This is a genomic window from Chelativorans intermedius, from assembly GCF_025398255.1.
In the GTDB taxonomy this organism is placed as follows: Bacteria; Pseudomonadota; Alphaproteobacteria; order Rhizobiales; family Rhizobiaceae; genus Chelativorans; species Chelativorans intermedius.
In genome coordinates this window covers 278,631-332,794 of the sequence record NZ_JAODNW010000001.1, presented here as the reverse complement: position 1 = coordinate 332,794, position 54,164 = coordinate 278,631, and the positions used below count along the sequence as shown (strand labels likewise).

At 69.0% G+C, this 54,164-nt stretch carries 57 protein-coding genes, 2 tRNA genes and 2 riboswitches (2 of these 61 cut by a window edge); of the genes, 22 read left to right on the top strand and 37 right to left on the bottom strand.

The annotated features are described in order from the left end of the window. The 4 genes from NYR58_RS01700 to NYR58_RS01685 all read right to left on the bottom strand — a co-directional run. Positions 1–422 carry the 5' end (the start) of a TolC family outer membrane protein gene (locus tag NYR58_RS01700; RefSeq protein WP_315903313.1) on the bottom strand. 955 nt of this gene lie to the left of the window's left edge, so only the first 422 of its 1,377 coding nucleotides appear in the window; the start codon lies at positions 420–422; its stop codon lies off the left edge, out of view. A 178-nt stretch (positions 423–600) separates the two neighbouring features. Continuing rightward, the gene (locus NYR58_RS01695) at positions 601–1,275 is read right to left on the bottom strand and encodes a protein-L-isoaspartate O-methyltransferase family protein (protein WP_261518665.1); all 675 of its coding nucleotides are present in this window, start codon (positions 1,273–1,275) and stop codon (positions 601–603) included. 82 nt (positions 1,276–1,357) lie between these two features. Continuing rightward, positions 1,358–1,431: transfer RNA gene (locus tag NYR58_RS01690), tRNA-Cys, on the bottom strand. A 187-nt stretch (positions 1,432–1,618) separates the two neighbouring features. Next, a tRNA-Asn gene (locus NYR58_RS01685) sits at positions 1,619–1,693 on the bottom strand. Between the two features lie 196 nt (positions 1,694–1,889). Between NYR58_RS01685 and NYR58_RS01680 the strand changes: the two genes are divergently transcribed. Then, entirely contained in the window at positions 1,890–2,183 is a 294-nt protein-coding gene (locus NYR58_RS01680; protein ID WP_378074580.1) for a hypothetical protein, read from the top strand. A 9-nt stretch (positions 2,184–2,192) separates the two neighbouring features. Here the strand turns inward: NYR58_RS01680 and cobF are convergent, their stop codons facing one another. Genes cobF through cbiE form a run of 8 tightly spaced genes read right to left on the bottom strand, consistent with a single transcriptional unit; the run spans position 2,193 to position 9,248 of the window. Then, complete coding sequence (gene cobF, locus NYR58_RS01675; RefSeq protein ID WP_261518664.1) at positions 2,193–2,954, bottom strand: precorrin-6A synthase (deacetylating); 762 nt, start codon at positions 2,952–2,954, stop codon at positions 2,193–2,195. A 4-nt stretch (positions 2,955–2,958) separates the two neighbouring features. Next, positions 2,959–3,972: a nicotinate-nucleotide--dimethylbenzimidazole phosphoribosyltransferase gene (gene cobT, locus NYR58_RS01670; RefSeq protein WP_261518663.1), complete on the bottom strand. Its 1,014-nt coding sequence runs from the start codon at positions 3,970–3,972 to the stop codon at positions 2,959–2,961. 10 nt (positions 3,973–3,982) lie between these two features. Beyond that, positions 3,983–4,753 (bottom strand): adenosylcobinamide-GDP ribazoletransferase, encoded by a 771-nt coding sequence (gene cobS, locus NYR58_RS01665; RefSeq protein ID WP_261518662.1) that lies wholly within the window; start codon positions 4,751–4,753, stop codon positions 3,983–3,985. Then, positions 4,750–6,069, bottom strand: coding sequence for a cobyrinate a,c-diamide synthase (locus NYR58_RS01660; protein WP_261518661.1), 1,320 nt, complete (start codon positions 6,067–6,069; stop codon positions 4,750–4,752). Before NYR58_RS01660 ends, cobS begins: the two co-directional genes overlap by 4 nt. Continuing rightward, a complete protein-coding gene (gene cobA, locus NYR58_RS01655) occupies positions 6,066–6,872 on the bottom strand; it encodes a uroporphyrinogen-III C-methyltransferase (RefSeq protein ID WP_261518660.1) in 807 nt (268 codons plus the stop codon). Before cobA ends, NYR58_RS01660 begins: the two co-directional genes overlap by 4 nt. Beyond that, positions 6,869–7,633 (bottom strand): precorrin-4 C(11)-methyltransferase, encoded by a 765-nt coding sequence (cobM, locus tag NYR58_RS01650; protein WP_261518659.1) that lies wholly within the window; start codon positions 7,631–7,633, stop codon positions 6,869–6,871. The genes cobA and cobM overlap by 4 nt, the downstream gene beginning before the upstream one ends. After that, complete coding sequence (locus NYR58_RS01645) at positions 7,630–8,010, bottom strand: cobalamin biosynthesis protein (protein WP_261518658.1); 381 nt, start codon at positions 8,008–8,010, stop codon at positions 7,630–7,632. The genes cobM and NYR58_RS01645 overlap by 4 nt, the downstream gene beginning before the upstream one ends. Continuing rightward, entirely contained in the window at positions 8,007–9,248 is a 1,242-nt protein-coding gene (gene cbiE / locus NYR58_RS01640) for a precorrin-6y C5,15-methyltransferase (decarboxylating) subunit CbiE (protein ID WP_261518657.1), read from the bottom strand. Before cbiE ends, NYR58_RS01645 begins: the two co-directional genes overlap by 4 nt. Position 9,249: 1 nt before the next feature. On the opposite strand from cbiE, the gene NYR58_RS01635 reads away from it, so the two are divergent. Continuing rightward, positions 9,250–10,020 (top strand): cobalt-precorrin-6A reductase, encoded by a 771-nt coding sequence (locus NYR58_RS01635; protein WP_261518656.1) that lies wholly within the window; start codon positions 9,250–9,252, stop codon positions 10,018–10,020. Here NYR58_RS01635 and NYR58_RS01630 read toward each other — a convergent pair. The 7 genes from NYR58_RS01630 to NYR58_RS01600 are packed head-to-tail and all read right to left on the bottom strand — an operon-like array spanning position 9,984 to position 18,124. After that, positions 9,984–10,748: a precorrin-3B C(17)-methyltransferase gene (locus NYR58_RS01630; protein ID WP_261518655.1), complete on the bottom strand. Its 765-nt coding sequence runs from the start codon at positions 10,746–10,748 to the stop codon at positions 9,984–9,986. The genes NYR58_RS01635 and NYR58_RS01630 overlap by 37 nt on opposite strands. Further along, positions 10,745–11,470: a precorrin-2 C(20)-methyltransferase gene (locus NYR58_RS01625; protein WP_261518654.1), complete on the bottom strand. Its 726-nt coding sequence runs from the start codon at positions 11,468–11,470 to the stop codon at positions 10,745–10,747. Before NYR58_RS01625 ends, NYR58_RS01630 begins: the two co-directional genes overlap by 4 nt. After that, positions 11,467–12,096, bottom strand: coding sequence for a precorrin-8X methylmutase (locus NYR58_RS01620; protein WP_261518653.1), 630 nt, complete (start codon positions 12,094–12,096; stop codon positions 11,467–11,469). The genes NYR58_RS01625 and NYR58_RS01620 overlap by 4 nt, the downstream gene beginning before the upstream one ends. Beyond that, on the bottom strand, positions 12,093–13,301 hold the full coding sequence (gene cobG / locus NYR58_RS01615) for a precorrin-3B synthase (RefSeq protein WP_261518652.1): 1,209 nt from the start codon (positions 13,299–13,301) through the stop codon (positions 12,093–12,095). The genes NYR58_RS01620 and cobG overlap by 4 nt, the downstream gene beginning before the upstream one ends. Continuing rightward, complete coding sequence (cobN, locus tag NYR58_RS01610) at positions 13,298–16,648, bottom strand: cobaltochelatase subunit CobN (RefSeq protein WP_261518651.1); 3,351 nt, start codon at positions 16,646–16,648, stop codon at positions 13,298–13,300. Before cobN ends, cobG begins: the two co-directional genes overlap by 4 nt. Before the next feature lie 4 nt (positions 16,649–16,652). Further along, on the bottom strand, positions 16,653–17,690 hold the full coding sequence (cobW, locus tag NYR58_RS01605) for a cobalamin biosynthesis protein CobW (RefSeq protein ID WP_261518649.1): 1,038 nt from the start codon (positions 17,688–17,690) through the stop codon (positions 16,653–16,655). Then, on the bottom strand, positions 17,687–18,124 hold the full coding sequence (locus NYR58_RS01600) for a DUF1636 family protein (protein ID WP_378074778.1): 438 nt from the start codon (positions 18,122–18,124) through the stop codon (positions 17,687–17,689). Before NYR58_RS01600 ends, cobW begins: the two co-directional genes overlap by 4 nt. Positions 18,125–18,162: 38 nt before the next feature. After that, positions 18,163–18,369, bottom strand: a riboswitch (cobalamin riboswitch). A gap of 61 nt (positions 18,370–18,430) precedes the next feature. Next, a riboswitch (cobalamin riboswitch) is annotated at positions 18,431–18,621 on the top strand. A gap of 35 nt (positions 18,622–18,656) precedes the next feature. Between NYR58_RS01600 and NYR58_RS01595 the strand changes: the two genes are divergently transcribed. The 5 genes from NYR58_RS01595 (at position 18,657) to NYR58_RS01575 (ending at position 22,235) form a co-directional block, all read left to right on the top strand. Beyond that, a complete protein-coding gene (locus tag NYR58_RS01595; protein ID WP_378074781.1) occupies positions 18,657–18,836 on the top strand; it encodes a CbtB domain-containing protein in 180 nt (59 codons plus the stop codon). Between the two features lie 80 nt (positions 18,837–18,916). Then, the gene (locus NYR58_RS01590) at positions 18,917–19,648 is read left to right on the top strand and encodes a CbtA family protein (protein ID WP_261518645.1); all 732 of its coding nucleotides are present in this window, start codon (positions 18,917–18,919) and stop codon (positions 19,646–19,648) included. Then, on the top strand, positions 19,641–20,156 hold the full coding sequence (cobU, locus tag NYR58_RS01585; RefSeq protein ID WP_261518643.1) for a bifunctional adenosylcobinamide kinase/adenosylcobinamide-phosphate guanylyltransferase: 516 nt from the start codon (positions 19,641–19,643) through the stop codon (positions 20,154–20,156). Before NYR58_RS01590 ends, cobU begins: the two co-directional genes overlap by 8 nt. A gap of 1 nt (position 20,157) precedes the next feature. Continuing rightward, on the top strand, positions 20,158–20,772 hold the full coding sequence (gene cobO, locus NYR58_RS01580; protein ID WP_261518642.1) for a cob(I)yrinic acid a,c-diamide adenosyltransferase: 615 nt from the start codon (positions 20,158–20,160) through the stop codon (positions 20,770–20,772). Between the two features lie 2 nt (positions 20,773–20,774). Then, positions 20,775–22,235 (top strand): cobyric acid synthase, encoded by a 1,461-nt coding sequence (locus tag NYR58_RS01575; RefSeq protein ID WP_261518641.1) that lies wholly within the window; start codon positions 20,775–20,777, stop codon positions 22,233–22,235. On the opposite strand, the gene cbiB is transcribed toward NYR58_RS01575, so the two are convergent. Further along, a complete protein-coding gene (gene cbiB, locus NYR58_RS01570) occupies positions 22,219–23,190 on the bottom strand; it encodes an adenosylcobinamide-phosphate synthase CbiB (RefSeq protein WP_261518640.1) in 972 nt (323 codons plus the stop codon). The genes NYR58_RS01575 and cbiB overlap by 17 nt on opposite strands. On the opposite strand from cbiB, the gene cobD reads away from it, so the two are divergent. Next, entirely contained in the window at positions 23,189–24,238 is a 1,050-nt protein-coding gene (cobD, locus tag NYR58_RS01565; RefSeq protein WP_261518639.1) for a threonine-phosphate decarboxylase CobD, read from the top strand. The genes cbiB and cobD overlap by 2 nt on opposite strands. After that, entirely contained in the window at positions 24,235–24,768 is a 534-nt protein-coding gene (locus tag NYR58_RS01560; RefSeq protein ID WP_261518638.1) for a tyrosine phosphatase family protein, read from the top strand. Before cobD ends, NYR58_RS01560 begins: the two co-directional genes overlap by 4 nt. On the opposite strand, the gene NYR58_RS01555 is transcribed toward NYR58_RS01560, so the two are convergent. The 3 genes from NYR58_RS01555 to NYR58_RS01540 form a co-directional block, all read right to left on the bottom strand. After that, positions 24,749–26,092 (bottom strand): DUF2793 domain-containing protein, encoded by a 1,344-nt coding sequence (locus tag NYR58_RS01555; RefSeq protein ID WP_261518637.1) that lies wholly within the window; start codon positions 26,090–26,092, stop codon positions 24,749–24,751. The genes NYR58_RS01560 and NYR58_RS01555 overlap by 20 nt on opposite strands. A 191-nt stretch (positions 26,093–26,283) precedes the next feature. Continuing rightward, positions 26,284–26,598: a Dabb family protein gene (locus tag NYR58_RS01550; protein ID WP_261518636.1), complete on the bottom strand. Its 315-nt coding sequence runs from the start codon at positions 26,596–26,598 to the stop codon at positions 26,284–26,286. 430 nt (positions 26,599–27,028) lie between these two features. Beyond that, complete coding sequence (locus tag NYR58_RS01540; protein ID WP_261518635.1) at positions 27,029–27,502, bottom strand: Lrp/AsnC family transcriptional regulator; 474 nt, start codon at positions 27,500–27,502, stop codon at positions 27,029–27,031. A 148-nt stretch (positions 27,503–27,650) separates the two neighbouring features. On the opposite strand from NYR58_RS01540, the gene ald reads away from it, so the two are divergent. Next, a complete protein-coding gene (gene ald, locus NYR58_RS01535; protein ID WP_261518634.1) occupies positions 27,651–28,766 on the top strand; it encodes an alanine dehydrogenase in 1,116 nt (371 codons plus the stop codon). 86 nt (positions 28,767–28,852) lie between these two features. On the opposite strand, the gene NYR58_RS01530 is transcribed toward ald, so the two are convergent. From NYR58_RS01530 to hemP, 11 genes are all read right to left on the bottom strand, one after another. Beyond that, complete coding sequence (locus tag NYR58_RS01530; RefSeq protein WP_261518632.1) at positions 28,853–29,425, bottom strand: GNAT family N-acetyltransferase; 573 nt, start codon at positions 29,423–29,425, stop codon at positions 28,853–28,855. Further along, a complete protein-coding gene (gene sseA / locus NYR58_RS01525) occupies positions 29,422–30,273 on the bottom strand; it encodes a 3-mercaptopyruvate sulfurtransferase (RefSeq protein WP_261518631.1) in 852 nt (283 codons plus the stop codon). The genes NYR58_RS01530 and sseA overlap by 4 nt, the downstream gene beginning before the upstream one ends. Before the next feature lie 91 nt (positions 30,274–30,364). Then, positions 30,365–31,114: an alanyl-tRNA editing protein gene (locus tag NYR58_RS01520; protein ID WP_261518630.1), complete on the bottom strand. Its 750-nt coding sequence runs from the start codon at positions 31,112–31,114 to the stop codon at positions 30,365–30,367. Positions 31,115–31,188: 74 nt separating this feature from the next. Then, positions 31,189–32,229, bottom strand: coding sequence for a cysteine synthase A (locus NYR58_RS01515; protein ID WP_261518629.1), 1,041 nt, complete (start codon positions 32,227–32,229; stop codon positions 31,189–31,191). Positions 32,230–32,358: 129 nt separating this feature from the next. Next, a complete protein-coding gene (locus tag NYR58_RS01510) occupies positions 32,359–33,582 on the bottom strand; it encodes an MFS transporter (RefSeq protein WP_261518628.1) in 1,224 nt (407 codons plus the stop codon). Positions 33,583–33,720: 138 nt separating this feature from the next. Next, the gene (locus NYR58_RS01505; RefSeq protein ID WP_261518627.1) at positions 33,721–35,046 is read right to left on the bottom strand and encodes a DEAD/DEAH box helicase; all 1,326 of its coding nucleotides are present in this window, start codon (positions 35,044–35,046) and stop codon (positions 33,721–33,723) included. Between the two features lie 318 nt (positions 35,047–35,364). After that, positions 35,365–36,156, bottom strand: a complete 792-nt coding sequence (locus tag NYR58_RS01500; RefSeq protein WP_261518626.1) for a heme ABC transporter ATP-binding protein — start codon at positions 36,154–36,156, stop codon at positions 35,365–35,367. Positions 36,157–36,165: 9 nt separating this feature from the next. Further along, positions 36,166–37,254 (bottom strand): FecCD family ABC transporter permease, encoded by a 1,089-nt coding sequence (locus tag NYR58_RS01495; protein WP_261518625.1) that lies wholly within the window; start codon positions 37,252–37,254, stop codon positions 36,166–36,168. 3 nt (positions 37,255–37,257) lie between these two features. Beyond that, positions 37,258–38,139: a heme/hemin ABC transporter substrate-binding protein gene (locus tag NYR58_RS01490; RefSeq protein WP_261518624.1), complete on the bottom strand. Its 882-nt coding sequence runs from the start codon at positions 38,137–38,139 to the stop codon at positions 37,258–37,260. Positions 38,140–38,158: 19 nt separating this feature from the next. After that, positions 38,159–39,208, bottom strand: coding sequence for a hemin-degrading factor (locus NYR58_RS01485; RefSeq protein ID WP_261518623.1), 1,050 nt, complete (start codon positions 39,206–39,208; stop codon positions 38,159–38,161). 16 nt (positions 39,209–39,224) lie between these two features. Further along, entirely contained in the window at positions 39,225–39,428 is a 204-nt protein-coding gene (gene hemP / locus NYR58_RS01480) for a hemin uptake protein HemP (RefSeq protein ID WP_261518622.1), read from the bottom strand. A gap of 214 nt (positions 39,429–39,642) precedes the next feature. Here hemP and NYR58_RS01475 point away from each other — a divergent pair, with 214 nt between their 5' ends. From NYR58_RS01475 to NYR58_RS01440, 8 genes are read left to right on the top strand one after another with little or no spacing between them, the layout of a single operon-like run. Further along, on the top strand, positions 39,643–41,769 hold the full coding sequence (locus NYR58_RS01475) for a TonB-dependent hemoglobin/transferrin/lactoferrin family receptor (protein WP_261518621.1): 2,127 nt from the start codon (positions 39,643–39,645) through the stop codon (positions 41,767–41,769). Between the two features lie 2 nt (positions 41,770–41,771). Continuing rightward, positions 41,772–42,206, top strand: coding sequence for a hypothetical protein (locus NYR58_RS01470; RefSeq protein ID WP_261518620.1), 435 nt, complete (start codon positions 41,772–41,774; stop codon positions 42,204–42,206). 47 nt (positions 42,207–42,253) lie between these two features. Then, positions 42,254–42,955, top strand: coding sequence for a MotA/TolQ/ExbB proton channel family protein (locus NYR58_RS01465; protein WP_261518619.1), 702 nt, complete (start codon positions 42,254–42,256; stop codon positions 42,953–42,955). After that, positions 42,945–43,328, top strand: a complete 384-nt coding sequence (locus NYR58_RS01460; protein WP_261518618.1) for a biopolymer transporter ExbD — start codon at positions 42,945–42,947, stop codon at positions 43,326–43,328. The genes NYR58_RS01465 and NYR58_RS01460 overlap by 11 nt, the downstream gene beginning before the upstream one ends. Positions 43,329–43,332: 4 nt before the next feature. Beyond that, positions 43,333–43,737: an ExbD/TolR family protein gene (locus NYR58_RS01455; RefSeq protein WP_261518617.1), complete on the top strand. Its 405-nt coding sequence runs from the start codon at positions 43,333–43,335 to the stop codon at positions 43,735–43,737. 23 nt (positions 43,738–43,760) lie between these two features. Then, positions 43,761–44,771: an energy transducer TonB gene (locus NYR58_RS01450; protein WP_261518616.1), complete on the top strand. Its 1,011-nt coding sequence runs from the start codon at positions 43,761–43,763 to the stop codon at positions 44,769–44,771. A 26-nt stretch (positions 44,772–44,797) separates the two neighbouring features. Continuing rightward, a complete protein-coding gene (locus tag NYR58_RS01445; RefSeq protein WP_261518615.1) occupies positions 44,798–45,034 on the top strand; it encodes a hypothetical protein in 237 nt (78 codons plus the stop codon). Next, entirely contained in the window at positions 45,019–45,333 is a 315-nt protein-coding gene (locus NYR58_RS01440) for an antibiotic biosynthesis monooxygenase family protein (protein WP_261518614.1), read from the top strand. The genes NYR58_RS01445 and NYR58_RS01440 overlap by 16 nt, the downstream gene beginning before the upstream one ends. A gap of 9 nt (positions 45,334–45,342) precedes the next feature. Here NYR58_RS01440 and putA read toward each other — a convergent pair whose 3' ends face one another. Then, positions 45,343–48,954: a bifunctional proline dehydrogenase/L-glutamate gamma-semialdehyde dehydrogenase PutA gene (gene putA, locus NYR58_RS01435; protein WP_261518613.1), complete on the bottom strand. Its 3,612-nt coding sequence runs from the start codon at positions 48,952–48,954 to the stop codon at positions 45,343–45,345. Between the two features lie 143 nt (positions 48,955–49,097). Between putA and NYR58_RS01430 the strand changes: the two genes are divergently transcribed. Next, a complete protein-coding gene (locus NYR58_RS01430; protein WP_261518832.1) occupies positions 49,098–49,550 on the top strand; it encodes an Lrp/AsnC ligand binding domain-containing protein in 453 nt (150 codons plus the stop codon). A 94-nt stretch (positions 49,551–49,644) separates the two neighbouring features. After that, a complete protein-coding gene (locus NYR58_RS01425; RefSeq protein WP_261518612.1) occupies positions 49,645–50,574 on the top strand; it encodes a sugar kinase in 930 nt (309 codons plus the stop codon). Between the two features lie 9 nt (positions 50,575–50,583). On the opposite strand, the gene NYR58_RS01420 is transcribed toward NYR58_RS01425, so the two are convergent. Together NYR58_RS01420 and NYR58_RS01415 are read right to left on the bottom strand one after the other, a co-directional pair. Continuing rightward, complete coding sequence (locus NYR58_RS01420) at positions 50,584–52,041, bottom strand: NAD-dependent succinate-semialdehyde dehydrogenase (RefSeq protein WP_261518611.1); 1,458 nt, start codon at positions 52,039–52,041, stop codon at positions 50,584–50,586. 82 nt (positions 52,042–52,123) lie between these two features. Further along, positions 52,124–53,071 carry an AEC family transporter gene (locus tag NYR58_RS01415; protein ID WP_261518610.1) on the bottom strand — a complete coding sequence of 316 codons (948 nt, stop codon included), beginning with the start codon at positions 53,069–53,071 and terminating at the stop codon, positions 52,124–52,126. 141 nt (positions 53,072–53,212) lie between these two features. Between NYR58_RS01415 and NYR58_RS01410 the strand changes: the two genes are divergently transcribed. Next, positions 53,213–53,767: a histidine phosphatase family protein gene (locus NYR58_RS01410; protein WP_261518609.1), complete on the top strand. Its 555-nt coding sequence runs from the start codon at positions 53,213–53,215 to the stop codon at positions 53,765–53,767. Positions 53,768–53,885: 118 nt separating this feature from the next. Then, on the top strand, positions 53,886–54,164 hold the 5' portion of the coding sequence (locus NYR58_RS01405; protein ID WP_261518608.1) for an acyl carrier protein. 3 nt of this gene lie beyond the right edge of the window; only the first 279 of its 282 coding nucleotides appear in the window; the start codon lies at positions 53,886–53,888; its stop codon lies beyond the right edge, outside the window.

Here is a 54,164-nt window from a genome sequence, read left to right as displayed (position 1 = left end):
CGGATGACATTCATATAGGCGCTGGCCGTATCGAAGAGGATGTTAAGCTCTTCGTTGCGCATCGATTCAACGGTGGCCTGAACCTGGGCCTCGGCAGCGCGCACGTTGTTTCGCGTCTGAAAGCCGTCGAAGATCGGCTGTTCGAGTGAAATGCCGAACTGGCCGGTGTTGAGCTCCGTCCCGCCGGACCTCTGCCAGGTTATCGACCCGGTGGCGGATACGCGCGGACGCAGGCCTGACTTGGCGATCGCCACATCCTCGTCACGCACCCGCACCCCGGCGCGAGACGAATTGAGGCTGGAATTGTTCTGATAGGCCTTGGCGAGCGCGCCCGAGATCGTCTCGGCGCCAGCTCCCAAGGGAAACATGACGAGAGCCGAAGCGGCAACGACCGAAAGCAAACGGCGACGAAAGAACGGCACGACCAACCTCACATTGCTTCGTGCGGGCACCCCCTTTGCACCCGTACGGCCTTGCATTCCGGCCCTGAAGGGCCGAGAGCATCCCTACCACGCGGGAAAGCCGCGCGATTCCACTACGGGCGGAACGTTATCCCATATGATGGATCAAGTCCGTTGCAACAGCGCAACAATCCGCCCCTCAAAAAACGAAACCTTTCTGCCGCTCGAAGCCCGGCAGCGGCATGACCGCAGCGTTGAACTCCTCGCGCGAGGAGACCACCCCACCCTCGCGGACAAAGAGATGGGCGCGCGCGGCATTCCCCCGTCCGACGATCGCGACAAGCCGGCCGCCTTCGCCGAGCTGGTCGAGAATCGCCTCTGGAACATAGTCTACAGCACCGCCGAGGAGAATGACATCGTAGGGCGCTTCGCTCGCGTGGCCCTTCTCCAGCGGCCCCGTAACGACGCTGACATTGACGCAGTCGAGATCGGCCAGCGTGGAAGACGCCATCTCCGCCAGGGTGGGGTCGCATTCGAGCGCCACGACGAAACTGGCAAGCCGCGAAAGCACGGCGGAGGAGTAGCCCGTCGCGCAGCCGATATCGAGCACGAGGTCGGACGGCTTCACGCCGGCAAGCTGCACGAGCCGGCAGAACTGCGCTGGCTCCATGAGATAGCGGGCCGGCCCCTGCTCGCTGGCCGACAGGATCTCCAGATCCTCGTCGATATAGGCCAGGCTGCGCCGCCGGCCGGGCACGAAAGCCTCCCGCGGGATCTCGCGAACGGCGTCGAGAAGCGGCCGGTTTGTTACGTCGCGGGTGCGAATCTGGCCATCGACCATCCTGGCGCGCTGTACGGAAAAATCGGCGTCCATCACCCTCGTCCCGTCTGCGGCGCGCCCTGCCGCGCCCCTTGACACCTGGCGCAGCCATGGCCGCGCCGCCGAAAACCGGAAGTGGAGGCCTCGCCCGGAATCGAACCGGGGTACAAGGATTTGCAGTCCTCTGCGTAACCACTCCGCCACGAGGCCATGCTGCGAAGACGCAGCGAGGAGGTTCAATAGGAGGCGGGGAAATTGGCGTCAAGCGGGCAGTTGCCGTTCTGCCCGCTTTCCTGCCGCAGCCACCCGTCCCGCGGGCGAAAACCCTGCCCGCAGCCTCGCCATTCGCGGGGCAGCGCATGAAAAGTCTCTGAACATATTGAAAAAAATGAAAGAATGGCTCCCCGGGCCGGATTCGAACCAGCGACCAACCGGTTAACAGCCGGTTGCTCTACCGCTGAGCTACCGGGGAATGCCTCACGCTCTGGCGTGCGCTGCCTATAGCAAACAGCTTTTGAGTTTGCAAAGCGCTTGTGACGACTTTTTTTCACGAATTTTCGGCTACGGGTCTCGCAATCGCCATAGCCGGGCTGCATATGGGGAGCGGATGCAGGCCAAACAAGGCTCAAGGGCGTCGATACGGCGCGGAGCGGACAGCGCAGGAACGAATGCAAGAGACAGACACCTCGACGCGACACGGAGATTCGCGCCGCGGGCACAAGGGCCCGCGCCCGCACGTCTCCCTGGCCGGGCGGCGCATGCCGCTGCCGCGTTCGCGCATCGCGCGGATGGTAAGCGGCGGCCTGCTGGTCGTGCTCGGCCTGTTCGGCTTCCTGCCGGTGCTGGGTTTCTGGATGATTCCGGCGGGTCTCCTGATTCTCTCCTATGACATGGCCACGGTGCGCCGCCTGCGCCGGCGCCTGGAGGTGTGGTGGCACAGGCGGCGGGAAAAGCGGCGCTGAGCAGGGTGCTCACCGGCGCCGGCGCAGGAGATAGGTGTCCATGATCCAGCCCTTCCGCTGCCGGGCTGCAAGCCGCGCCTCGACGATGCGCCCGGCCACTTGGTGGAGCGGGCCGGCCAGCGTGATCTCGTCCGGCGCGCCGAGATAGGCGCCCCAGAAGATGTCGTAATCCGCTTGAGGCAGCGTCTCGAAGGCGGTTTCACCGTCGAGAAGGACGACGGCGCTGTCGGCGTTATCGGGAAACCCCTCCTGCCTGAGCCTGCGCCCGGTGGTGAGCTGCACGGCGCCGCCTACCGTGTTGAGTGCCATGGCGTGGCTGGCGGCCAGCGCCTGGATGCTGGCGATGCCCGGGATGACCTCGCGCCGGAAGGCGAAGTCCGCCATATCCTCCAGCCGGTCGAGAATGCGCAGCGTGCTGTCGTAGAGCGACGGATCGCCCCACACCAGGAGGGCGACCGTGCCCCCCTCGCCCGTATGCCGGGCGATCAGGTCGCGATAGGTTCTGGCAATCGCCGCATGCCAGTCGGCCACGCGCCGGGCATAGGAGGGCTCGGCCTCGTCGCGCTCCGGCAGGTCGAAGGCGACAAGGCGAGTTCCGGCATTGGCGAGATAGCGCCGGCAGATCTCGCGCCGCAGATCGGCCAGCGCCTCCTTCCCTTCGCCCTTGCGCGGGATGAGCACGATGTCGGCGCGGTTGAGCGCGTTGATGGCCTGCACCGTCATGTGCTCGGGGTTTCCGGTCCCGATGCCGATGACGAGGAGCGTGCGCATGCGCCTATCCTCCTGCAACGCCCGCCTGCGCAAAGGTCGCCATGCCGTTGTGGCAGGCGAGTGCCGCGCGCAGGAGGAGAACCGCGACAGCCGCGCCCGAGCCCTCGCCCAGCCGCATGCCGAGATCGACAAGCGGGGCAAGGCCCAGCTCTTCGAGAAGCCGGCGATGCGCCGCCTCCGCCGAGACATGGCCGGCCAGCGCATGGGCCAGCCCGTGGCCCGCAAGCCGGGCAAGCGGCGCCACCGCCGCCGTGCACACAAAGCCGTCGATGAGAAGCGGAATGCGCAGGCGCCGCGCCGCGAGCGCGGCGCCGAACATGGCGGCCAGCTCGCGCCCACCCACCAGGCGCAGTGCCGCGAGAGGATCGGCAAGCGCCCCGCCGTGGAAGGCGAGCGCGGCATTCACAACATCCGCCTTGCGCGTCAGCCCTGCATCGTCGACGCCCGTGCCGCGCCCCACCCAGCCTTCCCCCGCCCCGCCGAAAAGGGCCGCCGCGAGGGCCGCCGCGGCGGTGGTGTTGGCGATGCCCATCTCGCCCAGGCAGACAAGATCGGCATCGGCGCGCACCGCCTCGAAGCCCGCCCGCACCGAGTGGATGAACGCGGTCTCGGACATGGCCGGCCCGCAGGTGAAATCGCCAGTCGGCCGTTCGACATCGAGCGGGATGACGGAAAGCCTGGCGCCGGCCACGCCCGCAAGCTGATTGATGGCGGCGCCGCCGGCAGCGAAATTGGCCACCATCTGCTGCGTCACCTCGGCCGGGAAGGCCGACACGCCCCGCGCCGCCACACCGTGGGAACCGGCGAAGACGAGGATTTCCACCCGTTCGAGGACCGGCTGAGCCCGCCCCTGCCAGCGCGCCAGAAAGATGGCGATCTCCTCCAGCCGGCCGAGGCTTCCCGGCGGCTTGGTGAGCGTCGCCTGGCGCGCCGCGGCGGCACGCGCGGCCTCGTCATCACCCTGCGGCAGGTCGCGGCAGGCGGCACGGATGGCATCCATCGAGGAAAGGTCCGTCATCTCTTCTCCTTCACGTGAACGTCGCGGAGGCGGCGATGAGCACCGCAGCCTCGCCCCCCTGCTGAAGCGTGCCGAGCACGTCCCCCGTCTGGCCGCCGATCTGGCGCCGGCAAAGCCGCGCAAGCGCGAGAAACCAGACGCCCAGAAGAACAGCCGCCGAAAGCGCAAGGCCCGGCCCGCAGGCGGCGAGCGCCAGGCCGCCGACAGCGAGCGCGCCAAGCGCGGTGGCCCTGCCGATCCGGCCGGTCCCGGCCGAAAGCCCGTCCGTGCGGGCCGGCGGCACCAAGACCATGAAGAGCGGAAGGAGCGCGCGCGAGGCGGCGTGGGCCGCCACGAGCGCCAGCAGCGCGGCCCACGCCCCCGCACCCGCAAGGGCGGTCAGTGCGGCCCAGCGGACGAGCACGGCGACGAGCAGGGCGAGCACCCCAAAGGTGCCCACCCGCGAATCGCGCATGATGGCCAGTTTCTCCTCGCGGTTCCGGCCGCCGCCGAAACCGTCCGCCACATCGGCAAGCCCGTCCTCGTGCAGGCCGCCCGTCACCAGCATGGCGACGCCAAGCGCCATGGCCGCCGCCACCACTGCCGGGATGCCGAGCCACGAAGCGCCGGCAAGCACGAGCCCCGACACAAGCCCCACCACGGCGCCGGCCAGGGGGGCCGCCCACTGCGCGGCGGCAAAGGAGACGGCAGGTGCCGGCACCGGCAGGCGGGTGTAGAAACCGATGGCCGCCAGCACCTCACCACCGAGGCGGCGCGCCCGAAGGGCTTCACTGTCCGTCATGGCGCAGCCCGGGCCATGGCGTGGAAATAGGTGCCGGTCACGTGGCCCCTCCGGCCGCCGGCCGGCCCCAGCGCGTTGCCCAGCGCATCGCAAAGCGCGACCAGCGGCTCGTCGCAGCCCGGATCGGTGAGGCGCGAATAGTGGAACTCATGGCCGCGCACCACAGCCCCGGCCCGCCCCAGCGGGCAATCGGCAAGAAGCCGTGCCTCGCGATAGCCGAGATTGATCCTGCGGCTGGCAAAGCTTGTGACGTGAGAGAGCAGGCCGGCCATGGCATGAGTCGCGCCCTGAGCGTCTGTGAGCGCCTTGCCCAACACCATGTATCCGCCGCACTCGCCATGGACAGGCCGCGTCTCGGCAAAGCGGGCAAGACCGCGCCGGAAATTGCCGGCCGCCGCCAGCGCGTCCGCATGAAGCTCCGGGTAGCCGCCGGGCAGCCAGCAGGCATCGCAGTCATCTGCCGGGCCTTCGTCGTTCAGCGGCGAGAAGCCGACAAGCTCCGCGCCGGCCTCGCGCCAGTGCCGCACCACATGCGGATAGAGAAAGGTGAAGGCGGCGTCCTGGGCAATGGCGATGCGCTGGCCGGGCGGCGGCAGGTGGTGGGCGCCCGATCCCCCGGCCGCCGCCAACGGGGCAGCGCACGCAAGCACCGCGTCGAGGTCGAGTGCGCGTTCCATCGTATCGGCCAGCCGCTCGATGAAGCCTTCGAGCGCGGCATGCTCGCTGGCCTGCACAAGGCCCAGATGTCGCTCGGGCAGTGCCATGTCCGGGTTGCGGTGGATCGTACCGAACACGGAAATGCCCCGCGCCTCGATCGCCTCGCGCGCCTGGGCCTCGTGGCGCGGGCTTGCCGCCTGGTTGAGCACGACGCCGGCCACGCGCACATCTTCGTCGAAGCTGGCAAAGCCGTGGGCGATGGCCGCCGCGGTCTGCGACTGGCCCGAGATGTCGAGCACCAGGAGCACCGGCAGGCGGAAGCGGCGGGCAAGATCGGCCGCCGCCCCGCTGCGCCCTTCAGGCTCGCGCACACCGTCGAACAGGCCCATGGCGCTTTCGACGATCAGAAGGTCGGCCCCCTCGGCCTGCCGGGCCGCCAGGGTGTCGAGCAGCGCCGGCGCCATGGCCCAGCTGTCGAGATTGACACCGGGCCGCCCGGTGGCCGCGGCGTGGAAGCCGGGGTCGATGTAGTCAGGCCCGGATTTCGCCCCTGCCACCCGCAGGCCGCGCCGGGCAAAGGCGCGCATCAGGCCGATGGTCACGCTCGTCTTGCCGGAGCCGGAGCGCGCCGCGCCGACGATGAGACCATGCGCGCTCATGCATCCATCCTTTCGCACGCCTGCCGGGGCGCGAGCGCCCGGCGCTGGCCGACGATGTCGCCCACCACGATGAGCGCCGGGGCGCGGAACCCTTCGGCCCGCGCCCGCTCCGCGATGGTCTCCAGCCTGGCGACCAGCACCCGCTCCCCGGCGGTGGTGGCGGCCATGAGGATGGCGGCGGGCGTGCGCCCGCTCAGGCCGCCGGCCATCAGCGCCTTGGCAATGGCTTCGAGATTGCGCATGCCCATATAGATGACGATGGGCTGGCCGGTACCGGCCAGCGCCGCCCAGTCGAGGTCCTCCGGCGTGCCGGCGGCGTGGCCGGTGGCCAGCACGATTGCCTTGTTGACGCCGCGCATGGTGGCCGGGATCCCGGCGGCCGCCAACGCGCCGAAGGCGGATGTGACACCCGGCAGGAAACGGAAGGGAATGCCGGCAGCCGCCAGCGCCAGCGCCTCCTCGCCGCCGCGCCCGAAGGTGTTGGGGTCGCCGCCCTTGAGGCGCAGCACCCGCCGGCCGGCCCGCGCCTCCGCCACCATCAGGCGGTTGATCGTGTCCTGCGGTGTGGAAGGCTCTCCGCCGCGCTTCCCCACATAGAGGTGGCGTGCGCCGCAGGCTGCCTGAAGCACGGCGGGATCGACCAGCGCGTCGTAGATGACGACATCGGCCGCCTGCAGGGCGGCGGCCACCTCCAGCGTCAGGCAGCCGAGACCGCCGGGCCCGGCACCTGCCAGCCACACATGGCCCGGCTCGAAGGGCGGCGGCGCATAGGGCAGCCGCGCCACGGCATCCGCGACGCTCATGATGCCTCGCGCCCCCGGAAGCGCCGCTGATAGGTGGCGTCGTAGAGGGCGCTGTCGCGAAAGTCCTCCGCCGCAAGGCCGCGTCCTACGAAGATGATGGCCGTGCGTTCGATGGGCTCCTCCTTGAGCTTCTCCTCAATGGTGGCGAGCGTGCCCCGCACGATGCGCTGATCCGGCCAGGTGGCGCGTGCCACGATGACCACCGGGCAATCCGCCCCGTAGAGGGGCCCAAGCGCCGCCACGATGCGCCCCAACGCGTGGATGGCGAGGTGAATGGCCAGCGTGGCGCCGGTGCGGCCGAAATTTTCCAGCGTCTCGCCCTCGGGCATGGCCGAGGCGCGGCCCGGCACACGCGTCAGCACCAGGCTCTGCGCCACCTCGGGAATGGTGAGCTCCCGCCCAAGGGCGGCGGCTGCGGCCGAGAAGGCCGGCACACCCGGGGTGAGCGTGTAGGGAATGCCGAGCCGCGCAAGCCGCCGCATCTGCTCGGCCACCGCGCTCCACACCGACAGGTCGCCCGAATGCAGGCGCGCCACATCCTGCCCGTTTCGATGCGCGCTCACATATTCGGCCTCGATCTCGTCGAGCGACAGGGGTGCAGTGTCAACCAGGCGGGCGTCGGGCGGGCAATGGGAAAGCAGCTCCTCCGGCACGATGGAGCCGGCATAGAGGCAGACAGGGCAACGCGCGAGCAGGTCGCGCCCCCGCACGGTGATGAGGTCGGCCGCGCCCGGGCCGGCGCCGATGAAGTGAACCGTCATGTTTCGTCCCCAGCTTGCGCGATGGCACATGTGACGTTGCCCCTGGCAATGCGCGGGGCGATGAGCCGGCTGCCCTCGCCCGCCGCCGCCAGGGCCGCCGCCTCGGCGAGCGAAGGCGTGCCGGTGGCTGCGAGCGAGGCTGCGGAATGCGTCATGCAGCGTGGCGAGGCACGCCGCAGAGCCGCCCGATCCACAGGGATGAGCGGCAGGCCCAGAAGCCCGGCGGCGGCCAGGATGCCGGGCTCCCCGGCCTTGGAGGCGGCGGTGGCAAGCGCCTGCACCGCAGGCGGGCGGAGCGCCGCAGCGCAGGCGTCCAAAGCCGCCAGTACCTCACCGGCGGCCACGCCTTTCCTGCATCCAAGCCCTGCCACCCTCATGGCTTCACCCATGACCATTGGGTGACCGGCATGGCCGGCCGCCAGCCCGTCATGCCGCCGAGCGGCGTGGCGCGCGAGACGGCGATGCGTGTGAGATGGCCGCCGTGGCGGGCCTGGAGGGCGAGCAGCGCCGCCTCCATCTCCAGCGTCACGGCATTGGCGACGAGCCGCCCGCCGGGCCGCAGGGCCGCCAGGGCCGCCTCCGCAACGCCGGCCTGGCTTCCCCCGCCGCCAATGAAGATGGCATCGGGGGGAGCGAGCCCCTCGAGTGCAGCCGGCGCCGCCCCCTCCACCACTTCGAGGCCCGGAACACCGAGCGACAGGGCGTTGCGGCGGATGCGGGCGGCGCGCGCACCCTCCCGCTCGATGGCGATGGCGCGCATGGAAGGATCGGCCAGCATCCACTCGATGGCCACGGAGCCCGCGCCGGCGCCGATGTCCCACAGGAGTTCGCCGCGCCGCGGCGCCAGCGTGCTGAGCGTCAGCGCACGGATCTCGCGCTTGGTGATCTGGCCGTCATGCTCGAACAGCGCCTCGTCCAGCCCCGCGCCGAGCGGCGGCGCGGCCGCGCGCCCGCCGCCCGCCACCTCGACGGCCACCACGTTGAGGGGATCGAAGACGGCGTCGCCCAGCGTCCCGGCGGTGGCGCTGCAAACCCGTTCGCGCGGCCCGCCCAGCGCCTCCAGAACGTGGAGGCGCGATGCGCCAAAACCCCTTTCGGCAAGCAGGGCGGCGATGGCGCCGGGCCCCGCGCCATCGGAGGTGAGCGCCAGAATGCGCCGCCCGGGATGCAGGAAGGGCACCAGGCCCTCCACCGGCCGCCCATGCAGCGAAACGGTCTCCACCGCCTGCAACGCCCAGCCCAGCCGTGCCGCGGCGAGGCTGAACGCCGAAGGCGCGGGCACCACCTGCATCTCTTCCCTCGCCACGTGGCGGGCCAGCGTGACGCCGACGCCATAGTGGAACGGATCGCCGGAAGCGAGCACGCAGACAGGCCGCCCGCGCAGCGCCACCACCTGCGCCACCGCTGCGTCGAAGGGGGTGGGCCAGGGCCGCGCCTCGCCACGGATGAGCGCTGCGGCGAGCGCCAAGTGCCGACGGCCGCCGAAGACGACCTGCGCCCCGGCCACGAGCGCGCTGGCGCGCGGGCTCAGGCCCTCCGCGCCGTCTTCGCCGATGCCCACGACGGCGAGCCATTTTCCCGTTGCGCGCCCGCCCGCCTCCTCTCTAGATGGCATGATGGACCCTCGGAACGTTCTCATTCTCGGCGGCACGGGCGAGGCCCGCCTTCTCGCCGAGGCGCTGGCGAAGGAGGCGGCGCTGCGCGTCACGCTCTCGCTTGCCGGGCGCACCGCAAGCCCGCGCCCGATGGCTGCCCATGTGCGCATCGGCGGCTTCGGCGGGGCGGACGGCCTGGCCCGCCACCTGCGCCAGGAGGGCATCGGCCTGCTGGTGGATGCCACGCATCCCTTCGCCGCGCGCATCTCTGAGAATGCCGAGCGCGCGGCGGCTCTTGCCGGCGTGCCGCTGGTGGTACTGGAACGCACGCCCTGGCAGCCCGTGGCCGGAGACCGCTGGCGCGAGGCGGCGAGCGTGGCCGAGGCGGCATCGCTTCTGGGCGCGCGGCCGAGGCGCGTCTTCCTCGCCATCGGCCGGCAGGAGCTTGCTCCCTTCGCCGCCTGCCCGCAGCACTTCTATCTGGTGCGCAGCGTCGATCCGGTGGCGGCGGAAGCCGCGCCCGCCAATGCACGCTTCATCCTGGAGCGCGGCCCCTTCGACATCGCGGCGGAGCGGGCGCTTCTCGAAGAACACCGTATCGACATGGTGGTCGCCAAGAACAGCGGCGGCGAGGCCACCTATGGCAAGATCGCCGCGGCCCGTGCGCTTCGCCTGCCCGTCATCATGGTGCGCCGGCCACGCGCCACTCCGCCCGGGGCGGCGGCAAGCGTCGGGCAGGCGGCGGCACGCATCCGTCATCTCGCAGCCCTCCCCGAGGAACGCGGCGTGTAGACGAGCGGAGGCCGGCCCGGCCGCTCCACCAGCCGCGTTTCGGGTGAGCCGACGATGACACAGGTCGCCATGTCAGCCTGCCCGGCGTGGGCCTCAGCGAGCGTGGTGACGATCATGCACTCGTCCGGCCGGCCCACGGCGCGCCCGAAGATCACCGGCGTGGAGGCCGGCAGCACCTCGCGCAGGATCTCGAAGGCGCGGCCAAGCTGCCAGGGCCGGGCGCGGCTGATCGGGTTGTAGAAGGCGAGCACGAACCCCGCGCCGGCGGCGGCGCGAAGCCGCGTCTCCACCGCCTCCCACGGCTTCAGATTGTCGGACAGGGAAAGCGCGCAGAAATCGTGGCCGAGCGGCGCGCCAGCGCGCGCCGCCACCGCCAGCATGGCGGTGATGCCGGGCGTGATGTCGAGCTCGATCTCACGCCAGGCGGCGGGGCCCGCCTCGATGGCCTCGCAGACGGCGGCGGCCATGGCGAAGACGCCGGGGTCGCCGCCCGAGACCATGGCGACGCTGCGCCCGGCGGCGGCCGTCTCAAGGGCCGCGCGCGCACGGGCAAGCTCCTCGCGATTGTCGGAGGCATGGCGGCGCTGGCCGGGGGCAGGCTTCAGCCGGTCGAGATAGGGGCCGTAGCCGAACAGATCGCTCGCCGCGGCCAGCGCCGCCGCCGCCTCCGGCGTCGTCTGGGCGGGACTGCCGGGGCCGAGCCCCACGACGGCAAGCCTGCCCGTCATGGCCGCGCCTCCCAGCCCGCCACCAGGACGATGGAAAAGTAGGCCGCCCTGTCGTCCGGCTTCTCGGCAAGCGGCATGGCCACCATGGCTTCCATGGTGCCGCGCTCCACGAACACGGCATCCGCCAGCCGGCCGGCCTCGGCAAGGGCGCGGCGGATCCTGGCCAGATTGCGCCCCACCTTCATGACGACGCAGGCCTGCGAATCGGCAAAGCGGCGCACGAGTTCCGCCTCCGGCAAGGTGCCGGGCAGCACCGTAAGCACGTCGTCGCCCTGGGCAATCGGCAGGCCCACCGCCGACCAGCAGCCGGACATGGCGGTGACACCCGCCACCACGTCCGCCGGATAGTGCGGGGCGAGCCTGGCGTGCAGATGCATGTACGAGCCGTAAAAGAGAGGGTCTCCCTCGCTCAACACCGCAACGGTGCGCCCGGCGCGCAAATGCGCCTCGACGGCGCGCGCCGCGTCTTCATAGAAGGCGGCGATGGCCGTCCGATAGGCCGGGTCATGCCGGGGAATTTCCGTGGTGACGGGATAGAGTAGCGGCAGTTCCATGACGTCGGCGCGCAGATGCGCCGCGACGATGGCGCGCGCATTGCTCTCGTTGCCCCGCTTGGCGAAATGGGCCACCACGTCCGCGCTCTGGAGCGCCCTCACCGCCTTGAGCGTCAGCAGCTCGGGGTCTCCGGGCCCGGTGCCCACGCCGATCAGCCGGCCGCTCATAGCCCGGCCCTCGCCAGGGCGTTGACGGCGGCGGCGGCAAGCGCGCTGCCACCCATGCGCCCGCGCACGGTAGCGAAGGGAATGCCGTGACGGCCTTCGGCCAACGCCTCCTTGGATTCAGCGGCACCGACGAAGCCGACGGGCATACCCACAATCGCGGCAGGCCGCGGCGCCCCGGCCTCGATCATGTCGAGAAGGTGGAACAGCGCCGTCGGCGCATTGCCGATGGCCACCAGCGCGCCTTCGAGCCGCCCGCGCCACAGCTCGAGCGCGGCGGCGGAGCGGGTGTTGCCCATGCTCGCCGCAAGTTCGGGCGTGCGCGGGTCGCGCAGGGTGCAGACGACCTCGTTGGCGGCGGGAAGGCGGGCGCGGGTGATGCCGTGGGCCACCATTTCGGCGTCGCAGAGGATGGGCGCACCACGGCCGAGCGCGGCTCGCGCCGCCGCCACGAAACCGGGCGAGAAGACGAAGGCATCGGCCGCTTCCACCAGCCCGCAGGCATGGATCATGCGCACCGCCACCTCGGCTTCGGCTGCGCCGAAGCGCGACAGATCGGCCTCGGCGCGGATGATGGCGAAGGACTTTTCATAGATGGCAGTGCCATCGCGGATGTAGTCGGTGGTCATGGGGCTTGCCTGGCTTGTTCTTCAAGGAGGGCGCGAAGCTGCACCTCCAGTTCGGAGGGGATGGGCATGCCGGCGGCATGCAGGGTGGCGCCGCCGGCCGTGCCCGTAAGCGTCACGCAGGGGCCGGGCGGGCGGGCGCAATGCTTGCCGCAGCCCGAAAGATGCAGCGTGAAGGAGCCGTCGAGGAGTGCCGGCCGGCGGGCGACCAGCGCATCGGCAAGGCGCCGCGTTGCCAGATGCGCCGAAGCGCAGGCGGGCCTGCCCGCGCACACGGCGATGGAAAGGCGCCTGTCCCGCGCGTCGGTGACGAGGCCCGCCTTGCGCGCTGCGGCAAGAAGGCGGGCCTCCTCGCCCTCATCCACATCCAGGACGATGAGCCCGCGCCCGCGCGCAAGCCGCAGCGCCCTTCCCTCACCCAGCGCCGCGGCGAAGGCCTGAAGCGCGGCGCCCTCGATCTGCCCGTAGGCCAGCGCAAAGCCCCAAGCCCAGCCCGCATTGGCCAGCGGAAGGCGGCCGACCGGCGGGCGCGAGGTCGAAAGGGACGAGGCAGCCGTTGGCGCACGCCCGGCAATCGCCGCCAGCGCGGCATCGCAGAGATCGCGCGCCCGCGCGGCCTTTCCCTGCCCGGCCACCGCCTCCAGAATGGCGAGGGTGATCGAGGCCGCCTCCGCCGCGCCGAAGCAGCCCAGACGCCGCAGGTCGGCGGCCGGCCCGCCGACATCGACAAGCCAGCCGTCCCGCGCGACGGCCTCCAGCTTCACGTCCGCCGGCACGCCGGAAAGGCCGAGCACGCCGCCGCCATCGACCGTGACGGAGACCTTCGGCCCCAGCCGGCCGGCAAGGCCGAGCGCCGCGCAGCCTCCGGCGATCCTCTCCGCCAGGGGACGCGGATCGGCGATCTCCCGCGCATCCAGCCCGGCAAGCGGGCCGACCTCCACCGGCACCCCGGTGCGCAGCGCGATGCCGAGCGCCGCCACCTCATGCGCCAGGGCTTCCGCCCCGTCCCGGCAAAGCCCACGCACCTGCAGGCTGCCGCGCGCGGTGATTTCCACAATGCCGTTGCCGAAGCGCCGCGCCGCGCGCGCCAGGCCGGCAAGGGCACCGGCCGAAAGCCGCCCCTCCACGGGGTTGATGCGCGCCAGCAGGCCGTCGCCGGTCTGCATGGGCCGGGCAAGCGAGGGACAGGCACCGCGCCGCAGGCTCATGATTCCGCCTCCCCGGCCTGCGCCTCGGCAATGAGATCTGCAAGGTCGCCGTCCACCGAATTGCGCCGCGGATGCCAAAGGCCGCGACGGCGCGCATCCGACAGGCGCTCGGCTATGGCGCGCAGGGCCTGCGGGTTCTCTTCGGCCAGAAAGCGGCGTACCCGCTCATCCTCCAGATAGGCGGCATGTACCGCCTCGATGAGCGCGCCGGGAACGGCATCCGTCGTCTCGGCAAAGCCCACCAGCCGGTCCACCGTTTCGGCCAGTTCCGCCGCTCCCCGCGGCCCGTGCCGAAGCTGGCCCTCGATGAAGCGCGGGTTGAGCGCGCGGGCGCGCACGGCGCGGGCGATGGCGGAAGCCAGCGAGCGGGCGCGCGGGCGTGCCGGGTCCGTCGTGTCCAGCACCACGAGGTCCGCCCTGTGCCCGAGCGCGGCAAGGGCGGCGGAAAAGCCGCCGATGAAGGCGACATCGGCCGAGCCCTCCAGAATGTCGCGGCCCGGATCGTCGCCCGGATGCACCAGCAGGTCGGCACCGGCGATGCGCGCAGCAAAGGCGCCGGGCGCGCGGCGCCCCACCCCCTCCGCGCCGCCGAAGGCGTGGGAGGCGGCGTCGAGATAGGCGTGGCCGAGTTCGGCGCGCTCCTCCCACGCGCCATCGGTCAGCCGTTCCTCGATGCCGGCGCCATAGGTGCCGGGGGCGGAGCCGAAAATGCGTGCGGGCCGCCCGCCCTCGCGCCGCGCGGCGGCGGCAAGGGGATTTTCGTCCTCCGCCTCCTGGCGGGCCGCGACGGCGGCCACCGCGGCGTCCAGAAGCGCAATCTGCACGGGAAACATGTCGCGGAACAGGCCGGAAATGCGCCACGTCACGTCGATGCGCGGCCGGCCGATGGCCGCCGGCGGCAGCACCTCGATGCCGGTAACGCGCCCGGTGGCCGAATCCCACTGCGGGCGGCACCCCATGAGCGCCAGCCCCTGCGCAATCTCCTCGCCGCCGGTGCGCAGCGAGGCGCTGCCCCACAGATCGAGCACCAGGGTGCGCGGATACTCGCCATGTTCCTGAAGGTAGGCGCGCACCACCTCCTCGGCCGCCGCCTCGCCCAGCGCCTGCGCGGTCGGCGTGGGCAGGGTGCGTGGATCGGCGGTGAAGAGGTTGCGCCCGGTGGGCAGCACGTCCGTGCGCCGGCGCGCCGGCGCGCCGGAAGGGCCGGGCGGCACGCGCCGGCCGTCGAGCGCGTCGATGAATGCCTGGCGCTCGCGCGCCGCACTCTCGCGCCGCGCCGCGTCGCCCTCTCCCTCGTCCGCACGGCCATAGACATGGTGGCCGTCCTTGATGGCGAAATCCTTGAGATCGCAAAGCCAGGCGTCGATGCGCAACAGCGCCGCCTCTGGTTCGTCGTCCTCCGCGACGCCGGCCTCGCGCGCAAGGCCGCTGTCTCTGGCCGTCTCCACGATCAGCCGGGCAAGCCTGTCGCGGCGGCGCCGGTCAAGCCCGTCGGCCTGGGCGTATTCGTCCACCAGCCGTTCGAGCGCCTGCTCCTGCGGCGCAAGCCCCGCGCCAACGAGCGGCGGCGTCAGGTGGCCGAGCGTCACGGCGGCAATCCGCCGCTTGGCCTGCGCAGCCTCGCCCGGATTGCTGACGATGAAGGGATAGACCACGGGAAGGCTGCCCGCCACGATCTCGGGGAAGCAGTTGCGGCTCAGGGCCACCGCCTTGCCCGGCAGCCATTCCAGCGTGCCATGGGCGCCGAGATGCACGAGCGCATGGCAGCCGAGCGCTTCCCTGAGCCATACGCCGAAGGCCAGAAGGCGATGGCCGGGCGGCAGATAGGGATCGTGATACTCCGTCCGCCGCTCGGCCGAACGCCCCCTGTCCGGCGCAAAGCACACGGTGACATGGCCGAAGCGGGCCGCCCGGAAACGGAAGGCGCCGTCGCCGGCAGCCTCCTGCGGCTGCCCCCAGGCGGCCGTGACCGCATCGCGCGAAGGCGGCGGCAGGCGCGCGAAGGCGGCGGCATATTCGGCAGCGGAGAGCAAGGCGCCTTCCCGCTCCAGAAGCCGCATGAGATCGCGCGGCGATTGCGGAATATTCTCAACGTGATAGCCGGCTTCCTTGAGGTCGTGAAGCATGGCAATGGCACTTTGCGGCACGTCGAGGCCCACCGCATAGCCGGCCCGCCCCCTGGCCGCCGGATAGTCCGGCAGGATGATGGCAAGGCGGCGCTGCGCACGCGGCGTGGACTGCAGCGCGATGAAGGCCGCGACGCGCGCGGCCACCTGCGCCACGCGGTCGGGCACCGGATGGTTTGCCTGAATGCCGGCGGCCAGCGCCGGGTCGGCCTCCTGCGGCTCCTTGAAGGAGATGGCGCCGGCCATGATGCGGCCGTCAAGCTCCGGCAGCACCACGTGCATGGCAAGGTCGGCCGGCGCCAGCCCGCGCTCGCCCGCCTCCCAGGCCTGGCGCTGCGTGGTGGCGATGGCCGCCTGGAAGACCGGCAGGCCAAGCCTGTCGAACAGGCCGTCCGCCTCTCCCTCCATGTTGCTGGCAAAGGCGGTGGCGGTGATGAGCGCGACGGGCTTGAGCACCCGCGCCGCCTCGGCGAGACATTGCTGCGCCGCAGCCTCCCGCAGGCTTGCCACGAAGACGGGTACGGCAAGGATTCCCCTCTGCGCGAGGGCCTCGGCCAACGCGTCGACGGGCGCCACATCGCCGGCCAGCAGCATCGAGCGGTAGAAGACCAGCGGAACCACGGGCCGCTTTTCCCCGCAGGCTGCGAAATGGTCGAGCGGCACCACGCCCCGGCCCGGCGCGTAGAAGCCGGCGCGCGCCAGCGGGCGCGGCTCGCCCGCCGCGATGTCGCGACCGGCAAGACGCGCCATGTGGCGGAGGAGGAGACGCAGATTCTGCGGCCCGCCCTCGCGGAAGCAGGACAGCAGCCGCTCGTAGCTTTGCGGGCCAACGGTGGAACGCGCCGCCAGCCGCGCGTCGCGCATGTTGCAATCGCCGGGCAGAAGGGCGAGCGCAATGCCCCTTTCGCGGGCGACAGCAGCCAGCCGGTCGCAGCCATAGCGCCACCAGTCGTACCCGCCCAGAATACGCGCGACGATGACGCGGGCCTGCGCGCCGACGCCATCCACCCACAGATCGACCGACATGGGATGGCGCAGCTCGCGCAGGGACGCGAGGCGAAGCTCCGGCACCGCCGAACCCTCCGCACGCCAGGCCGCGGCAAGGCTGGAAAGGTCGCTGTCGGTGAAGGACAGTGCCACCATCTCCGCCGGGCGCTGGCGCAGATCGACGGGCTCGATCAGATCATCAAGCGAGGCGGAGCTGGTGGCGAGGATATGCATGGCCTCAGGCCGCCAGCAGCGATTCGACCGCCGCGCGGTCAAGGCCCTTCAGGCCGATGACGACGAGGCGCGTCGCCCGTTTCTCATCCGCCTTCCAGGCGCGATCGTAGTGATGGGTCACTCGGGGGCCGACGGCCTGCACGACAAGGCGCATCGGCTTTCCCGCAACATGCGCGAACCCCTTGAGGCGCAGCACGTTCTGCGCCTCGGCGGCGCGCGCCACCCGCCGCGCCAGCTCATCCGGCGCGGCCACCGGCGGCAGATCGACGATGAAGGTCTCGAAATCGTCGTGCTCGTGCTCGTCGGCGCCGTCGTGGTGGCTCCAGCGGTTCTCGATGTCCTCCTCCACGGCAAGGCCAAGCCCCAGGAGCACACCGGGATCGACATCGCCATTGGCGCCATGGACGATCTTGACGGCCGGGGAAAGGCGGCGCTCCACGGCGCGCCGGGCGCGGGCAAGGCCCGCCTCGTCGAGAAGATCGCTCTTGGAGAGGATGACGAGATCGGCACAGGCCACCTGATCCTCGAACACCTCCTCGATGGGATCGTCATGGTCGAGCGATTCGTCGGCGGCGCGCTGCGCGGCGAGCGCGGCCTCGTCGGCCGCCACCCTTCCCGCCGCCAGAGCCGGCCCGTCCACCACCGCCACCACGCCATCCACGGTGACGCGGTTCTTCACGTTCGGCCAGTTGAACGCCTGCACCAGCGGCTTGGGCAAGGCGAGCCCCGAAGTCTCGATGAGGATATGGTCGACCGGCCGCGCGCGCGCCAGGATGCGGTCGAGCGCCGGCACGAAATCGTCGGCCACCGTGCAGCAGATGCAGCCATTGGCAAGCTCCAGCACGTCGTCTTCAAGACAGCCCTCGATGCCGCAGCTCCTCAGGAGCTCGCCGTCGATGCCGACATCGCCAAACTCGTTGACGATGATGGCAATGCGCCGCCCGTTTGCCCGCGCCAGGACGTTGCGGATAAGCGTCGTCTTGCCCGCGCCGAGGAAGCCGGTGACGACGGTACAGGGGACACGGCGGATGCAGGCACTCATGGGATCTCCTTCAGGCTGTCGAGGGTGGGAATACGGGCGACGAGGCCGCGCTTCAGCGCTTCCGGGCGGCCGCGGAAGGGCATGAAGCCGTCGTGCGATTCGGCAAACAGCCGCGCGCCGGCCACCAGGTCCGGCCCGCTGTGCGGCGCAAGGCCGCCGAACACGTAGGACCAGCACCCCTCGCGCAGGATGGCCGCCGACAGGCCGCGCCTGCAATTGCCCAGACAGGCGACCTGGCGCACGCGAACATCCGCGTCGCGGGCTGCCTCCGCCGTGTTGCGCGCCAGCGCCGAGCCGGGGCGCGGCAGGGCCTCGCCATCGCCCGGCCGTCGGCAGGAACTGCACACCACGATGGTGACCGCGCCACCGGCCTCTGCCGTGCCGCAAACGGGAGGGAAGGGAGAATCCGCCTGTCGTGAAAAGCCGTCGGTCAAGAGCGCGTCCTTTGCCCGGGTCACCCGCCAGGCGGTCAGGATTGAACTTCTCGACGGCAGGTCTCCTGGCTTACGGATCGCCGCCCTGCCGCGCCTTCCCGGGGCATTCGCCTCAGTGGCCTCTTGCGGAGGGCTCTCCGATTACAGTTGCGGGGACAGCTGCGGACTTGCCCCGAAGGGGCGCACCGCATTCCCTCTTAGCTCCCGGCCTCTCGGCCGGAAGAACCGTCGCAGCGTCATTTAGAGGGGCCGTGGCTTGCCTGTCAACGCGGATGATTTCCGTCTTGTGCACGCAACGATTTCGTCTAAGCTTGCAGCGTCGTCGGTTCCCTTCGGGGACGAAAGAGGGAACGCGGTAGGGGAAACCCGATCCGCGGCTGCCCCCGCAACTGTGAGCGGCGAGCTTCGCCCAACCGCCACTGGAGCATGTGCTTCGGGAAGGCGGGCGAGAGCCCAGACCCGCGAGCCAGGAGACCTGCCGTCGACGCGACGCAACCCCAGGAACCCTCGGGTGGAGGGTGAAAAGGAGCAGATCATGACCGCATCCACCATGCCTGGCGCCGGCCACGCGGCGATGGCGCGCATCCGGCCTCTTCTGATGACCGGGCTGCTGGGCCTTGCCATCATCGGCGTTGCCGGCTTCGCGCATATGGACGTTGTCCACAACGCCGGCCACGACTACCGCCATTCCATGGCCTTCCCCTGCCACTGACGCGCCGCCTTCGTTGCGCGTTGTGAGCCCGGGGGCGCGATGCCCTTCGGGCGAAAGATTTCATGGCAGAGGGGGATTCCATGTCCGTATTCAGAAACACGGTCTTTCTGGCCGTCATCGCCGGGCTTTTCGCCGGCATCGTCATGGCAGGGCTGCAGGGTATGTTCACCGTGCCGCTGATTCTCGCCGCCGAGGCTTACGAGCAGACGGGGGCGCCGGCGCCCGATCACGACCACGGTCAAGAGGTCGCCGCCTCCGACCACCACCACGGCGAAGACGCCTGGATGCCGGCCGACGGGGCGGAGCGCACCGTCTATACAGTACTGGTCAACATCGTCACCGCGATCGGCTTTGCGCTTGTGCTGGTTGCCGCCTCCGAGGCGGCGGGCGGCATCGCCGGCTGGCGCCAGGGCCTCCTTTGGGGTCTGTCGGGTTTTGCTGTCTTCACGCTGGCGCCGGGTCTCGGCCTGCCGCCAGAGCTTCCCGGCATGCCGGCGGCCGACCTTTTGGCGCGCCAGGCATGGTGGATCGCCACCGTCTGCGCGACGGCGGCCGGGCTGGCGCTCATCGTCTTCGGCCGCCGGGCACTTCTGGCGGTGGCGGGCGTGGCGCTGATCGTGGCGCCCCACGCGCTGGGCGCCCCGCAGCCGGCAAGCCATGAGACGGCGGTGCCCGCCGCCCTGCATCACGATTTCGTGGTGGCGGTGACGCTGACCAATCTCGTCTTCTGGCTGGTGCTGGGGGCTGCGGTGGGGGTGGCGCGCGCGCGCTTCGCCGAGGCGATGGACGCGCCGCAGAGCCACCTTGCCTGAGGGCGGCCGCCTCACCCTCGTCCTGGGCGGGGCGCGCTCGGGCAAGAGCCGCCACGCCGAGGCGCTGGTTGCGGCCTGTCCGCCGCCCTGGGCCTATATCGCAACGGCCGAGGCGCATGACGAGGAGATGCGGGCGCGCATCGCTGCCCATCGCGCGCGCCGCGGCCCGCAATGGAGAACGCGGGAGGCACCGCTTGCGCTTGCCGAGGCGCTGGCCGAGGTGGCGGACGGCCAGCCGCTTCTTGTCGATTGTCTGACCCTCTGGCTGAGCAATGTGATGCTGGCCGGTCACGCGGTAGAAGAGGCGTGCCGGCACCTGGCCGATGCGCTGGCGCGCCCGCGCGGCCCCTGGGTGGTGGTGGCGAGCGAGGTGGGGCTTGGCATCGTGCCGGAAAATGCACTGGCCCGCCGCTTCCGCGATGCGGCAGGCATGCTCAACCAGATGGTCGCCGCCAGGGCCGACAGCGTCGAGCTCATGGCCGCCGGCCTGCCCCTGAAGGTGAAGTGACATGCGCGACATCGACGAAGCCGAGGCCCGGCGCCACAGGGCCAAGATGGCCAAGCGCAAAGCGGTGCAGGACGCCGAGGTGGCCGCAAGGACAGCGGAAAAGGGCCTCTTGATCGTCAACACCGGCCCCGGCAAGGGCAAGTCCACCGCGGCTTTCGGCCTGGCGCTCAGGATGCTGGGCCACGGGCGCCGCGTCGGGGTCGTGCAGTTCATCAAGGGGGCGTGGCACACCGGCGAACGGGAGGCGCTGGCGCGCTTCGGCGACCTGGTGTCCTGGCACAGCATGGGCGAAGGCTTCACCTGGGAGACGCAGGACCTTGCACGCGACATCGCCGCCGCCGAAAGGGCCTGGGCAAGGGCGCGCATGCTGATGGACGATCCCGACTTCGGGCTCGTCATTCTCGACGAACTCAACATCGCGCTGCGCTACAACTATCTCGATGTCGCCGATGTGGTGGCGGTGCTGAGCGCCCGCCGCGACGACCTGCACGTGGTCGTTACCGGCCGCAACGCCAAGCCGCCGCTCATCGAGGCCGCCGACCTCGTCACCGAGATGGGACAGGTCAAGCACCACTTTTCCGCCGGCGTGAAGGCCCAGAAGGGCATCGAGTTCTAGCCATGCCGCGGGCGCTGATGTTCCAGGGCACGGGCTCGGATGTCGGCAAGTCGCTGATCGTCGCCGGCCTTTGCCGGGCCTTCGCCAACCGGGGGCTCAAGGTGCTGCCCTTCAAGCCGCAGAACATGTCGAACAACGCGGCGGTGACGGCCGACGGCGGCGAGATCGGCCGGGCGCAGGCTCTGCAGGCGCGTGCCGCGCGCGCGGCCCCGAGCGTGCACATGAACCCGGTGCTTCTCAAGCCGCAGAGTGCAGTGGGCGCGCAGATCGTCGTGCAGGGCAAGGTGTATGGCAACGCCGGCGCCGCCGACTACCAGCACGTGAAGGGAAAACTTCTGCCGCGCGTGCTCGAAAGCTTCCGCCATCTCGCGCGCGATGCCGATCTCGTGCTCGTGGAGGGCGCCGGCAGCGCCTCGGAAATCAATCTGCGCGCCCGCGACATCGCCAATATGGGCTTTGCCCGCGCCGCGAACGTGCCGGTCGTGCTGATCGGCGACATCGACCGCGGCGGCGTGATCGCCAGCCTGGTGGGCACCAGGCATGTGATCGAGCCGGCCGATGCGGCCATGATCCGCGGTTTCATCGTCAACCGCTTTCGCGGCGACCCCGCGCTTTTCGAGGACGGCATGGCCGAGATCGCCCGGCGCACCGGCTGGGAGGCGCTCGGCCTCGTGCCCTTCTTCGAGGGGGCGCGCCGCCTGCCCGCGGAGGACGCGCTGGCGCTTGCCGGCAAGCATGAGGTGCGCCCTGCAGGCGGGCGGGTGAAGATTGCCGTGCCCATCCTGCCCCACATCGCCAATTTCGACGACCTGGACCCGCTGGAAAGCGAACCCGATGTCGATCTCGTGCGCGTGTGGCCGGGCGAGGCCCTGCCGGGCGATGCGGCGCTCGTGCTGCTGGCCGGCTCCAAGGCCACCATGTCCGACCTGCAGGCCCTCAAGGCGGCCGGCTTCGACATCGACATCGCCGCCCATCTGCGTCGCGGCGGGTATGTGCTGGGCTTGTGCGGCGGCTACCAGATGCTGGGGCGCACGATAGCGGATCCGCACGGCATGGAGGGGCCGGCCGGGCGCATGCCGGGGCTCGGGCTTCTGGAGGTCGACACCACGCTTTCACCCGACAAGCGGCTGGTGACGGTGGCAGGCAGCACCTTCGACGGCGTCGCGTTCAGGGGCTACGAGATGCACATGGGCAGAAGCGAAGGCGCGGATTGCGCCCGCCCCTTCGCCCGTCTGGAGGGCGGGCGCCCGGACGGCGCCGTGGCGGCGGGCGGGCGCGTGTTCGGCACCTATGTCCACGGGCTCTTTGCCGACGACCGCCAGCGCGCCGCCTGGCTCGCACGGCTCGGCGGCAGGGCGGCCGGCCACGACTACGAGGCGGGCGTTGAGGAAACCCTGGAGGCGCTGGCCCGGCACCTGGAGGCCCATGTCGATCTCGAAAGGCTTTTCAGCCATGCAGCATGAAAAGCCCCGCCAGGACGCCCGCAAGGGCGATAAGCAGGGCGTCGGCCGCCCAGAAGAGCCGGAGCGCGCGGCGAATGTCGGCAGCGCTGGCCGCGCGGCGGCCGCCCTCTCCCATCACCGCATCCTCCACGGTCTGGCCGCCATAGCTGCGCGGCCCGGCGAGCGCCAGCCCGAGCGCGCCAGCCATCGCCGCCTCCGGCCAGCCGGCATTGGGCGAGCGATGGCGGCGGGCGTCGCGTCTCACGGCTCGCCAGGCGCCGGCCGGCGAGCCCTGGCGGGCGAGAAAGGCGGCGGCCACGATCAACAGCGCCGCAAGCCGCGAGGCCGGCAGGTTCACCAGATCGTCGAGACGCGCTGCCGCCCAGCCGAAGGCACGGTAGCGCTCGCTCTTGTGGCCGATCATGCTGTCGGCGGTGTTGACGGCCTTGTAGGCGGCGGCCCCCGGCAGGCCGAGAAGCGCCAGCCAGAATGCCGGTGCGACCACGCCGTCGGAGAAATTTTCCGCGAGGCTCTCGATGGCGGCGCGGCACACGCCCGCTTCGTCGAGCGCGGCCGTATCGCGCCCGACGATCATGGAGACCGCCCTGCGCCCGGCATCAAGCCCCTGCCCCTCCAGCGCCGCGGCAACGGCCGCCACATGGGCGGCAAGGCTGCGTTGGGCAAGCAGCGTGCTGGCCAGGAGCGCCGTGAGGGCAAGGCCCGCCACGCCGCTGCCCGGCAGCGCCTGCAGCGCCCAGCCGGCCCCGCCCGCCAGGCCGACGAGAAGCACGAGCGCGCCGGCGCCCGAGACGCGGCGCAGATGCGCCGGCCATTCCGGCCGGTTGAGCGCCGCCTCCAGCCGGCCGATGAGCCTGCCCATCCAGCCGACCGGGTGGCCGATCGCCCGGTACAGCCGGTCGGGATAGCCAAGGGCGCATTCGATGACAAGCGACAGGAAGGCTAGAAGAAGGAACATGGCGCGACCGGCAAACGATCCTGCAAGAGAGGTGGACGATCATGGCGGGAGCCTTGAGCGCGCCGCGGCCCTGTTTCCCGGCGCGCCGCAGCCCTGGCTCGATCTTTCGACGGGCATCAGCCCCTATCCCTATCCGCTTCCCCGCCTGCCTGCCAGCGCCTTTCAGCGCCTGCCGGAGGAGGCGGGGCTGAAAGACCTGGCGCATGTCGCCGCCCGCGCCTATGGAGCACCAGGGGCGGAGCATGTGGTGGCGGCGCCGGGCACGCAGATGCTGCTGCCGCTGGTGGCCGCGCTCGTGGCTCCGGGAAGGGCGGCGGTCCTTTCGCCCACCTATGCCGAGCACCGCCGCGCCGCCGCGCTTGCCGGCCATGCCGTGGCCGAGACGCGCGACTTCGCGGCGCTTCGCAGCGCCGATCTCGCCATTGTCGTCAACCCCAACAACCCGGATGGGCGCGTAAGCGAACGCGCCGCTCTTCTGGACCTTGCCGCCCGTCTGCGCGCCCGCGGCGGTCTTCTTGTGGTCGATGAAGCGTTCATGGATGTAGGCCCCTGTGGCGAGGCGCTCGACGCGGCGGTGGATGACGGCGGCCTGGTGGTGCTGCGCTCCTTCGGCAAGTTCTTCGGCCTTGCCGGCGTGCGGCTCGGCTTTGCGATTGCCGCCCCTCGCATTGCCGCACGGCTGAGGGCACGCCTCGGCCCCTGGCCGGTCAGCGGCGCGGCCATCGAGATCGGCCGGCAGGCGCTCGCCGACCACGCCTGGCAGGAGGAGACGAGAAGACGACTGCAACGCCGCGCCGCGCAGCTCGACGCGCTGCTGGCGGAAAACGGCCTCCGCGTTGCCGGCGGCACGCCGCTCTTCCGTTTTCTGCGCCCGTCAGGGGCGGAGAGCCTGTTTCGCTGCCTCGGCGAGGACGGCATTCTGGTGCGCAGCTTCACGGAGGATCCCGAGGCGCTGCGCCTCGGCCTTCCGGGCGACGACGCGGCGCTTCTGCGCCTCTCCCGCTCCCTGCGCCGCTGGCAAACGATCAGGGATGGCAGCCGGCGATGATTCATGTCACCCCCCTCTCCCGGCTTTCCGAGACGCTTCGGGCGACCCGGGCCACGCATCTGGTTTCGCTGTTGTCGGTCGATGCGCCGCCGCCGTGCCCGGCCCATCTCGACCCTGCCTGCTGCCTGCACCTGGCAATGCACGACATCACGGAAGAGAGGCCGGGGTTGGTGGCGCCCACGCCGGAGCATGTCGCGGCACTTCTCGCGTTCGCCCGGTCCTGGAACCGGGTTTTTCCCCTGGTGGTGCACTGCTATGCCGGCATCAGCCGTTCGACGGCGGCAGCCTATTGCATGGCCGCCGCCCTCGACCCGACACGCGACGAGCGTGCGCTCGCCCTCGAACTGCGCCGGCGCTGCCCCGCCGCCACGCCCAATATCCGCATTGTGCGGATTGCCGACGAGATGCTGGGTCGGCGGGGCCGCATGGCCGAGGCGATCCGCGCCATCGGCCGGGGCGCGGACGCCTGCGAAGGGGAGCCTTTCACGCTGCCCGTGCCGCGCCGGGAGATCAAGCGAACACCGCAATAGAGCTCAAGAGGCGAGTGCCGGCCGTGGTGGCGACCTTTTCCCGCAAGAATACGAGATTGGAATTGGAGATGGGCGACTGCTCGGTGCACGGGATGATAGTCACCCCCGCCGAACTCGGCGCCGAAGCGGCCACCACGAAGGAACCCGACACGCCGGTTGGCGTGATGTCTATCGTGTCGCCGTCCGCCGCCGCCAGAACATTCGCCTTCACCATGATGCCGGTCTGCCGGAACGCCTGGCCGAACAGGCTGACGAGCATGGGCGAGATGTCGAGCGCGATGCAGCGGTTTGGCGTCACGTCCGTGGGATCGCCAACCTGCACCGTCTCGCCGTTCGCCCAGCCGGCGATGTCGCCGGCATCGAGCACCTGAAGCTGGTTGCCGGCCGGCTTCCTGACCACCCAGGCCGGTTCTTCCGGGCTCTTCGACACGTTCCAGATGCGGATGCGGCTCACGCCATCCATAAAGTCGTGGAAGAACAGCCCGGCATCGAAGGTGGTCAGCGTGATCGTGTCGCCCGAAACGCTGTCGATGGTGGCCGTCCGCGGGTTCTGCGCGCTCGTGCCGTCGATGCGGTAGATCGACACCTGCCCGTCGCCGCCGGGGGTGAACAGCATCGAGGCCAGATCCCGGCCCGTGGGCTGGTGGCGCAGGCCCTGCACGGCCGTCACCCCGTCGTGGCGGTCGATCCTGAGCGCTTCGCTCCAGGTGCCGCCATCGGCGCTGACCTTGATGGACAGATCGTCGCTGCCGGCAAGGCCGATCTCGGCGCGGCCCGACCAGTCGGTCTGGAACAGCAGCGAGGTGGTGTCGCCCGGCGCCTCCTTGTTGAGCTTGTAGCGCAGGCTGCCGTCGCCGCCCTCGGCGCCGTATCGCGCTGTCCACAGCGTGTTGTTGAGCTTGGCCGAGAAGGGATTGGCGGCATCCGCGCCCGTACCCACTCCGAGCAGGGAAAGGTTCTGGAGGTCGTCGGGCGCCGGCGGCAACCACGCCGCGCCGTTCCACGCCACGAGGCGCGCCTCGTCGGCGATCCAGGCAAGCATGCCGAGCCGCGGCGGGAAGGTGAACCACACGCCATCCATGAAGGCGGCGAGATGGTGGTCCTTGCCCGCCCAGGCGCCGGCCGCGCCTGCCGCAACAATGTAATGGTCGCCCTCCTGCGGGTCGGCGGGCGGCGCCGTCAGGTCGCGATCGAGCACGCCGGGCTGTACCAGCGCATCGAGCATGCGCAGCGCCTCGTTGTGGGTGACGTGTTTCTGCGCCTGCGAGGGCATGATGTAGGGCAGCTTGAGGCGGGCGGTGTTTTCGGGGTCGATGGTCGTCACTTCGGTCTCCTGCACGTCGACATTCGTTGCGACAACGATAAGGCCGGCTGCAGGACCGGGGACAAAAGAGGCCGAAAAATCTGCTGCCGCAAGATGCGACACCGTGGGGTGGGGTAGAAAAATCCTTTCAGGCGCAGCCTGTTACGGCATCCTCCTGAAGTGCGCGAGGCACGAGGCAGCGGCGTTTCGCCCTAGATTCTGTCCCCGTCTTGCGCCCCGGCGCTGGAGACGAAGTCGGCCGCGATGCGCATCTCGCGCAGAGGGCGCACCCGGGTGATGCACTCGGCATAGATCGGATGCGCCTTGTAGGCGGCCAGAGCGGCCTCGTCCCGAAACTCGCCATAGACCACCACATCCACCTCGCCGCCGAGCTGGTCGACCTTGCGGTTGAGGCCCACCTCGAAGAAATCCACATGCGGGATCTGGCCGAGCATCTTCAGCTCGCTGGCGATGCGCTCGACATCCTCGCGCTTTCTGGCGCTGAAGAAAACGATATGACGAATCACGGACAGTCTCCGGTCTTGATGTGCCGAAGTAGTTGGTCGCGCGCGGACCGCTGTCAATGCGCCGTGCTGCCGCGCCCCGCGAGGGATCGGCCCGAAAGCCGGCCCACAGCACGATGCGGTAGAGCGCGAACCCCTCCTGCCCCTCGCCCGCCGGCTCGATGCGCACGCCCTTGGCCTGGCTTGCGAAACGCGCCGCCGCCGGCCCGGTCTCGAACAGCACGGTGGTGTTCTCAAGCGGCGCGAAGCGCCGGTTGGCATCGGCGCTCGGATTGATGGTGCCCTTGTCGACGACGACGACGAACCATCGCGTCGCGGACATCGCCCCAGCAGCACGGACACGGAAACGAAAAAGAAAGTCTGGAACGGAATGCCGGTACAGCCCAGCAGCTTCACGTGACGCCCCGGCGACGGCAAGGACCGCCGGGAAGGCTCAGGCCATGTCGGGGCGGATGCCGATCGCGGTGCGGTCGATCACTTCGCGCAGGGCGAAGGAGGAGTTGATCTTGATGACATGCGGCATGCCCGTCAGCCACTCCTTGTGGATGCGCTCGTAATCTTCCAGGTCGCGCGCCGCGATCCTGAGAATGTAGTCGTATTCTCCCGACATCAGATGGCAGGAAAGGATGTTGGGACAGCGCTTCACCGCCGCCTCGAACTCCGAGAGCGTCTTCTCGAACTGGCCGGTGAGCGAGATATGCACGATCACCGTCATCCTGTGGCCCAGCGCGGCGTTGGAAAGCTGCGCGTGATAACCCTTGATGACGCCCGCCCTTTCGAGGTTGTCGAGACGGCGCGAACAGGCCGACTGCGACAGCCCCACCCGTTCCGCAAGCGCTGCATTGGAGATGCGGCCATCCTGCTGCAGCGTGTCCAGAATGGCGATATCAATCCTGTCGAGGGACATCTATCGTATATTCTCCTCCCAATACCTATATCCCACGCAAGAAATAACGAACATGATCAGTCATGGCAAACAACTTCGCAAGGACGTTCGGGCCCTGTTGCGATAGAGTCTTGTAATCGTAGCCACCAAGTCACTGGAGACGGCCTGCATGCGCGTCGGATGCCCGAAGGAGATCAAGAACCATGAATACAGGGTCGGCCTGACCCCCGGTTCGGTGCGCGAATATGTGGCGCACGGCCATGAGGTTCTGATGGAATCGGGGGCCGGCGCAGGCATCGGAGCCGACGACAACGCCTATCGCGCCGCCGGCGCCACGGTCGTCAGGACGGCGGAGGAAGTGTTCGCCAGGGCCGACATGATCGTCAAGGTCAAGGAGCCGCAGCCTTCCGAGTGGGTGCAGCTTCGCGAGGGCCAGATCCTCTATACCTATCTGCACTTGGCGCCCGATCCCGATCAGGCGAAAGGACTGGTCGATTCCGGCGTCACGGCCATCGCCTATGAGACGGTGACGGACGGACGCGGCGGATTACCTCTCCTTGCACCGATGTCGGAGGTTGCCGGCCGCCTTGCCATCCAGGCCGGCGCGACGGCGCTGCAGAAGGCCAATGGTGGGCGCGGCGTGCTGCTCGGCGGCGTGCCGGGCGTGCTGCCCGGCAAGGTGGCGATCATCGGCGGCGGCGTGGTGGGGCTCAATGCCGCCAAGATGGCCATTGGCCTGGGCGCGGATGTCACCATCATCGACCGTTCCATCCCCCGCCTGCGCGAACTCGACGACATTTTCAACGGGCGCGTGCACACGCGCTATTCCACTGTCGAGGCGCTGGAGGAGGAATGCTTCTCCGCCGACATGGTGGTGGGAGCCGTGCTCATTCCCGGCGCTGCGGCGCCGAAGCTCGTCACCCGCGAGATGCTGTCGGGCATGAAACAGGGTGCGGTGCTCGTCGACGTGGCGATCGACCAGGGTGGCTGCTTCGAGACCTCGCGTCCCACCACCCATTCCGAACCCACCTATGCGGTGGACGGCATCATCCACTATTGCGTCGCCAACATGCCGGGCGCGGTGCCGATCACGTCGACACATGCGCTCAACAACGCCACGCTGCATCACGGCCTGCAGCTCGCCGACAAGGGGCTGAAGGCGCTGGCCGACGATCCGCATCTGCGCAACGGGCTCAACGTCCACAAAGGGCGCATCACCAACCGCGCCGTGGCCGAGGCGCTTGGCTACGAGATGGCCGAGCCGCAGGCTGTGCTGGCCGCCTGAAACAGCATCCTCCCCCCAAGAGCTCGCCCGCCCTCCCGTGGCGGGCTTTTTTTCGGCGGCCGGGAGGTGCCATCCTCTGCAGGCGCTCAGCGCATCAGCACGGCTGCCCGTTCCTCCTCGCTGAGCGTGACAAGGTTCTCCTCCTTCCGCCACACCGGCTCGAAGCCCATCTTCTGGTAGAGCGCGAGGGCGGCGGGATGATCGAGCGTGCACGTCTCCACCGAGACCAGGCGCGGCCCGTGCGCCCAGGCTGCCTGCACAGCCGCACCCAGAAACCAGTGGCCGAGCCCGGTGCCGATGGCATGCGCCATCAGGCCGAAATGCACGAGCCGGCACTCCTCTTGCGAAAGCAGCCGCAGCTCGAAGAAGCCCGAGGGGCAACCCTCGACATAGAGCACCTGAACATCCGTCTGCGGGCTTTGCAGGCGCTCCGCCAGTGCCTCGTCGCCGAGCCGCAGCGCCGCCGTCCAGTGCCACGCCCGCCCGACGCGATCGTAGAGATAGCGGTAGAAGTGGAGCGGCATGTCGCGGCAGCGCATGAGCGCCATTTGCCGGCCGATCGGCAACGGCGGATAGCTGCGCGGCGGCGCATCCATCTCCAGATGGGTGACGAGGGCGCGCAGGGTCTGCGCGCCGGACGATGAGCGGCGGGCGTTCATTCCTGCCCCGTCACCACCGGCGTGTCGGCGCGCCCGCCCCACTCGCTCCACGATCCGTCATAGAGGCGGTTGTCGCGGTGGCCGAGCGATTCCAGCGCCAGGGTGACGACGGCCGCCGTGACGCCCGAACCGCAGGACGTGACCACCGGCCTTTCCAGATCGAGCCCGGCCTCCCGCAGCCGCTCGCGCAGCCTGTCGAGCGGCAGAAGGCTGCCATCCTGCGAAAGCGTGGCAGCCGGCACGTTGCGCGCGCCGGGCATGTGGCCGGAGCGCATGCCGGGGCGCGGCTCTGGCTCGGTGCCCGTGAAGCGGCCGGCCGACCTCGCATCGGCGATCTGTGCCGAACCTTCCTGCACGATGGTCAGCATCTCCTCGAAGGAGACGACGCGCCCCGCATCGAACCTCGAAATGAAGGCGCTGGATGCGACCTTTGTCGGCTCGCTCGTCACCGGCCGCCCCTCGGCGCGCCAGCGGTCGAAACCGCCATCGAGCAGAAACACCCGCTCAGCGCCCATCACGCGGAACATCCACCACACGCGCGGTGCGGAAAGGAGGCCGGGGCCGTCATACACGACGATGGTATCGGAATGCGAGATGCCCATCGAGCTGGCAAAGCCCTCGAAAACGCGCGGCGACGGCAGGGCATGCGGCAGTTGCGAATCGGGATCGACCACCTGGTCGTGGTCGAAGAAGACCGCGCGGGGAATATGCGCGGCCTCGTATTCGGCCTTCGCATCGCGCCCCTGGGCCGGCAGATACCAGGAGCCGTCGACGATGGACAGTCCCGGCTGGTGCAGGCGTGCCTGCAGCCAGTCGGCGGAAACGATGAAGGGGCTTTTCTCGCTCATGCGCTCGGGGCTCCCACAGGCTTTTGGGGAAGAAGATAGAAATCACGCGCGCACGGCAAGGGGGGGCAGCCGCGCGCCGCGCAAAACCTTCTCAGCCGCCCGGGGGCGGGCCGAAACGGATGCGGAAGCGGCGGTTTTCCCGGCCCTTCTTCTCGATCTTGCCGATATGGATCTCTCCCACCTCGCCGGTGCGCGCCACATGGGTGCCCCCGCAGGGCTGGCTGTCGATAGCGGCATCCTCGCCGATGCACACGAGGCGGATGCGCCCGGCGCCGGCGGGCGGGCGCACGTTCTTCGACTTGACCAGCGAGGGGTTGGCCGCAAGCTCCTCCTCGCTGATCCAGCGCGTGAAGACCGGGTGATCGGCGGCCACCAGCGCCATCAGCTTCTCGGTCACCTCCTCCTTGCTGACGGCCAGCTCAGGCAGGTCGAAGTCGACGCGCGAATCCTCCTCGCCGACCGAGGCGCCGGTGATCGGAAACGGGCAGATCACGCTCAGCAGGTGGCAGGCGGTGTGCATGCGCATCAGCTTGTGGCGGCGCGGCCAGTCGATCTCGGCCGTCACCGTCTCGCCCGCCTCCGGCATGGCCTGGTCTGCCGCAGGCACATGGATGATTTCATCCTTGGTGCGCCCCGTCACCGTCGCAGCCACGGTGATTCGGGAACCGTCGCCACGGACGAGATGGCCCGTGTCGCCCGGCTGCCCGCCGGAGGTGGCATAGAAGACCGTGCGGTCGAGGATGATGCCACCGCGCTCGTTGACGCCGCGCACGACGGCCTCCACCGAGGCGAGATAGGGCTGATCGCGAAAGAGCGCTTGCGTCGGCGTGATATGCTCCACGGACATCCTCCCGTTGAACCGTTCCGGCGCACACTAGAGGCTGGCGGCCGCTTTGGGTAGGGCCGCAAGCGGCGCTATTGGGCGGGAACCTCCTCGAAGGGAACGGGAATCGTCACCGCCTTCTCCATCCAGTCCGGCACGGGCAGGCCCTTTTCGCGCAGGAAGGCAGGATTGAAGAGCTTGGACTGGTAGCGCGTGCCGTAGTCGCAAAGCACGGTAACGATGGTGTGGCCCGGCCCCATCTCCCTGGCGAGGCGGATGGCGCCGGCAATGTTGATTCCCGTCGAGCCGCCCAGGCACAGCCCCTCCTCCTGCACCAGCGAGAAGATGATGGGCAGCGCCTCGCTGTCCGGGATCTGGTAGGAGAAGTCGGGGCGAAAGCCCTCCAGATTGGCCGTCACGCGGCCCTGGCCGATGCCCTCGGTGATCGAGCTTCCCTCCGCCTTCAGTTCGCCGCTCGTGTAGTAGCTGTAGAGCGCCGCCCCCATCGGATCGGCAAGCGCGATCTTGATGTCGGGCTTGCGCGCGCGCAGCCCCTCGGCCACGCCGGCCAGCGTGCCACCGGTGCCGACGGCGCAGACGAAGCCGTCCACCCGTCCCTCCGTCTGTCGCCAGATCTCCTGCGCCGTGGTCTCGCGGTGGCCGTTCCGATTGGCCACATTGTCGAACTGATTGGCCCAGATGGCGCCGTTGGGCTCGCTGCGGGCGAGCGCCTCCGCAAGCCGTCCCGACACCTTCACATAGTTGTTGGGATTGCGGTAGGGCACCGCGGGCACCTCGATCAGCTCGGCGCCGAGAACGCGCAGCGCATCCTTCTTCTCCTGGCTCTGCGTCTCGGGAATGACGATCACCGTGCGATAGCCCAGTGCCTTGGCCACCACGGTGAGCCCGATGCCGGTGTTGCCCGCCGTGCCCTCCACGATGACGCCACCGGGCGAAAGCAGCCCCCTTCTCTCCGCGTCGCGGATGATGAAGAGCCCTGCCCTGTCCTTGACGGACTGGCCGGGATTCATGAACTCGGCCTTGCCGTAGATCTCGCACCCCGTCTCCTCGGAAGCGCGTCGCAGGCGGATGAGCGGCGTGTTGCCGATGGTTTCGATCACCGAAGGCTGCATGAAGTCCATCCTCTTTTTGGCCGAGAGCCTAAAAGCAGCCGCCAGTCGCGGCAAGGCGTGTTTTTGCGCCGGCCGAAGGGACGCTGGGAAACGGTTCGGTGCGCCAAGGCCGCGGCAGGCGGTTTTTTCTCAGCTTTCCGCTGCCCGGGCGCGGCGCCGGACGCTCCGCTCCGGGCGGGCATCGCGGGAGAAGAGATAGACCAGCAGGCTGGCCGCCAGCAGCCCGGCATAGAAGAAGAACAGCGTGCGGTAGGCAGCCGCCGGCTCCCCCGGCACGGTGCCGGCGGTGACCACGGCGCCGGTGGCGAACTGCATCAGCCCCACCCCGCCGATGGAGAAGAAGTTGAGGAGCGTGACGCCGCGCCCGGTCAGATGGGCTGGCATGAAGGCGCGGCCATGGGCCATGATGATGCCGAAGCTTCCCCCCGCAAGCCCGATAATGACCAGCGCCACCGTCGCCGCCGAAATGCCCGCCAGGGGAAAGGCGGCAAGCCAGGCAATGGCGGCCATGCCGAGCGTGTTGCCGGCCACCGCCACCCATTTGCGCGTGCCGAACAGCGTATCGAGCGGGCCGTAGATGAAGGTGCCCACCGCCATGGCAAGCGCCATGAACAGCGTGACCTGGCCGATGACCAGCGCATCGGCACCGTAGACCTCGTCGAGATAGGGCCCGGCCCACAGGCCGCGTATGCCGGCGGCGGCTGCATAGTTAAGGGCGGCCAGCGGCAGGATGGGCCACAGAACGGGAAGACGGATGAGCTCCAGATAGCCGCGGAAACCGGCGCTTGCGTGCGCCCCCTCCTCGACCGCCGGATCGCGCACGAACGCGAGTATGGCTGCTGCCACAAGCAGGGTGAGAAGCCCGAGCGCTGCAATCACCGGACGCCAGCCGAAGGCTTCGGCCGCTGCTGCCAGGGGCGACGTGCTGACCACGTTGCCCAGCATGCCGATGCCCATCAGGAAGGAGGTGAGCACCGCCAGCCGGGCCGGCGAATAGGATTTTGCGAAGATGAAGACGGAGGCCATGAGCACCGGCGCACAGCCCATGCCGATGAGCGCCATGGCGGCGATCACCATCCAGGGCTGGACCGCGAGCGCAAAGAGAAAGGCGCCGCCCCCGCCCCCCAGCGCCAGCAGCGCCGCCGCCGTACGCCGCGGGCCATGGCGGTCGAGCCAGATGCCGATGGCGAACTGCATGAGCGCGAAGACAGCGAACCAGGCGCCGGATGCCGCCGAAAGATCGGCCTTCGTGGCACCGAGCTCCAGGCTGAGCGCCGGGGTGAGCACGGCAAGGAAAGAGCGATAGAATTGCGAAAGCACATAAGCCGCCGCCAGCGCGGCAATTCCCGCCATGCTCTCCTCCTCCTGCCGGTGCCGGCGTCACGCCGGCACGCCACCCTCCGGGCCGGAGGGTGGTCTATCGCAGGGCGGGATGCCAGGCAATTGTGCCAGACACCCGATGAAAAGCGGCCAGAAGAGGCCGAACGGCCGTCAGGCCGCCCGGGAACCGAAGCGCACGGGAGCGCCTTCCTGCCTGCTGCGGCGGCTGCGCTTGCGCCGCTGCGGCTTTGCACCGCGGGGCGGGCGGGCCGCTGCCTTTTCCGCGCCGTCCTCGCGCCGGGCGCGGTCGTTGGCTGCCGGCGCGGCACGTTGCGGCAGCCCCTCGCCCGTCAGGTCCTGCGCAACGGAAAGCTGCATGCCGATCACCCGCTCGACCTGCCGCAGCATGCTGGTCTCCTGCGGATCGCACAGCGTGACGGCTTCGCCCTGTGCGCCGTTGCGTCCGGTGCGGCCGATGCGGTGGACGTAGCATTCCGCCTCGTTCGGCAGGTCGAAGTTCACCACATGGCTGATGCCGGGCACGTCGATGCCGCGCGCGGCGATGTCCGTGGCGACCAGGATGCGCACCTCGCCCCGACGGAAGTCTTCCAGAGCACGCTGGCGCGCGCCCTGCGACTTGTTTCCGTGGATCACGGCGGCGTCGAAGCCGTCGCGCGCCAGATCGCGCGTCACGCGGTCGGCACCGTGCTTTGTGCGGGTGAACACGATCACCTGGCGCATCGTCTCGTCGGCCAGCATGTCGCTCAGGACCCTGCGCTTCTGCGCGGTGCGGGCAATGACCACGCTCTGGCGGATTTCGGCGGCCGTGGTGCCCGACTGGGCAATCTCGACGCGCACGGGATCGCGCAGCAGGGTTGCGGCAAGCTGCTCGATTTCCTTCGGCATGGTGGCCGAGAAAAGCGCCGTCTGGCGTGCCGGATGCGTGGCCTTGGCGATGCGGCGCACATCGTTGATGAAGCCCATGTCGAGCATCCGGTCGGCCTCGTCGAGGACGAGCCAGGTGGTCTCGGAGAGCACGATCTGCCCCTCGCGCACCAGGTCCGTCAGACGGCCGGGCGTGGCGATGAGGACATCGACGCCCGGTGCCATGCGCTTGATCTGCGAATGGCGCGACACGCCGCCGAGCACCAGCGCGGTGGAAACATGCGCTCCCCTGGCAAGCTCGCGCACCACCTTCTCGATCTGCACGGCTAGCTCGCGCGTGGGCACCAGCACCAGGGCGCGCGCGGTGCGCGGCCGGCGCCGCGTGCCGAGGCCCGCGATCTTCGACAGGATGGGCAGGGAGAAGGCCGCCGTCTTGCCGGAGCCCGTCTGGGCAACGCCCAGGATATCGCGGCCTTCGAGGAAGGGTGGGATGGCCCGCGCCTGAATGGGTTTGGGCGCCGTCATGCCGGCGGCGGCCGCTGCCGTCAGCAGGGTGCCGGTGATTCCAAGCTGTGCGAAGCCTTGGTGGCCCGCAATGTTGTCATTGGTCAAACTGTTCTTCTTTCATATGCAGCGCCGGAACCGGCGCGCAAACTGGATTGCGGCAGGGCGCAACCTGCCGAACATGGTTTCATTGAAACGACAAGGCGGCGGAGCTTCAGCGTCCGCGCGGCTGCGCTGTCGCGCCCGGGACATTCCGCCCCGGGCTTTTCCCGCCTGCCGGCCCGCGATGGGACCGCCCGGAAGGAAGAGACGCAACCAGTCCCGCCATGGAGAAGACCGGAAAACCCGGTCCATGCGCCTGTGGGCCTCATATGGCCCATCGGCGTGCGAAGTGCAAACGAATAATTGTGCATCGCAAAAAGCCGATCAGGCAAGTCCTGCCTGGGGCAGCACGAAGGGAACGGAGGCCGCCGGCACGGCACCCACCTTCAAGGGGCAGTCGAAGACGGCGGAAAGCAGGGCATCCTGCATCACGGCTTGCGGCGCCCCGCCTGCCGCCACCGCGCCGCGGCGCATGACGAAGACATGGTCGGCAAAGGCGGCTGTGAGGTTGAGATCGTGCAGCACGGCCACCACCCCGCCGCCCCGCGCGGCAAAGCCGCGGGCAATCTGCATGACGAGGATCTGATGCTTGATGTCGAGGCTGGAGACCGGCTCGTCGAGGATGAGGTAGCGCGGCCGGCCTTCCAGCACCGGCGCCCAGACCTGGCAGAGCGCACGGGCAAGTTGCACGCGCTGCTGCTCGCCACCCGACAGTTCCTGATAGAAGCGGCCGGCAAAGCCCGAAAGGTCCACCCGGGCAAGCGCGCGCTCGGGCAGCATCTCCTCCTGCCCGGCCAGGGCGCCGGAACGCCCGCCCATCAGCCCCAGACGCACCACCTCGCGCACCGTGTAGGGGAAGGCAAGCGTTGTCGCCTGCGGCAGCACGGCACGCACCACCGCCGCCTCGGACGGCCTCATGGCTGCCAGATCGCGGCCGTTGAAGGCGATGGTGCCCGCATAGGGCAGATCGCCCGACAGCGCCTTGACGAGGGTCGACTTGCCCGAGCCGTTGGGGCCGACAATGGCCGTCACCTCGCCGGGCCGCGCGCAAAAATCGACCCCGGAGAGGATGCGAGAGCGGCCGATGGAGACGCTGACATTGCGGGCTTCGATCATGGCTGTCCCTCAAAGGTCGAGAATGCCGCGCCGGCGCAGCAGCACCCACAGGAAGAAGGGTGCGCCGAAGACGGCGGTGACGATGCCGATGGGCAGCTCCGCCGGGGCGACGATGGTGCGGCTGACAGCGTCGGCGAGAAGCAGCAGGCTGGCGCCCAGAAGCGCGGAGGCCGGCAGGAGGTGCCGGTGGCCAGGGCCGATCACGAGGCGCAGGAGGTGCGGAACCACGATACCCACGAAGCCGATGCCGCCCGACACGGCCACCGCCGCCCCCGTGGCCGCAGCGACGGACAGGATGGCGACATTCTTCATTCGCTGCACGGGAATGCCGAGATGGCGTGCCGATGCCTCACCCAACGCCAGCGCGTCGAGACCGCGGGCCAGGAACGGAACGGCGATGAAAGCGGCGAGAATGACGGGACCGGCGGCCCAGATCTTGCTCCAGGTGGCGCCGCCGAGCGAACCCAGCCCCCAGAAGGTGAGGTCACGCAACTGCCCGTCATCGGCGACATAGACCAGGATGCCCGAGAGCGCCCCCGAAAGGGCGGCCAGAGCGATGCCGGCCAGAAGCATGGTGGCAATCGAGGTCTGGCCCCGCCGCGTGGCCACGCGATAAAGCAGCAGGGTGGTGGCCAGCCCGCCCGCAAAGGCGGCCAGCGGCAGCGCATAGATGCCGAACAAAGCCACGAAGGGACCGAGCGCCGTGCCACCGAGGACGATGACGGTGATGGCGCCGAGGCCGGCGCCGGCCGACACGCCGACAATGCCCGGATCGGCCAGCGGATTGCGGAACAGGCCCTGCATGAGCGCACCGGAGACGGCAAGGGCCGCGCCGATGAGCATGCCGAGCACGACGCGCGGCAGACGGATCTCGTAGATGATGAGCCGGTCGCGGGCCGAAAGCACGCCCTCCTCGCCGCCGAACCACGCCGCGGCCACGCCGCGCAGGGACGCGTCGGAGGCCCCGGTGGCGACGCTGAAGGCGGCCACGGCGACAAGCAGCACGGCAAGCAGCGCGATGACGAGCCGCGCCCGCGCCGAACGGTCCCCCTCCGGTGCTGCCCCCTGCAGCGCAAAGATGCCGGCCAGAGGCGCCATGGTTCAGTTCGCCGCCAGCCGGCCGTAGAGCGCGCCGGCAAGCTCGCGCACGGCGCTGGCGGTGCGCGGGCCGAAGCCGAGCAGATAGCCGCCCTCCATGCGCACCACCGCCCTTTGGCGAGCCGCCGGCGTGGCGGCGATGGCGGGATGGGAAAACAGCGCCGCGTCATCCGCCCCGTGGTCGCCGCCGCGTGTCATCATCAGGATGACGTCGGGCCGCGCCTCGCTCACTGCCTCCTCGGAGACCTGCTTGTAGCCGGAGAAGGCGTCGATGGCGTTGACGGCGCCGGCCATGGCAATGATGCCGGCAGCGGCCGTGTCGCGACCGGCGACCAAAAGCCGGCCGCCCTGCATGCTGAGAATGAAGAGCACGCGCTTGCGCTCGTCGATGCCGGCCGTCAGGCGTTCGGCGGCGGCGATGTCCCGTTCCACCGTCACGGCAAGCTCCTGCGCCTTTTCCGCTGCGCCGAGTGCCGCGCCCACGAAGCGGATCTTGCGCAGGATTCCCTGCCTGTCATGGGTCTCCGGCACGATGACCATGGGAACGCTGGCCTTCCTGAGCACCTCCATGGTCTCCGGCGGACCGCTGCCCTCCAAGGCCAGAATGGCACTCGGCGCCACCGACAGCACGCCCTCCGGCGACAGGGCGCGCATGTAGCCGACATCCGGCAGCGCCTCCGCCTCCGGCGGGAAGGTGCTCGTGGTGTCGCGCGCCACCAGACGCTCCCCCTCGCCCAGCGCATAGACGATCTCGGTGAGCGAGCCGCCGATGGAGACGATGCGCGAGGCATCCGCGAAGGGCGGGGGAAGGCTTTCTGCCCGCAGCGGCGCCGCCGCCAGGAGGACGGCCAGGAGCGCGCCCGGAAGGAAGGGGAAGCTGGGCATTCTCAACATGATCTCCCTTTCACGCTGCGGAAGCCTGCGGCAGACGCGGCAGATGCTCCATCAGAAAGCGCCAGTCGGCGCGCTCGTCCTCGCCTTCGCGCCGCTTGCCGAAGAACTGGATGATGAGGTGGCCCTGCGCGTCATAGGCTTCCAGGGAGGTGACATGGCCGCCGCGCGCCGGCTTGCGCACCGCCCACACCTCCGCCACCTGGTCGAGGCGCAAATGCAGGTGGAAGGTGGGATCCATGACGTTGATCCACGGTCCCACCCTCTTCACATTGGCGATCGGCCCGGAATGGATCTGGATGCAGCCGCGGCTGCCCACGAAGCACATGATGGGGATTTCCTGCTGCACGGCGTGGCTCATCATCGCCGTCAGCGCCCCCTCGTCGAGCTGCCAGGCGAACGCCTCGCCCACCATCCGAACCGCCTGCCGGCGCGACAGCTTCAGCGCCCGCAGGATGGACACGAACTGGTGCACATCCGTCATCGCCTGCCAGCGCGCGCGCAACTCGTCCACCAGCGATTCGTCGCCCGCCTGCGGCATTGCCGCTTGGGCGGAAGGCTCCACCGCGACATGCGGGTCCTGGTCCGGCGCGGCGAGGGAATCGACAAGGTTCTGATAGGCATAGACGTTGGAATCGGCGCGCAGATGCACCTTGTGCACCGCGTCGCCCGCCCGATCGAAGAACTGCAGGCTGCGGCGCAATTCGCCGCCGTCGCGCTTTTCCACCGCGAAGGCATAGGCCCAATGGGCGGGGAAGATCCGCAGGTCGATCTGCTCGCCCAGCACGATGGCGCTGCTGCCGGAGAGCTGGGCATTCTCATAGACGCCGATCTTCTCGTGAACGGCGCTTTCGTTGCGCGTCAGCGCCATCACATTGCCGACGCCCGGCATCGCGGCCAGGACGTCGGCCACGCGCGGGACGAGCCGCACGGCGCCATGGCCGCAATGGGCGCCCACCAGCTCGGCCTCGGAAATGCCGAGGACGCGCGCGAGATCGCGCTCGCGCATCTTGGGGTTCTCGGCGCGCCGGCGCCGGATGTCCGCAGGCTGAAGTGACGTCATCTTCCACCGCCTCCGCCTACTTGTTGAGGATGAGCTTGCCCTGTCGCGTGATTTTCAGGCGATAGAAGGAGCCGGCATGTTCGATGGCGATCTCGCGGCGGCCGCGGAACAGATCCTCGCTGGTGACGGTGCGATCCGGCAGCCCGCCATTGTTGCGAAAGTCGAGCCCCCGCCGGATGGCGACGGGCTGCACGCGCTCTACGGAAACATCGCTTCTCATGGTTCTGAACCCTCTCTCTTCGGCCCTTGAAATCCTCACCCGGCGGGCGGTGCACATCGCGCCGGACATTTGTTGACATAAAGTATCATGTTTTATAGACACTGCAATACCGGACAAATCAAGTCAACATTTAAGCCCGCCGGGGGCAGGACAGGCCAGCAAGCCGGACATCGGCGAGCCAGCGTGAAACCGTTTGAGAAATCAGGGGTGAAGCATGAAGGGGCTACTGGCTCGACACAGGACGGCAAGACTTGGCGGGGCAGCCGTCATCGGCATTCTCTCGCTGCAGGGGGCGGCAGCGCAGGAGGTTGTGGACAATGCGATCGGCGTCACCACGCTGCAGCGACTCGTTGTCGGTGCAGGCGTGGAGAAGGTGGCCATCGACACCCCGCAATCCGTCACCGTCGTGGAGCAACAAGATATAGACGAAAAGCAGCCCGCGACCGTTGGTGAAATGCTGAAGGGGGTTCCCGGGGTCAACACGTCGGGCTCCGACCGCGTATTTGGCCAGACATTCAACATCCGCGGTATCGGCGCCCCCGAATCTGCGGGTGAGGAGGGCCGCATCATCGTTACCGTCGACGGTGCGACGAAGTTCTACGAACAGTACCGCATGGGGGGATTCTTTTCCGACCCGGAGCTCTACAGGCGAGTCGAGGTACTGCGCGGCCCGGCCTCTTCCACCCTCTATGGTTCCGGGGCGCTGGGCGGTGTCGTCCGCTTTGAAACCAAGGATGCTTCCGACTTCATCGCCGACGGCCAAACCGGCGCGCTGAGGCTGAAGGGCGGCTACAATTCCAACAGGGACGGCTGGCTCGGCTCCGTCATCTACGCGCAGCGATGGGACGAAAATGCCGAGTTCCTGTTGGCCGGAAACTATCGCCGGGCCGATTCCTATGTCGATGGCAACGGTGACGAGGTGCAGAGCTCCGATTTCAACGCCTGGTCCGGTCTTGCCAAGGGCACGTTCAAGGTTGGCGACGAGGGCACGCTGCGGATGTCCTACCAGCACTGGGATTCGGACGCCAGCGATCAGGATTATGCGCAGGTCGGCACGTCCGGTTTCTTCGGGACGGTTGATCGCCATGTCATCGACAAAACCGCGGTCGTTTCTTACGAAAATCCGGTGTCCGACAACGATTGGCTGGACTTCAAGGTCTCTGCATCGTTCTCCGACACCACGGTCAAGCAGAGAGATGCTAGCAACCCTTGCAGCATGAGCGCGCTGTTCTGCGACGCGGACTATGGCTACCGGACATGGCAGTTGAACGTCGAAAACACCAGCGAGTGGCGCGGCGCAAACTGGGAAAACTTTCTCACCTATGGCTGGCAGACAGCCTACCAGATCCGCACGGCTGAAGCCACGAACATGATGGGTGAATCGATCGGCTATGGCTTTCACCCCGAAGGGGAGGATTTCAAGACCGGCATCTTCGTACAGAACGAGTTCGTCTGGAACGACCGGCTGACCCTCATCCCCGGTGTCCGGCTCGACTGGCACCGACTGTCGCCCGGTGACATGCTCGAAGGCGCGAAGGATGTCGACGACGTGGCCTTCTCGCCAAAAATCGCCGCCCATTACAAGCTGAACGATAATTTTGCAGTTTTCGGCTCCATTGCGCATACGGAGCGCTTTCCGACGCTGGACGAGGTCTTTTCCAATGACTTCGATCCGCCGGCCGAGCCCAACTACAGCCTCAATCTCGAAAAGGAGAAGTCGAACAATTTCGAACTCGGCTTTGCCGTCTCGGGCTACGACGTCCTGCAGCAGGGCGATGGGCTGCAACTGAAGATCACCGGCTTCTACAACGACATCCGCAACCTCATCGAGCGCCAGCGCAATCAATATCCGCAGTATGTGAATGTCGGGCGCGCAAAAATCTACGGCGCCGAAGTGGAACTTGCCTATGACGCAGACTATGTCTTTGCAGAGGCGGGATACTCTTATGTTGTCGGCAAGAACAAGGACGCCGATACCTATCTGACGTCGGTTGCGCCGCACGAGCTTTCGCTCACCATCGGGGGAAAATTGCCACAGCATGACCTGAGGTTCGGCTGGCGCGCCCGTTTCGTTGCCGCACCTCAGGATGATTGCCGCCGTTCGGACAGCCCTGTCGTGTGCACTGGTGACAGTTCGCAAGGCTCGACTCGCTATGCCGAGTCGTTTGACGTGCACGATGTTTTCCTGACCTGGAAGCCGGATGACGGCCGCTTTGCGGGCTGGGAGGCCGAGTTCGGCATCGATAATATCTTCGACCGGCAATACAAGGAGTTCCTCCACAACGACCCGGCCAAGGGGCGCACCTTCAAGGTCTCTCTGGCAAAACAGTTCGGATGGTAACCATGCAAGTCTTCAAGGCGATCCGGTCCATGGCGGTGATATCCGCATTCGCAGCAACGGTGCTGAGCGCCCACGCGCAGGAAGGCGGCTCTCCGCCTTCCCTTTCCCTTGAGCTCAACGGGGTCGAGCCGGCCGGCAATGGCTGCCGGCTGACCTTCGTGGCGGCGAACCGGCTGGGCACGGACATCGAGCGGGCGGCCTACGAGGTGGCGCTGTTCGGCAAGGACGGACTCGTGAAGCGCCTGACGGTGCTCGACTTCAAGGCGTTGCCCGACGGGCAGACCAAGGTGCGCCAGTTCGACCTGCCCGACACGGCCTGCGAAGGGCTTGGCCGTGTGCTCCTCAACGGGGTGACGGCCTGCGAGGGAGCACCCGAAGGCGCTTGCATGGAGCGGCTGGAAACCGCCACCCGCAGCGACGTGGCCTTTGGCACCTGAACCGAAAGAAGCGAGCAATCGACGCCAGCGACAAGGATTTTCAAGCAATGCCAGCCGCAATCATCGACACCATCGCCTCCTTCCTCGCACTCGGCGGCCCGGTGGTCGCGCTTCTCGTCCTTTTGTCGGTGTTCGCACTGGCGCTCATCCTGCTGAAGCTCGCGCAGTTCTGGCGTGAGCGGGTGGGCCGCCACGCGCGCGCCGAACGCGCCCTGCATGCCTGGTTCCATGAGGGCTATGGCGCCGCCCGCCAGATGCTGGAGGGCGACCGCTCGCCGGCGGGCACGGCGCTGGCCGCCTGCATGCGTCTTGCCGCGCTCAGGAGCGTGCCCAAGGCGGAGATCGAGGACGATGTGAGCCGCATCGCCCTGACCCGCCTGCACGAGCTGCAGCGGGGGCTGCGGGCGCTCGATGCCATCGCCCAGGTTGCCCCGCTGCTTGGCCTGTTCGGCACCGTGCTCGGCATGATCGACGCCTTCCGCCAGCTCCAGGATGCGGGCAGCGCGGTGGATCCCTCGCTGCTGGCCGGCGGCATCTGGGTAGCGCTGCTGACCACCGCCACCGGCCTTGCCGTGGCCATGCCGGTGTCGCTGGTGCTCACATGGTTCGAGACGCGGCTGGAAAACGAGCGCGTGGCCATCGAGACGATGACCGGCGCGGTGCTCTCCCACGGGGTGGCCGTCCGCGCCGGGCAGGCAGCGGGCGAGCAGGCGCTCGATGCCGTCGCGGGGGTCGGCCATGCGCATTGAGATTGCCCCCGTCCGGCGCCGTCCCCTGTCGCTGACGCCGCTCATCGACGTCATCTTCCTGCTGCTTCTTTTCTTCATGCTTTCCTCCACCTTCACGCGCTTCGCGCAGGTGGAGGTGACGGGCGACGCCGCCGCTGCCGGTATGGCCGCGCAGACGCCCGACATCCTGATCCGCCTCGATGGCGAAGCCTGGCAGGTGAACGGCCTCGGCGCCGATGCGGAGGCAGCAGTGGCGGAGATCAGGCGCCTGCAGGACGCCGGCGCGGAGAGCGCCGTACTGCTGGTGCGCGGAGACACCACCTCGCAGGAGCTCGTCACCGCCATCGAGCGCATTCGCAGCGAGACGACCCTCAACCTCAGCATCGCGAGGTAAGCCCATGATGCGCCTTTCCCGCCCCCTGCCCGCACGCCGGCGCGAAAGCACCATTGCGCTGATCAACGTCGTCTTCCTGATGCTGATCTTCTTTCTGGTGGCGGGCACGCTGACCCCGCCGCTCGACCCGCAGGTGGAACTGATCTCCACCACAGCGGCCGAGCACGCCGAGCCACCCGATGCCCTGTTCATCACGCGCGAGGGGCAGCTGCGCGCCGGCGGGAAGGCCACGGATGCGCAGAGCCATGTGACCGCGCTGAGAGCAAAGCACAAAGGAACCGGCGCGCTGGAGGTCAAGCTGGCCGCCGATCGCGCCCTGCCTGCAAGCCGGCTCATCGAGATCGTGGCCGCTTTGCGCAAGGCCGGCGCAGACAAGATCAGCATCGTGACCGAGCGGGCCACGGAATGAGAACCGGCAGGTGGAAATGGGGGGTGGCGCTGACCCTTTCCGGCGCCATCCATGCCGGTGCTGCTGCCCTCATGCTGCCGGAACAGCCGCAGGTGCAGGAGGCGGGCGGCGCGGGCATCGCTTTGGCAGTGGCCGGCAACGCCTTTGCCGACCTTTCCGCCGCCGGCACGCCCGCCGAGACGCTGGAGCCCGTGGGCGAGGCCCCTTCCGAGGTCGCGCCAGCGCAGGCGCAAGCGGTCGAGACCGCCACACCCATGGAGGCGGAAGTCCCGCAGGTGCTGACCGCCGAACCCGATCTTCCCGCCGATATGCCGCTGGCGCCGGCACCGGTGGAGACAGCCCGGCCGACAAGGCATTCGACGCAGGAGCCGCTCGCCGTGGAGGCCGCCGATATGCCGCTGGCGCCGGTCGAGACGCAGCCGCCCTTGGAAGCGCAGACCGCCATGCCGGCGCGAAGCGAGGCGCAGGCCCCCGCGCCGCCGGCCACGGCTCGCATCGAGCCCGCCGCCCCCAGCCAGACGGTGGCCGCCCTGGCGGATGTCCCGCACCCCACCCCGCGCCCACATTACGAGCCGCCGAAGCGGGAGGGAAAGGCCGATCAGCCGCAGCCGCGCAGGACGGCGCGCGCGGCGGCGGGATCCGGCGGCCGCGACCAGGAAGATGCCAGGCGCGGCAATGCCGCACGCGGCAACGCGGCGCAGAGCGATGGCGGCGGAAAAACCGCCAGCGCGAGCGCCGCCGGCAACGCCGCCGTGTCGAACTACCCGGGCAAGATCGTCTCCAGACTGCGCCGTGCCCTGCGCTACCCCCGCGAGGCAAAGCGCGAAGGGCTGCGGGGAGAAGTGCGCGTCTCCTTCACGGTGGTCGGCAATGGCGCCGTGAGCAACATCCGCGTGACGAAGAGCTCCGGCTCGCCGATTCTGGACCAGGCGGCAGTGGAAACGGTGCGCCGGGCCGCCCCCTTTCCGGCCATTCCGCCCGCCGCCGGGCGCACCTCGTGGCCGTTCACCGTGCCGCTGGCGTTCACACGGTAGCGCCTCCAGCAGAGACAGGAACCCCCATGCTGCCCTATTTCACGCTCCACAGGCTGGCCGCACCGCGCGGCGAAGGGCTGCGGCCTGAGCTGCTCGACCTGCTTGCGCGGCCTCCAGCCGCCGTTGAAGGATGGGTCGGCGCGCCCGACATCAACACCGAGGCCCCCGAAGAGAGGCGTGGCGGCAATGTGCTGCCGTTCCCAGGTGGCGGCCAAAGGAACACGACAGCCAGGAGAAAGGACAGGACATGTTTGTTGCCATGAACCGTTTCCGCGTGGTCGAGGGCCGCGAGGCAGCCTTCGAGGAGGTCTGGAAAAACCGCGATTCCAGCCTGAAGGAGATGCCGGGCTTCATCGACTTCCACCTGCTGCGCGGACCGCACCATGCGGAGGAGGGCTACACCCTCTATGCCTCGCACACGCTGTGGAAGAGCCGGGAAGACTTCATCGCCTGGACGAAGTCGGAAAACTTCCGCAACGCACACAGAAACGCCGGTCAGAACAAGGATCTCTACAAGGGGCCGCCGGTCTTCGAGGGTTTTACCGCCGTGGAAGGGGCCTGAGGCGGCGGGTCACACCGCCGCCAACAGGCTTGCGTTGCCGCCCGCGGCCGTGGTGTCGACGCACACGGCGCGCTCGTGCACATAGGCGGCGGGATATATGCGCTCGCTGACCAGCGGCACGATGGGCCCTTGGCGGGCGGCCAGCGCCCGCCTGAGCGCGGCGAGCCACGCCCGCTCGCCGCTGGCGGCCACCAGGTCGAGCGGCAGGGTGCGCAGGTCTTGCGGGTCGACGCTGCCGGAGACGGCTTCGAGCGGCAGATCGGCCTTGAGAAGCGGCTGCAGCACGGTTGCCGCATCCACGCCCACCGCCAGCACGGCATTGCCGGCCGCCAGCGCCTGCACCACCTGCGCAAGCAGCGTCTCGCCTTCGGCACCCAGACAGAGAACGCGCCCGCGCGGCACCAGAGTCAGCGTGTTGGCCTCGCCTGTCGGCCCCGGCAGGTCGACGGGCCCATGGTCGAGGGCGGCAGCGGCCGCCAGCGCTTCCCCCGCCCGGCCGCGCAAAAGCCGCCGCAGCGTGGCGATGCGGTCGCCCTGCGCTGCCCAGGCGCTGCGTTGCGGGTCCGGCATGCAGGCGGCAAGCGCCTGCGCATCCACGACCGCACCGCCGGGCCTTGCCGCCTCGTCCGCCTGCGCCCGCCGGAAACGGCGCAGATAGTGCGGCCCGCCGGCCTTGGGCCCCGTGCCCGACAGGCCCTCGCCGCCGAAGGGCTGCGAACCGACGACGGCGCCAATCTGGTTGCGGTTCACGTAGACATTGCCGACATGCACCGTGTCCACGGCCTGCTGGGCGCGTGCGTCGATGCGGGTGTGCAGCCCGAAGGTCAGCCCGTAACCCTTTGCGTTGATGTCGGAAATCACCGTCTCAAGCGCTTCGGCCTCGAAGGTCGCCACATGCAGGACAGGGCCGAAGACCTCCCGCTCCATCTCGCCGATGCCCGAAACCCGGAACGCCACGGGAGCCACGAAACGGCCGCCCTCGGGCGCCGAAATCCGGGCGATCAGGCGGCCTTCCCCTTCCATGCGCGCGCAATAGTCGCGGATGCCGGAAAGCGCCTCGTCGTCGATCACCGGACCGACATCGGTGGAGACCTGCCAGGGATCGCCCACCACCAGCGCCTGCATGGCGCCTTCCAGCATATCGACAATGCGCTTTTCCACATCCTTCTGGACATAAAGGACACGCAGCGCCGAGCAGCGCTGGCCGGCGCTCTGGAAGGCGGAGGCCAGGATGTCGCGCACCGCCTGCTCGGGCAGCGCCGTCGAATCCACGATCATCGCGTTGAGCCCGCCGGTCTCGGCAATCAGCATGGCATCGGGCGAGGCGGTTTCGGAAAGCTGCCGCTCGATCAGGCGGGCGACCTCCACCGAGCCGGTGAAGCACACGCCGGCAATCCGCGGATCGGCCGTCAGCGGCGCGCCGACCGAGGGCCCGTCGCCGGGCAGGAGATGCAGCACGTCCCTCGGCACGCCGGCCTCGTGCATGAGCGCCGTGGCGCGCGCGGCAATCAGACAGGTCTGCTCCGCCGGCTTGGCGACCACCGCATTGCCCGTCACGAGGGCAGCGGCAATCTGCCCGGTGAAGATGGCGAGCGGGAAGTTCCAGGGCGAAATGCAGGCGATAACGCCGCGGGCGCTCGTGCCCGCCTCGGCGTGCCTGGCCTGGCTCGCATAGTAGCGCAGGAAGTCCACGGCCTCGCGCACCTCCGCCACGCCATCGGCAAGCGACTTGCCGGCCTCGCGCGCGGCAAGGGCGAAGAATTCGCCGGCATGGGCTTCATAGAGGTCGGCAAGGCGCCGCAGGACGGCCGCCCGCTCCTCCACCGGCGTGGCGGCCCAGGCAGGCTGGGCCGCCAGGGCGCGCTCCACCGCCTGGCGCACATCCTCCGGCGAGGCATCGAAAACGGTGCCCACCTCCTCCTGCGTGCGCGCCGGGTTGAACACCGTGCGCGGCCTGCCGCCGCTGCCGATGGTGGGCCGCGCCTCCCAGCGGTGGGGAGCGCGAAAGGGCCCGCGCGTCTCGTCGATGGCCGAAAGGGTCAGCGGGTCGGTCAGGTCCCAGCCGCGCGCGTTCGGCCGCTCGGCCCCAAAGATCATCGAAGGCGCAGGAATGGCTGGATTGGCGGCCTGCTGGTTGGCCGCGACGATGGCGAAGGGGTCGCGGGCGATCTCTTCCGCCGGCACATCCTGGTCGACGATCTGGTGCACGAAGGAGGAGTTGGCGCCATTTTCCAGAAGCCGCCGCACCAGATAGGCCAGAAGGTCCTCATGCGCGCCCACCGGCGCATAGATGCGGCAGCGCGTGCCCTCGCGCCGGCGCACGATCTCGTGCAGCGCCTCGCCCATGCCGTGCAGGCGCTGGAACTCGAAGGTCTGCCGGTCCTGCGCCATGGCCAGCACGGCGGCCACGGTGTGCGCGTTGTGGGTGGCGAATTGCGGATAGATGCGGTCGCTCATGGCAAGCAGCTTGCGCGCACATGCGATGTAGGAGACGTCCGTGTTCGCCTTGCGCGTGAAGACGGGATAGCCGTCGAGCCCCAGCACCTGGGCGCGCTTGATCTCCGTATCCCAATAGGCGCCCTTTACAAGGCGGACCATGATCCTGCGGTCGAGCTGGGCGGACAGGGCGTAAAGCCAGTCGAGGACGAAGGGTGCGCGCCGCCCGTAAGCCTGCACAACGACACCGAAACCTTCCCAGCCGCGCAGCGAGGGGTCGGCCAGCACGCGCTCGATCACATCGAGCGAGAGGTCGAGGCGGTCCGCCTCCTCTGCGTCCACGTTGAGGCCCATGCCGGCCGCGCTGGCGGCGCGGGCAAGCTGCAAAAGCCGCTCCGCCATCACCGGCACGACGCGCGCGCGCTGCGTCGCCTCGTAGCGCGGGTGCAGGGCCGACAGCTTCACCGAGATGCCCGGATTTTCGCGGATGTCGCCGCTCGTCGCCTCCCCTGCCAGGGCGGCGATGGCCTGCTCATAGGCCCTGAAATACCGTTGCGCGTCGGCCTCTGTTCGCGCCGCCTCGCCCAGCATGTCGTAGGAATAGGTATAGCCCTTGCGCGTGTTGGCGCGGCCGCGCCTGATGGCTTCGGCGATGGTGCGGCCGAGAACGAACTGCTCGCCCATCTCGCGCATGGCGGCGGCCACGGCGGTGCGGATGACCGGCTCGCCCAGCCGCCGCACCATGGCGCGCAGGGTTGCCTCCACGCCGTCGCCCCCCTCCTCCAGCACACGGCCGGTCAGCATCAGCGCCCAGGTGGACGCATTGACGAAGATGGAAGCCGAGGAACCGGAATGGGACGACCAGTCGTGCGGGGCGATCTTGTCGCGGATGAGATCGTCCACCGTCTCCGCGTCGGGGACGCGCAGAAGCGCCTCGGCGAGGCACATCAGCGCAACGCCCTCCTCCGTGGACAGCCCGTATTCGGAAAGGAATGCTTCCATCAGATGCATGTCGGAGCCGGCGCGCACGGCACGCACCAGCTCTGCCGCGTGGGCCGAAATGGCCTCGCGCCGCGCCTCCGAAAGCGCTGCGGTCTCGACCAGTGCGCAAAGCGCCTGCTCCTCCCCGGCCAGATAGTGCGCGCGGATGGCGCCGCGCAGCGCATCGAGATCGGATGCGGACATCACTCGCTCCCTGCTTTGTCGGCCCTAGCCTTTCGCACCCATAACATATGGTGCTTTCGCGGTGTGATCCGAAATCGGGCTGTTTTCGATCCTTGAAGACTGATATATGGGCATAAAACAAGACAAATGAGCTATGAATGACTATGAACTCGGACCGTATGGACCGTATCGACCGCAACATTCTCGACGCGCTGTCGCGCGACGCCCGGCTTTCCATGGCGGAACTGGCAAGGCGGGTGGGCCTTTCAAAGACGCCTGTGCAGGCACGGCTGAAACGGCTGGAGAAGGAAGGCTTCATCCGTGGCTATGCCGCCATCATCGACCGCGAGCGCATGGGCGAAGGCCATGTGGCCTTCGTGCAGGTCACGCTTTCCGATACACGCTCGGACGCGCTGGAAGCCTTCAACAGGGCGGTGCTGACGGTGCCGGAGATCGACCAGTGCCATATGATCGCCGCCAGCTTCGACTATCTGCTGAAGGTGCGCACGCGCGACATCCAGGCCTATCGCCGCGTGCTCGGCGAGAAGATTTCCCGCCTTCCGCACGTCTCCCACACCTCGACCTTCGTGGCGATGGAAACGGTGAAGGACCGATGAGGCACCGCCACCCGCGGCGGGTGCCGCGCGCACCATTTGCCCCCGCGCCGGAACATGCTATGCGCAGCGCGGTTTCTGGAAAAAGGGCGAGCGCATGGCAAGGGGTGGTGTTGCGGCGGTGGGCGAGTGCATGCTGGAACTTTCCGGCGGCGACGGCAGCACCTGGCGCATGGGCTATGCCGGCGACACCTTCAACACGCTGTGGACGCTGCGCGCACTCGTGCCGCAGGACCTGCCCACCGACTATGTGACGGCCTTCGGCGACGATCCCTTCTCCGCCGGGCAAAAGGATTTCTTCGCCCGGCACGGCATCGGCACCGCCGCAAGCCCGGCAATCCCCGGCCGGCGCCCCGGCCTTTACGCCATCACGCTTCAGGGGGCGGAGCGATCCTTTACCTACTGGCGCGGCGATTCGGCCGCCCGCAGCCTTGCGGACGATCCGGCCATTCTGGAAAAAAGCCTTGAGAAACGAGAACTTATCTATTTTTCCGGAATCACTTTGGCAATTCTGGAAGCGCCTGCGCGCAAAACCCTGATCGACGCGCTCGCCAGGGCGCGTTCGGCGGGCAGCCGCATCGCCTTCGACCCCAACTATCGCTCGCGCCTATGGCCCTCGGCGCAGACCGCGCGCGAAGCCGTGGCGGCGGCTCTTTCGATCACCGACATCGCTCTGCCCACCTTCCCCGACGAGGCGGAACTCTTCGGCGACGAGACCCCCAAGGCCACCGCGGAGCGGCTGGCCAGGGCCGGCATCGTGGAGATCGCGGTCAAGAACGGAGCGGAGGCGACGCATCTGCGCGCGAATGGCGAGGAGGCGTCCATCGCCGCCACCGCCGTTGCCGACCCGGTGGACACGACGGGCGCCGGCGACTCCTTCAACGGCGCCTATCTCGCCGCGCGTCTGGCGGGCGACACGCCCCGGCGGGCGGCCACCCGCGCCCATCGGGTGGCGGCCGCCGTCATCCGCGTGCACGGGGCGCTCGCGCCCTTCTCCGTCCTGCGCGACGCCTTCGCCGGCGCGTAGGCGGGGCCGCTACAGCCCCAGCCCGCCGATGCAGACATATTTGGTATCGAGATAGTCCTCGATGCCCTGATGGCCGCCCTCCTTGCCCAGGCCTGATTCCTTCAGGCCGCCGAAGGGGGCCTCGACGGTGGTGATGATGCCCTCGTTGACGCCGACGAGGCCGTATTTCAGCCCTTCCATCACCCGGAAAGCGCGGCCGAGATCGCCCGTATAGAAATAACAGGCAAGGCCGAAGGCCGTATCGTTGGCCAGCCGGACCGCCTCTTCCTCGTGCTCGAAACGGAAGATGGGGGATACGGGGCCGAAGATCTCCTCCTGCATGAAGCGCATATCGGGCGCGGCGTCGGCGATCACCGTGGGCTCGAAGAAGGTGCCGCCAAGCGCGTGTCGCTTGCCGCCGGCCACCACCCGGCCGCCCTTGGCGGTGGCGTCGGCGATCAGCTCCTCCACCTTCTCCACCGCCTTGTCGTCGATGAGCGGCCCCTGCTGCGTGCCATCCTCGAGGCCCGGCCCCACCTTCAGACGGCCCATCGCCTCCACGAGCTTCTCCACGAAGCGGTCGTAGATGCCCTCCTGCACGAAGAACCGGTTGGTGCACACGCAGGTCTGACCGGAATTGCGGTATTTCGCGGCGACCGCGCCTTGGACGGCGCGGTCGAGATCGGCATCGTCGAAGACGAGGAAGGGCGCGTTGCCGCCGAGTTCCATGGACACCTTCTTCACCGTGCCGGCGGCCTTCTGCATGAGCAGCTTGCCGATCTCGGTGGAGCCGGTGAAGGTGATCTTGCGCACCAGCGGATTCTCGGTGAGCTCGTCGCCGATTTCGGATGCCGAGCCGGTGACGATGTTCACCACGCCCTCGGGGAAGCCCGCCTCTTCCGCCAGAACGCCCCAGGCAAGGCCCGAATAGGGCGTCTGCGAGGCAGGCTTGGCGACAGCCGTGCAGCCGGCGGCGAGCGCCGGCCCCAGCTTGCGGGCGAGCATCGAGGAGGGAAAGTTCCACGGCGTGATGGCGCCGATGACGCCCACCGGCTCCTTGGTGACGAGGATGCGCCGGTCTGCCCAGGGCGAAGGCACGATGTCGCCATAGACGCGCCGCCCCTCCTCGGCATACCACAACACATAGGCTGCCGACATGCCGACCTCGGCGCGCGCCTCGGCAAGCGGCTTGCCCTGCTCCATCACGAGAAGCTCCGCCAGGGCCTCCTGATTGTCCATGATGGCATCATGCAGCTTCCGCAGCAGCCTGGCGCGCTCGTTGGCCGAGGTCTTCTTCCAGGAATGGAAGGCCGTCTCGGCGGCCTCGATGGCGCGCCGGGTCTCCGCCCGGCCGCATTTCGGGACCGTGCCGATGACCTGCCGCGTGGCCGGGTTGACCACCTCGATGGTGGCGCCGGAATCGGCCCCCACCCAGGCACCGCCGATCAGGTTGGCCTCGCGCATGAAATGGCTCGTCTTCTTCAACATGCTTCCTCCTTCGCGCCGCGGGCGCCTGTCTTCGATCCGTCTGCCCGAAAGCTAGAGGCAACCGCGCGGAATACAAGCCCGCTCAGCCGATCACCCATTGTGCCACCGCCAGCCAGAAAGCCGTCGTCAGCACGGCGGCGGCAGTGCCGAGGCTCATCGCGTTGGACGAGATCGCCTGGCCGGTGCCGAACCGCATGGCGATCAGATAGGGGTTGACCCCGGAGGGCAACGACGCGGCGGCCACCACCACCTTGGCGCTCATCGGCGGCAGGCCCATAAGCTTTGCCATCACAAGGGCGATGCCCGGCATCAGGAAGAGCTTGAGCCCCGCCACGGCCAGCGCCGGGCGCACATTGCCTGTAATGCCGTAGCGCCTGAGACCAAGCCCCATGGCGAACAGCGCCACGGGACCCGCCACGTCGGCCAGCGCATCCACCAGCCGCTCCATGAGCGAGGGCATCCCGATGCCGGCGGCGCGCCAAAGGAGCCCGGCGGCAATGCCGATGATGAGCGGGCTTGACGCCAGGCTGCGGGCAAAGTCCGCCGCCGCGCCGGCAAGGCCGCGCGCCTCCTCCCCCTCGCCCAGCCAGCCGAACAGCAGGATGCTGGTGCCGATCATGATGGGCAGGTGGATCGACACGATGAGGGAGAGCACCTCGAAGCCGGGCTGTCCGTAGACGCCCAGCATGAAGGGGATGCCGAGCAGCACCAGATTGGAGAAGCTCGACGCCAGGCCGCCCACCACGGCGGCGCGCTTTTCCCTGCCGAAGGCATGGACGATCACCAGATGGCCGGCAAGCCATGTGACGGCGACGGCGGTGAAATAGGACACCCACAGGCCGAGCGGCAGGCTGCCGCCGAAATCCGCCCCTGCCATGGTCCTGAACAGCAGGAGGGGAACAGCCACCGAGACCGCGAAATCGGAGAGCGCATCGCCGGTCTGCTGCTTCAGCAGGCCGAACCAGCCGGCGGCATAGCCCAGCGCGACCAGTCCGAAGATGAAGGCGATGGTTTCGACAAGGGAGGACATCCACCCGCTTTATGGCAGCCATCGGGTGACGGCAAGCGCCGGGGGCGGCAATGCACGGCAATACACAATCGAGGCGGCCGCAATTGCTTGCCTGCGCGCCCTCCTCCTATATGAAGGGGTCGGCCAAGCCCGGAGGACAGCATGTTTCGCATTGCCATCGCTCTCGTGATGCTCCTCGCCGCCAGCACCGCGATGGCGACGGAGGCGGGCTGGGCCTTGCTGCGCAATGGTGGGCAGGTCGTGCTCGTCAACCACGCCTTGGCGCTGGGCAGCGAGGACCCGGCGAATCTCGAACTGGGCAATTGCGCGACCCAGAGCAACCTTTCAGACCAGGGCCGGCAGCAGGCACGCAGCATGGGGGCGCTGTTCTACGCCCGCGCGGCCCCCATCGAGATGGTGCTGACCAGCCGCTATTGCCGGGCGCGCGAGACCGCCGATATCGCCTTCCGCGACAGCCCCATCGAGGCGTTCGCACCGCTCGACGATCTCAGCGCCGACCCGGAAGCGGCGGAGGAGCAGATCCAGGCCATGCTGGAGCGGATCCTTGCCTATCGGGGGTCGGGCAACCTGCTCATGGTCACGCACCCGGCAAACATCCAGGCTATAGCCGGCGTGCGGCCGCGCCCGGCGGAGGCAGTGGTGCTGTCGCGCGCAGGCGAGACGGTGGGGTTGGCCGGGCGCATCACCTTCCGGTGAGGCTCTTTTCGCGCCGCAGGAGGCGACCGAGAGGCGTTTCGCCCTTTTCCTGCCGTCAAAAACCGATTAGACAGCCGCCCATACCCAGCAATTGAATCCCTACACCGAGGGAACCGCAGTGACGACGACATTCGACAAGGTTGCCGACATCATCGCCGAGACGAGCGAGATCGACCGTGACAAGATTACTCCGGAAAGCCACACCATCGACGATCTGGGCATCGACAGCCTGGACTTTCTGGACATCGTGTTCGCGATCGACAAGGAATTCGGAATCAAGGTGCCGCTGGAACAGTGGACGCAGGAAGTGAATGACGGAAAGGTCTCCACCGAGGAGTATTTCGTCATGAAGAACCTGTGCGCCAAGATCGACAGTCTGGTCGCCGCCAAGGCCGCC

What these genes read in the sequence shown, in the direction of transcription:
- NYR58_RS01695 (WP_261518665.1), bottom strand. Translation starts at nt 1,275, where the DNA reads ATGGACGCCGATTTTTCCGTACAGCGCGCCAGGATGGTCGATGGCCAG.
- NYR58_RS01680 (WP_378074580.1), top strand. Translation starts at nt 1,890, where the DNA reads ATGCAAGAGACAGACACCTCGACGCGACACGGAGATTCGCGCCGCGGG.
- cobF (WP_261518664.1), bottom strand. Translation starts at nt 2,954, where the DNA reads ATGCGCACGCTCCTCGTCATCGGCATCGGGACCGGAAACCCCGAGCAC.
- cobT (WP_261518663.1), bottom strand. Translation starts at nt 3,972, where the DNA reads ATGACGGACCTTTCCTCGATGGATGCCATCCGTGCCGCCTGCCGCGAC.
- cobS (WP_261518662.1), bottom strand. Translation starts at nt 4,753, where the DNA reads ATGACGGACAGTGAAGCCCTTCGGGCGCGCCGCCTCGGTGGTGAGGTG.
- NYR58_RS01660 (WP_261518661.1), bottom strand. Translation starts at nt 6,069, where the DNA reads ATGAGCGCGCATGGTCTCATCGTCGGCGCGGCGCGCTCCGGCTCCGGC.
- cobA (WP_261518660.1), bottom strand. Translation starts at nt 6,872, where the DNA reads ATGAGCGTCGCGGATGCCGTGGCGCGGCTGCCCTATGCGCCGCCGCCC.
- cobM (WP_261518659.1), bottom strand. Translation starts at nt 7,633, where the DNA reads ATGACGGTTCACTTCATCGGCGCCGGCCCGGGCGCGGCCGACCTCATC.
- NYR58_RS01645 (WP_261518658.1), bottom strand. Translation starts at nt 8,010, where the DNA reads ATGAGGGTGGCAGGGCTTGGATGCAGGAAAGGCGTGGCCGCCGGTGAG.
- cbiE (WP_261518657.1), bottom strand. Translation starts at nt 9,248, where the DNA reads ATGCCATCTAGAGAGGAGGCGGGCGGGCGCGCAACGGGAAAATGGCTC.
- NYR58_RS01635 (WP_261518656.1), top strand. Translation starts at nt 9,250, where the DNA reads ATGGACCCTCGGAACGTTCTCATTCTCGGCGGCACGGGCGAGGCCCGC.
- NYR58_RS01630 (WP_261518655.1), bottom strand. Translation starts at nt 10,748, where the DNA reads ATGACGGGCAGGCTTGCCGTCGTGGGGCTCGGCCCCGGCAGTCCCGCC.
- NYR58_RS01625 (WP_261518654.1), bottom strand. Translation starts at nt 11,470, where the DNA reads ATGAGCGGCCGGCTGATCGGCGTGGGCACCGGGCCCGGAGACCCCGAG.
- NYR58_RS01620 (WP_261518653.1), bottom strand. Translation starts at nt 12,096, where the DNA reads ATGACCACCGACTACATCCGCGATGGCACTGCCATCTATGAAAAGTCC.
- cobG (WP_261518652.1), bottom strand. Translation starts at nt 13,301, where the DNA reads ATGAGCCTGCGGCGCGGTGCCTGTCCCTCGCTTGCCCGGCCCATGCAG.
- cobN (WP_261518651.1), bottom strand. Translation starts at nt 16,648, where the DNA reads ATGCATATCCTCGCCACCAGCTCCGCCTCGCTTGATGATCTGATCGAG.
- cobW (WP_261518649.1), bottom strand. Translation starts at nt 17,690, where the DNA reads ATGAGTGCCTGCATCCGCCGTGTCCCCTGTACCGTCGTCACCGGCTTC.
- NYR58_RS01590 (WP_261518645.1), top strand. Translation starts at nt 18,917, where the DNA reads ATGTCCGTATTCAGAAACACGGTCTTTCTGGCCGTCATCGCCGGGCTT.
- cobO (WP_261518642.1), top strand. Translation starts at nt 20,158, where the DNA reads ATGCGCGACATCGACGAAGCCGAGGCCCGGCGCCACAGGGCCAAGATG.
- NYR58_RS01575 (WP_261518641.1), top strand. Translation starts at nt 20,775, where the DNA reads ATGCCGCGGGCGCTGATGTTCCAGGGCACGGGCTCGGATGTCGGCAAG.
- cobD (WP_261518639.1), top strand. Translation starts at nt 23,189, where the DNA reads ATGGCGCGACCGGCAAACGATCCTGCAAGAGAGGTGGACGATCATGGC.
- cbiB (WP_261518640.1), bottom strand. Translation starts at nt 23,190, where the DNA reads ATGTTCCTTCTTCTAGCCTTCCTGTCGCTTGTCATCGAATGCGCCCTT.
- NYR58_RS01560 (WP_261518638.1), top strand. Translation starts at nt 24,235, where the DNA reads ATGATTCATGTCACCCCCCTCTCCCGGCTTTCCGAGACGCTTCGGGCG.
- NYR58_RS01540 (WP_261518635.1), bottom strand. Translation starts at nt 27,502, where the DNA reads ATGTCCCTCGACAGGATTGATATCGCCATTCTGGACACGCTGCAGCAG.
- ald (WP_261518634.1), top strand. Translation starts at nt 27,651, where the DNA reads ATGCGCGTCGGATGCCCGAAGGAGATCAAGAACCATGAATACAGGGTC.
- NYR58_RS01530 (WP_261518632.1), bottom strand. Translation starts at nt 29,425, where the DNA reads ATGAACGCCCGCCGCTCATCGTCCGGCGCGCAGACCCTGCGCGCCCTC.
- sseA (WP_261518631.1), bottom strand. Translation starts at nt 30,273, where the DNA reads ATGAGCGAGAAAAGCCCCTTCATCGTTTCCGCCGACTGGCTGCAGGCA.
- NYR58_RS01515 (WP_261518629.1), bottom strand. Translation starts at nt 32,229, where the DNA reads ATGCAGCCTTCGGTGATCGAAACCATCGGCAACACGCCGCTCATCCGC.
- NYR58_RS01510 (WP_261518628.1), bottom strand. Translation starts at nt 33,582, where the DNA reads ATGGCGGGAATTGCCGCGCTGGCGGCGGCTTATGTGCTTTCGCAATTC.
- NYR58_RS01500 (WP_261518626.1), bottom strand. Translation starts at nt 36,156, where the DNA reads ATGATCGAAGCCCGCAATGTCAGCGTCTCCATCGGCCGCTCTCGCATC.
- NYR58_RS01495 (WP_261518625.1), bottom strand. Translation starts at nt 37,254, where the DNA reads ATGGCGCCTCTGGCCGGCATCTTTGCGCTGCAGGGGGCAGCACCGGAG.
- NYR58_RS01490 (WP_261518624.1), bottom strand. Translation starts at nt 38,139, where the DNA reads ATGCCCAGCTTCCCCTTCCTTCCGGGCGCGCTCCTGGCCGTCCTCCTG.
- NYR58_RS01485 (WP_261518623.1), bottom strand. Translation starts at nt 39,208, where the DNA reads ATGACGTCACTTCAGCCTGCGGACATCCGGCGCCGGCGCGCCGAGAAC.
- hemP (WP_261518622.1), bottom strand. Translation starts at nt 39,428, where the DNA reads ATGAGAAGCGATGTTTCCGTAGAGCGCGTGCAGCCCGTCGCCATCCGG.
- NYR58_RS01475 (WP_261518621.1), top strand. Translation starts at nt 39,643, where the DNA reads ATGAAGGGGCTACTGGCTCGACACAGGACGGCAAGACTTGGCGGGGCA.
- NYR58_RS01470 (WP_261518620.1), top strand. Translation starts at nt 41,772, where the DNA reads ATGCAAGTCTTCAAGGCGATCCGGTCCATGGCGGTGATATCCGCATTC.
- NYR58_RS01465 (WP_261518619.1), top strand. Translation starts at nt 42,254, where the DNA reads ATGCCAGCCGCAATCATCGACACCATCGCCTCCTTCCTCGCACTCGGC.
- NYR58_RS01460 (WP_261518618.1), top strand. Translation starts at nt 42,945, where the DNA reads ATGCGCATTGAGATTGCCCCCGTCCGGCGCCGTCCCCTGTCGCTGACG.
- NYR58_RS01455 (WP_261518617.1), top strand. Translation starts at nt 43,333, where the DNA reads ATGATGCGCCTTTCCCGCCCCCTGCCCGCACGCCGGCGCGAAAGCACC.
- NYR58_RS01445 (WP_261518615.1), top strand. Translation starts at nt 44,798, where the DNA reads ATGCTGCCCTATTTCACGCTCCACAGGCTGGCCGCACCGCGCGGCGAA.
- NYR58_RS01440 (WP_261518614.1), top strand. Translation starts at nt 45,019, where the DNA reads ATGTTTGTTGCCATGAACCGTTTCCGCGTGGTCGAGGGCCGCGAGGCA.
- putA (WP_261518613.1), bottom strand. Translation starts at nt 48,954, where the DNA reads ATGTCCGCATCCGATCTCGATGCGCTGCGCGGCGCCATCCGCGCGCAC.
- NYR58_RS01430 (WP_261518832.1), top strand. Translation starts at nt 49,098, where the DNA reads ATGAACTCGGACCGTATGGACCGTATCGACCGCAACATTCTCGACGCG.
- NYR58_RS01425 (WP_261518612.1), top strand. Translation starts at nt 49,645, where the DNA reads ATGGCAAGGGGTGGTGTTGCGGCGGTGGGCGAGTGCATGCTGGAACTT.
- NYR58_RS01420 (WP_261518611.1), bottom strand. Translation starts at nt 52,041, where the DNA reads ATGTTGAAGAAGACGAGCCATTTCATGCGCGAGGCCAACCTGATCGGC.
- NYR58_RS01415 (WP_261518610.1), bottom strand. Translation starts at nt 53,071, where the DNA reads ATGTCCTCCCTTGTCGAAACCATCGCCTTCATCTTCGGACTGGTCGCG.
- NYR58_RS01410 (WP_261518609.1), top strand. Translation starts at nt 53,213, where the DNA reads ATGTTTCGCATTGCCATCGCTCTCGTGATGCTCCTCGCCGCCAGCACC.